Annotated in this window: 56 protein-coding genes, 1 tRNA gene and 1 riboswitch (1 of these 58 cut by a window edge); of the genes, 30 read left to right on the top strand and 27 right to left on the bottom strand. The window is 69.7% G+C overall.

Annotated elements, in window-relative coordinates; genetic code table 11:
- From SGCZBJ_RS01145 to SGCZBJ_RS01120, 6 genes are all read left to right on the top strand, one after another.
- A protein-coding gene (locus SGCZBJ_RS01145; RefSeq protein ID WP_101716200.1) for an O-antigen ligase family protein crosses the window boundary here: on the top strand, window positions 1-841 show its 3' portion. 407 nt of this gene lie to the left of the window's left edge; 841 of the gene's 1,248 nt are visible here — the last part of the coding sequence; its start codon lies off the left edge, out of view; it ends in the stop codon at window positions 839-841.
- Window positions 842-924: 83 nt separating this feature from the next.
- Complete coding sequence (locus SGCZBJ_RS01140) at window positions 925-2,304, top strand: class II 3-deoxy-7-phosphoheptulonate synthase (RefSeq protein ID WP_101716199.1); 1,380 nt, start codon at window positions 925-927, stop codon at window positions 2,302-2,304.
- Window positions 2,305-2,528: 224 nt separating this feature from the next.
- Window positions 2,529-4,319 (top strand): long-chain-acyl-CoA synthetase, encoded by a 1,791-nt coding sequence (locus tag SGCZBJ_RS01135; protein WP_101716198.1) that lies wholly within the window; start codon window positions 2,529-2,531, stop codon window positions 4,317-4,319.
- A gap of 71 nt (window positions 4,320-4,390) precedes the next feature.
- The gene (locus SGCZBJ_RS01130; protein ID WP_276308907.1) at window positions 4,391-5,137 is read left to right on the top strand and encodes an alpha/beta hydrolase; all 747 of its coding nucleotides are present in this window, start codon (window positions 4,391-4,393) and stop codon (window positions 5,135-5,137) included.
- A gap of 147 nt (window positions 5,138-5,284) precedes the next feature.
- Window positions 5,285-5,641, top strand: coding sequence for an aspartate 1-decarboxylase (gene panD, locus SGCZBJ_RS01125; RefSeq protein WP_058347267.1), 357 nt, complete (start codon window positions 5,285-5,287; stop codon window positions 5,639-5,641).
- Window positions 5,641-6,108: a hypothetical protein gene (locus SGCZBJ_RS01120; RefSeq protein WP_101716197.1), complete on the top strand. Its 468-nt coding sequence runs from the start codon at window positions 5,641-5,643 to the stop codon at window positions 6,106-6,108. The genes panD and SGCZBJ_RS01120 overlap by 1 nt, the downstream gene beginning before the upstream one ends.
- A 61-nt stretch (window positions 6,109-6,169) precedes the next feature.
- Here SGCZBJ_RS01120 and SGCZBJ_RS01115 read toward each other — a convergent pair whose 3' ends face one another.
- Window positions 6,170-6,907 (bottom strand): SIMPL domain-containing protein, encoded by a 738-nt coding sequence (locus SGCZBJ_RS01115; protein ID WP_101716196.1) that lies wholly within the window; start codon window positions 6,905-6,907, stop codon window positions 6,170-6,172.
- Window positions 6,908-7,064: 157 nt separating this feature from the next.
- Between SGCZBJ_RS01115 and SGCZBJ_RS01110 the strand changes: the two genes are divergently transcribed.
- A tRNA-Ile gene (locus SGCZBJ_RS01110) sits at window positions 7,065-7,140 on the top strand.
- A gap of 99 nt (window positions 7,141-7,239) precedes the next feature.
- On the opposite strand, the gene SGCZBJ_RS01105 is transcribed toward SGCZBJ_RS01110, so the two are convergent.
- On the bottom strand, window positions 7,240-7,434 hold the full coding sequence (locus SGCZBJ_RS01105; RefSeq protein WP_101716195.1) for a DUF3606 domain-containing protein: 195 nt from the start codon (window positions 7,432-7,434) through the stop codon (window positions 7,240-7,242).
- Between the two features lie 533 nt (window positions 7,435-7,967).
- A complete protein-coding gene (locus SGCZBJ_RS26320; protein WP_276308906.1) occupies window positions 7,968-8,093 on the bottom strand; it encodes a hypothetical protein in 126 nt (41 codons plus the stop codon).
- Here SGCZBJ_RS26320 and SGCZBJ_RS01100 point away from each other — a divergent pair.
- From SGCZBJ_RS01100 to SGCZBJ_RS01085, 4 genes are read left to right on the top strand one after another with little or no spacing between them, the layout of a single operon-like run.
- Entirely contained in the window at window positions 8,044-8,544 is a 501-nt protein-coding gene (locus SGCZBJ_RS01100; protein ID WP_101716194.1) for a Csu type fimbrial protein, read from the top strand. The genes SGCZBJ_RS26320 and SGCZBJ_RS01100 overlap by 50 nt on opposite strands.
- 1 nt (window position 8,545) lies before the next feature.
- Complete coding sequence (locus SGCZBJ_RS01095) at window positions 8,546-9,253, top strand: fimbrial biogenesis chaperone (protein WP_101716193.1); 708 nt, start codon at window positions 8,546-8,548, stop codon at window positions 9,251-9,253.
- Complete coding sequence (locus SGCZBJ_RS01090) at window positions 9,231-11,630, top strand: fimbria/pilus outer membrane usher protein (protein WP_101716192.1); 2,400 nt, start codon at window positions 9,231-9,233, stop codon at window positions 11,628-11,630. The genes SGCZBJ_RS01095 and SGCZBJ_RS01090 overlap by 23 nt, the downstream gene beginning before the upstream one ends.
- Window positions 11,605-12,600 carry a Csu type fimbrial protein gene (locus tag SGCZBJ_RS01085; protein WP_101716191.1) on the top strand — a complete coding sequence of 332 codons (996 nt, stop codon included), beginning with the start codon at window positions 11,605-11,607 and terminating at the stop codon, window positions 12,598-12,600. Before SGCZBJ_RS01090 ends, SGCZBJ_RS01085 begins: the two co-directional genes overlap by 26 nt.
- Here the strand turns inward: SGCZBJ_RS01085 and SGCZBJ_RS01080 are convergent.
- The 10 genes from SGCZBJ_RS01080 to SGCZBJ_RS01035 are packed head-to-tail and all read right to left on the bottom strand — an operon-like array spanning window position 12,594 to window position 21,931.
- A complete protein-coding gene (locus SGCZBJ_RS01080) occupies window positions 12,594-13,097 on the bottom strand; it encodes a tyrosine phosphatase family protein (protein ID WP_101716190.1) in 504 nt (167 codons plus the stop codon). The genes SGCZBJ_RS01085 and SGCZBJ_RS01080 overlap by 7 nt on opposite strands.
- On the bottom strand, window positions 13,094-13,852 hold the full coding sequence (gene cobS, locus SGCZBJ_RS01075) for an adenosylcobinamide-GDP ribazoletransferase (protein WP_240621368.1): 759 nt from the start codon (window positions 13,850-13,852) through the stop codon (window positions 13,094-13,096). The genes SGCZBJ_RS01080 and cobS overlap by 4 nt, the downstream gene beginning before the upstream one ends.
- Window positions 13,849-14,874: a nicotinate-nucleotide--dimethylbenzimidazole phosphoribosyltransferase gene (gene cobT, locus SGCZBJ_RS01070; protein WP_205685296.1), complete on the bottom strand. Its 1,026-nt coding sequence runs from the start codon at window positions 14,872-14,874 to the stop codon at window positions 13,849-13,851. The genes cobS and cobT overlap by 4 nt, the downstream gene beginning before the upstream one ends.
- Window positions 14,871-15,827 carry an adenosylcobinamide-phosphate synthase CbiB gene (gene cbiB, locus SGCZBJ_RS01065; protein WP_101716242.1) on the bottom strand — a complete coding sequence of 319 codons (957 nt, stop codon included), beginning with the start codon at window positions 15,825-15,827 and terminating at the stop codon, window positions 14,871-14,873. Before cbiB ends, cobT begins: the two co-directional genes overlap by 4 nt.
- Window positions 15,820-16,602, bottom strand: coding sequence for an ABC transporter ATP-binding protein (locus tag SGCZBJ_RS01060; RefSeq protein ID WP_101716189.1), 783 nt, complete (start codon window positions 16,600-16,602; stop codon window positions 15,820-15,822). Before SGCZBJ_RS01060 ends, cbiB begins: the two co-directional genes overlap by 8 nt.
- Window positions 16,599-17,585, bottom strand: coding sequence for a FecCD family ABC transporter permease (locus tag SGCZBJ_RS01055; RefSeq protein WP_101716188.1), 987 nt, complete (start codon window positions 17,583-17,585; stop codon window positions 16,599-16,601). The genes SGCZBJ_RS01060 and SGCZBJ_RS01055 overlap by 4 nt, the downstream gene beginning before the upstream one ends.
- Window positions 17,582-18,439 carry an ABC transporter substrate-binding protein gene (locus SGCZBJ_RS01050; RefSeq protein ID WP_240621367.1) on the bottom strand — a complete coding sequence of 286 codons (858 nt, stop codon included), beginning with the start codon at window positions 18,437-18,439 and terminating at the stop codon, window positions 17,582-17,584. The genes SGCZBJ_RS01055 and SGCZBJ_RS01050 overlap by 4 nt, the downstream gene beginning before the upstream one ends.
- Window positions 18,436-19,038 carry a cob(I)yrinic acid a,c-diamide adenosyltransferase gene (gene cobO, locus SGCZBJ_RS01045; protein ID WP_101716187.1) on the bottom strand — a complete coding sequence of 201 codons (603 nt, stop codon included), beginning with the start codon at window positions 19,036-19,038 and terminating at the stop codon, window positions 18,436-18,438. Before cobO ends, SGCZBJ_RS01050 begins: the two co-directional genes overlap by 4 nt.
- The gene (cobD, locus tag SGCZBJ_RS01040; RefSeq protein WP_101716186.1) at window positions 19,035-20,021 is read right to left on the bottom strand and encodes a threonine-phosphate decarboxylase CobD; all 987 of its coding nucleotides are present in this window, start codon (window positions 20,019-20,021) and stop codon (window positions 19,035-19,037) included. The genes cobO and cobD overlap by 4 nt, the downstream gene beginning before the upstream one ends.
- Window positions 20,021-21,931: a TonB-dependent receptor plug domain-containing protein gene (locus tag SGCZBJ_RS01035; RefSeq protein WP_101716185.1), complete on the bottom strand. Its 1,911-nt coding sequence runs from the start codon at window positions 21,929-21,931 to the stop codon at window positions 20,021-20,023. The genes cobD and SGCZBJ_RS01035 overlap by 1 nt, the downstream gene beginning before the upstream one ends.
- Window positions 21,932-22,038: 107 nt before the next feature.
- A riboswitch (cobalamin riboswitch) is annotated at window positions 22,039-22,239 on the bottom strand.
- A gap of 40 nt (window positions 22,240-22,279) precedes the next feature.
- On the opposite strand from SGCZBJ_RS01035, the gene cobU reads away from it, so the two are divergent.
- Window positions 22,280-22,795: a bifunctional adenosylcobinamide kinase/adenosylcobinamide-phosphate guanylyltransferase gene (gene cobU, locus SGCZBJ_RS01030; RefSeq protein WP_101716184.1), complete on the top strand. Its 516-nt coding sequence runs from the start codon at window positions 22,280-22,282 to the stop codon at window positions 22,793-22,795.
- A gap of 120 nt (window positions 22,796-22,915) precedes the next feature.
- Window positions 22,916-23,272 (top strand): response regulator transcription factor, encoded by a 357-nt coding sequence (locus tag SGCZBJ_RS01025; protein ID WP_101716183.1) that lies wholly within the window; start codon window positions 22,916-22,918, stop codon window positions 23,270-23,272.
- On the opposite strand, the gene SGCZBJ_RS25505 is transcribed toward SGCZBJ_RS01025, so the two are convergent.
- The 4 genes from SGCZBJ_RS25505 to SGCZBJ_RS01010 are packed head-to-tail and all read right to left on the bottom strand — an operon-like array spanning window position 23,257 to window position 25,208.
- Window positions 23,257-23,397: a hypothetical protein gene (locus tag SGCZBJ_RS25505; protein ID WP_165799209.1), complete on the bottom strand. Its 141-nt coding sequence runs from the start codon at window positions 23,395-23,397 to the stop codon at window positions 23,257-23,259. The genes SGCZBJ_RS01025 and SGCZBJ_RS25505 overlap by 16 nt on opposite strands.
- Window positions 23,398-23,456: 59 nt before the next feature.
- Window positions 23,457-24,122 carry a DUF1190 domain-containing protein gene (locus SGCZBJ_RS01020; RefSeq protein WP_101716182.1) on the bottom strand — a complete coding sequence of 222 codons (666 nt, stop codon included), beginning with the start codon at window positions 24,120-24,122 and terminating at the stop codon, window positions 23,457-23,459.
- Between the two features lie 8 nt (window positions 24,123-24,130).
- Window positions 24,131-24,544, bottom strand: a complete 414-nt coding sequence (locus SGCZBJ_RS01015; RefSeq protein WP_101716181.1) for a DUF350 domain-containing protein — start codon at window positions 24,542-24,544, stop codon at window positions 24,131-24,133.
- 25 nt (window positions 24,545-24,569) lie between these two features.
- The gene (locus SGCZBJ_RS01010; RefSeq protein ID WP_101716180.1) at window positions 24,570-25,208 is read right to left on the bottom strand and encodes a DUF2491 family protein; all 639 of its coding nucleotides are present in this window, start codon (window positions 25,206-25,208) and stop codon (window positions 24,570-24,572) included.
- 145 nt (window positions 25,209-25,353) lie between these two features.
- Here SGCZBJ_RS01010 and SGCZBJ_RS01005 point away from each other — a divergent pair, with 145 nt between their 5' ends.
- The 5 genes from SGCZBJ_RS01005 to SGCZBJ_RS00990 all read left to right on the top strand — a co-directional run bounded on the left by SGCZBJ_RS01005 (window position 25,354) and on the right by SGCZBJ_RS00990 (window position 28,165).
- A complete protein-coding gene (locus SGCZBJ_RS01005; protein WP_101716179.1) occupies window positions 25,354-25,791 on the top strand; it encodes a YjfI family protein in 438 nt (145 codons plus the stop codon).
- A gap of 30 nt (window positions 25,792-25,821) precedes the next feature.
- On the top strand, window positions 25,822-26,556 hold the full coding sequence (locus SGCZBJ_RS01000; protein ID WP_101716178.1) for a PspA/IM30 family protein: 735 nt from the start codon (window positions 25,822-25,824) through the stop codon (window positions 26,554-26,556).
- A gap of 9 nt (window positions 26,557-26,565) precedes the next feature.
- Window positions 26,566-27,726: a glutathionylspermidine synthase family protein gene (locus SGCZBJ_RS00995; protein ID WP_101716177.1), complete on the top strand. Its 1,161-nt coding sequence runs from the start codon at window positions 26,566-26,568 to the stop codon at window positions 27,724-27,726.
- An 86-nt stretch (window positions 27,727-27,812) separates the two neighbouring features.
- A complete protein-coding gene (locus tag SGCZBJ_RS25500) occupies window positions 27,813-27,983 on the top strand; it encodes a hypothetical protein (protein ID WP_165799208.1) in 171 nt (56 codons plus the stop codon).
- A complete protein-coding gene (locus SGCZBJ_RS00990) occupies window positions 27,983-28,165 on the top strand; it encodes a DUF3606 domain-containing protein (protein ID WP_101716176.1) in 183 nt (60 codons plus the stop codon). The genes SGCZBJ_RS25500 and SGCZBJ_RS00990 overlap by 1 nt, the downstream gene beginning before the upstream one ends.
- A 10-nt stretch (window positions 28,166-28,175) precedes the next feature.
- Here SGCZBJ_RS00990 and SGCZBJ_RS00985 read toward each other — a convergent pair whose 3' ends face one another.
- Both SGCZBJ_RS00985 and SGCZBJ_RS00980 read right to left on the bottom strand, forming a co-directional pair.
- Entirely contained in the window at window positions 28,176-28,763 is a 588-nt protein-coding gene (locus tag SGCZBJ_RS00985; protein ID WP_101716175.1) for a hypothetical protein, read from the bottom strand.
- Window positions 28,760-29,263 (bottom strand): RNA polymerase sigma factor, encoded by a 504-nt coding sequence (locus tag SGCZBJ_RS00980; protein ID WP_276308908.1) that lies wholly within the window; start codon window positions 29,261-29,263, stop codon window positions 28,760-28,762. Before SGCZBJ_RS00980 ends, SGCZBJ_RS00985 begins: the two co-directional genes overlap by 4 nt.
- 95 nt (window positions 29,264-29,358) lie before the next feature.
- Between SGCZBJ_RS00980 and SGCZBJ_RS00975 the strand changes: the two genes are divergently transcribed.
- From SGCZBJ_RS00975 to SGCZBJ_RS00945, 7 genes are all read left to right on the top strand, one after another.
- Window positions 29,359-29,655, top strand: coding sequence for a hypothetical protein (locus SGCZBJ_RS00975; protein WP_101716173.1), 297 nt, complete (start codon window positions 29,359-29,361; stop codon window positions 29,653-29,655).
- A 307-nt stretch (window positions 29,656-29,962) separates the two neighbouring features.
- Window positions 29,963-32,647: a pyruvate, phosphate dikinase gene (gene ppdK, locus SGCZBJ_RS00970; protein ID WP_101716172.1), complete on the top strand. Its 2,685-nt coding sequence runs from the start codon at window positions 29,963-29,965 to the stop codon at window positions 32,645-32,647.
- Window positions 32,648-32,905: 258 nt separating this feature from the next.
- A complete protein-coding gene (locus tag SGCZBJ_RS00965; protein WP_420808140.1) occupies window positions 32,906-33,274 on the top strand; it encodes a MarR family winged helix-turn-helix transcriptional regulator in 369 nt (122 codons plus the stop codon).
- An 8-nt stretch (window positions 33,275-33,282) separates the two neighbouring features.
- Window positions 33,283-35,304, top strand: coding sequence for an FUSC family protein (locus SGCZBJ_RS00960; protein WP_101716170.1), 2,022 nt, complete (start codon window positions 33,283-33,285; stop codon window positions 35,302-35,304).
- Window positions 35,301-35,501, top strand: coding sequence for a DUF1656 domain-containing protein (locus SGCZBJ_RS00955; RefSeq protein WP_101716169.1), 201 nt, complete (start codon window positions 35,301-35,303; stop codon window positions 35,499-35,501). Before SGCZBJ_RS00960 ends, SGCZBJ_RS00955 begins: the two co-directional genes overlap by 4 nt.
- 7 nt (window positions 35,502-35,508) lie before the next feature.
- Window positions 35,509-36,420, top strand: coding sequence for an efflux RND transporter periplasmic adaptor subunit (locus tag SGCZBJ_RS00950; RefSeq protein WP_101716168.1), 912 nt, complete (start codon window positions 35,509-35,511; stop codon window positions 36,418-36,420).
- On the top strand, window positions 36,417-37,868 hold the full coding sequence (locus SGCZBJ_RS00945) for an efflux transporter outer membrane subunit (RefSeq protein ID WP_101716167.1): 1,452 nt from the start codon (window positions 36,417-36,419) through the stop codon (window positions 37,866-37,868). The genes SGCZBJ_RS00950 and SGCZBJ_RS00945 overlap by 4 nt, the downstream gene beginning before the upstream one ends.
- A gap of 151 nt (window positions 37,869-38,019) precedes the next feature.
- Here the strand turns inward: SGCZBJ_RS00945 and SGCZBJ_RS00940 are convergent, their stop codons facing one another.
- The gene (locus SGCZBJ_RS00940; RefSeq protein ID WP_101716166.1) at window positions 38,020-39,342 is read right to left on the bottom strand and encodes an Hsp70 family protein; all 1,323 of its coding nucleotides are present in this window, start codon (window positions 39,340-39,342) and stop codon (window positions 38,020-38,022) included.
- Window positions 39,343-39,496: 154 nt separating this feature from the next.
- Between SGCZBJ_RS00940 and SGCZBJ_RS00935 the strand changes: the two genes are divergently transcribed.
- Window positions 39,497-41,317, top strand: a complete 1,821-nt coding sequence (locus SGCZBJ_RS00935; protein WP_101716165.1) for a methyl-accepting chemotaxis protein — start codon at window positions 39,497-39,499, stop codon at window positions 41,315-41,317.
- Window positions 41,318-41,422: 105 nt separating this feature from the next.
- Here the strand turns inward: SGCZBJ_RS00935 and SGCZBJ_RS26430 are convergent, their stop codons facing one another.
- Both SGCZBJ_RS26430 and SGCZBJ_RS00925 read right to left on the bottom strand, forming a co-directional pair.
- Window positions 41,423-41,599 carry a type II toxin-antitoxin system RelE/ParE family toxin gene (locus tag SGCZBJ_RS26430; RefSeq protein ID WP_101716164.1) on the bottom strand — a complete coding sequence of 59 codons (177 nt, stop codon included), beginning with the start codon at window positions 41,597-41,599 and terminating at the stop codon, window positions 41,423-41,425.
- On the bottom strand, window positions 41,596-41,844 hold the full coding sequence (locus SGCZBJ_RS00925; RefSeq protein ID WP_101716163.1) for a P-loop NTPase family protein: 249 nt from the start codon (window positions 41,842-41,844) through the stop codon (window positions 41,596-41,598). Before SGCZBJ_RS00925 ends, SGCZBJ_RS26430 begins: the two co-directional genes overlap by 4 nt.
- A gap of 103 nt (window positions 41,845-41,947) precedes the next feature.
- Between SGCZBJ_RS00925 and SGCZBJ_RS00920 the strand changes: the two genes are divergently transcribed.
- Complete coding sequence (locus SGCZBJ_RS00920) at window positions 41,948-43,126, top strand: BaiN/RdsA family NAD(P)/FAD-dependent oxidoreductase (RefSeq protein WP_101716162.1); 1,179 nt, start codon at window positions 41,948-41,950, stop codon at window positions 43,124-43,126.
- A gap of 105 nt (window positions 43,127-43,231) precedes the next feature.
- Here the strand turns inward: SGCZBJ_RS00920 and SGCZBJ_RS00915 are convergent, their stop codons facing one another.
- From SGCZBJ_RS00915 to arsC, 3 genes are all read right to left on the bottom strand, one after another.
- Complete coding sequence (locus SGCZBJ_RS00915) at window positions 43,232-45,370, bottom strand: DEAD/DEAH box helicase (protein WP_101716161.1); 2,139 nt, start codon at window positions 45,368-45,370, stop codon at window positions 43,232-43,234.
- 322 nt (window positions 45,371-45,692) lie between these two features.
- A complete protein-coding gene (locus SGCZBJ_RS00910; protein WP_101716240.1) occupies window positions 45,693-46,733 on the bottom strand; it encodes a substrate-binding domain-containing protein in 1,041 nt (346 codons plus the stop codon).
- Between the two features lie 175 nt (window positions 46,734-46,908).
- On the bottom strand, window positions 46,909-47,292 hold the full coding sequence (arsC, locus tag SGCZBJ_RS00905) for an arsenate reductase (glutaredoxin) (protein ID WP_101716160.1): 384 nt from the start codon (window positions 47,290-47,292) through the stop codon (window positions 46,909-46,911).
- A gap of 138 nt (window positions 47,293-47,430) precedes the next feature.
- Here arsC and SGCZBJ_RS25495 point away from each other — a divergent pair, with 138 nt between their 5' ends.
- Complete coding sequence (locus SGCZBJ_RS25495; RefSeq protein WP_165799207.1) at window positions 47,431-47,583, top strand: hypothetical protein; 153 nt, start codon at window positions 47,431-47,433, stop codon at window positions 47,581-47,583.
- Here the strand turns inward: SGCZBJ_RS25495 and SGCZBJ_RS00900 are convergent.
- The gene (locus SGCZBJ_RS00900) at window positions 47,580-48,674 is read right to left on the bottom strand and encodes a serine hydrolase domain-containing protein (protein ID WP_205685295.1); all 1,095 of its coding nucleotides are present in this window, start codon (window positions 48,672-48,674) and stop codon (window positions 47,580-47,582) included. The genes SGCZBJ_RS25495 and SGCZBJ_RS00900 overlap by 4 nt on opposite strands.
- A 280-nt stretch (window positions 48,675-48,954) precedes the next feature.
- Here SGCZBJ_RS00900 and SGCZBJ_RS00895 point away from each other — a divergent pair, with 280 nt between their 5' ends.
- Window positions 48,955-49,737, top strand: a complete 783-nt coding sequence (locus SGCZBJ_RS00895) for an IclR family transcriptional regulator domain-containing protein (protein ID WP_205685294.1) — start codon at window positions 48,955-48,957, stop codon at window positions 49,735-49,737.
- An 11-nt stretch (window positions 49,738-49,748) separates the two neighbouring features.
- Here the strand turns inward: SGCZBJ_RS00895 and SGCZBJ_RS00890 are convergent, their stop codons facing one another.
- Complete coding sequence (locus SGCZBJ_RS00890; protein ID WP_101716158.1) at window positions 49,749-50,999, bottom strand: MFS transporter; 1,251 nt, start codon at window positions 50,997-50,999, stop codon at window positions 49,749-49,751.
- A 179-nt stretch (window positions 51,000-51,178) separates the two neighbouring features.
- Between SGCZBJ_RS00890 and SGCZBJ_RS00885 the strand changes: the two genes are divergently transcribed.
- Window positions 51,179-52,702 (top strand): aldehyde dehydrogenase family protein, encoded by a 1,524-nt coding sequence (locus SGCZBJ_RS00885; RefSeq protein WP_101716157.1) that lies wholly within the window; start codon window positions 51,179-51,181, stop codon window positions 52,700-52,702.
- The last annotated feature ends 360 nt before the right edge of the window (window positions 52,703-53,062 follow it).

Below are 53,062 nucleotides of genomic sequence, written 5' to 3'. Positions count from 1 at the left end.
GGCCCTGGCGGTGTTCGTCGGCTTCGACGCGCTGACCGGCGCTGCGATGTTCCAGAAGCTCCGTGTGCTGAGCGGCGATCCGATCCGTCCCGACCTGGCCAAGGTGAAGATTTCCATCGGCTGCTATGTGATGGCCGTGATGTTCTGGCCCGCGGCGGCCGCGCTCGCCCAGCGGGGCAAGCAGGCCGCGGTCGTGCTGCTTCTGGCCGGCGTGCTGACCGCCTCGGTCCTGGCGAGCGCCGACTCCTGCCTGGTCGCCCTGGCGGCCGGGGGCGTGGTCTGGCTGCTGGTCAAGGGGCTGGGCAAGGCCGGCGGTCGTCTCCTGACCCTGGCGATCGCCATTCCGTTCATGGTCGCCCCGATCGCCGTGCTCTGGGCGATCCAGACCGGGTTCTGGGGATGGCTCCACGGGCTGGTCCCGGCGTCCTGGGACGCGCGGCTGAACATCTGGGCCTTCGCGGCCGACCACATCCAGGATCATCCGTTCCGAGGCTGGGGACTGGACGCGAGCCGCACCTTCGGCGACGCGATCCCCCTGCACACCCACAACGCCCAGCTCCAGCTGTGGCTCGAACTCGGCGCGGTGGGGGCGGCCCTGGCCGGCGCCTTCTTCTGCTGGCTGGCCCACGGCGTCACCCGTGCGGCCGAGACCGATCGCGGCGGCGCGGCCATGAGCGGGGCGGCCCTGACCAGCTATCTGGTGATCGGCGCGCTCAGCTTCGGCGTCTGGCAGGAGTGGTGGATCGCCGTCGGCGCCCTGGCCGTCGTTGCCTGCGCCGCGGTTCGCTTGTCGAGCGGCGAATACAGTGACGAATTGGTTGAAATTTCCCCGAACGACTAGAATATGGTCGTTCTCCGCACGATTTTTGCTTTTATCCCGAGGGTGCGCTATGAGCGCTCCCCTCTAGAACCTTCGAGAAGATCATGACCGCCCGGTGGACCCCCGCGACCTGGAGAGCTAAACCCGCCAAGCACGTGCCGACGGATTACCCGGACGCGGCCGCGGTCGAGCGTGTCGAGCAGACGCTTCGCCAGATGCCGCCGCTGGTCTTCGCGGGCGAGGCGCGCCGGCTGAAGAGCCTTCTGGGCGACGTCGCTGAAGGCCGGGCCTTCCTGTTGCAGGGCGGCGACTGCGCCGAGAGCTTCAAGGAATTCCACGCCGACAACATTCGCGACACCTTCCGCCTGATCCTGCAGATGGCGGTGGTGCTGACCTTCGCCGGCGGCAAGCCGGTCGTGAAGGTGGGTCGTATCGCCGGCCAGTTCGCCAAGCCGCGCTCGGAGCCGATCGAGACCATCGGCGACGTGACCCTGCCGTCCTATCGCGGCGACATCATCAACGGCATGGACTTCAACGAGGCCGAGCGTCTGCCCGACCCGGACCGCCTGCTGAAGGCCTACGGCCAGTCGGCCGCGACCCTGAACCTGCTGCGCGCCTTCGCCAGCGGCGGCTATGCCGACCTCTACAACATCCACCGCTGGACCCTGGGCTTCGTCGGCGACAGCCCGCAGGGCGCGCGCTACCGCGAGCTGTCGGAGAAGATCTCCGAGGCCCTGACCTTCATGTCGGCCGTCGGCGTCACCCCCGACACCCAGCCCGACCTGAAGCGCGTGGAGTTCTTCACCAGCCACGAAGCCCTGCTGCTGGGCTTCGAGGAAGCCATGACCCGCGTCGATAGCACCTCGGGCGACTGGTACGACACCAGCGCCCACCTGCTGTGGATCGGCGAGCGCACCCGCCAGCTGGACGGCGCCCACATCGAGTTCATGCGCGGCGTGAAGAACCCGATCGGCCTCAAGTGCGGCCCGACCATGGAGGGCGACGACCTCCTGCGCCTGATCGACGTGCTCAACCCCAACAACGAGCCGGGCCGCCTGACGCTCTACGGCCGCTTCGGTTCGGACAAGATCGCCGACCGCCTGCCGCGCCTGATGAAGGCCACCAAGGCCGACGGCCGTTCGGTGGTCTGGGCCACCGACCCGATGCACGGCAACACGCTGAAGGCCTCGACGGGCTACAAGACCCGTCCGTTCGACCGCATCCTCAGCGAAGTGAAGACCTTCGTGGAAGTGGCCCATTCGGAAGGCGTCCACCCGGGCGGCGTCCACCTGGAGATGACCGGCCAGAACGTCACCGAGTGCCTGGGCGGCGCTCGCGCCGTGTCGGAGACCGATCTCGCCGACCGCTACCACACCCACTGCGACCCGCGCCTGAACGGAGAGCAGGCCCTGGAGCTGGCCTTCCTGGTGGCCGAGAAGCTGAAGTCCGCGCGCGATCACCAGCGCAAGGTCGCCAACGGCTGAACGCCAGGTTGGCCTGCAGGCTGACCTTAAGGTCAACCTCGGATTCGAGACGAAAGGGGCCCCCTGGATCAGTTCCACGGGGCCCTTTCAATAGTGCCCTTACGGCAGCCGAAAAGATTTGTCGCAATTGCGAGGTTGCTTTTCGCAGATGCACACTCAAGACCTTCCAACGACTTGACCGCTAGCCCGGCGCTCTCCAATGGTTGTTTGAAGGGAGTGAATTTATGCGTCTGCAGGCCAAGTTGAAGCGCGAGTGGCGGTTCCTGAAGGGACTGACCCGCACCCTCAAGCGTGTGAAGTCGATCGCGCCCGACAGCGACAACCTGATCTGCGACGATCTGGAAGCTGCGGTCGACAAGTGGCGCAACAACCCCGCCATCACGTTCGAAGGCAAGACGATCACCTATGCCGAGCTGGACGCGATCGCGAACCGCTACGCGCACTGGGCCAAGGGCCAGGGGATCACCCGCGGCCAGACCGTCGCCCTCTTCATGCCCAACCGGATCGAGTACCTGGCCATCTGGTACGGCCTTTCGAAGGTCGGCGTCGCCACGGCTCTGATAAATAACCAACTGACGGGCGCCGCTCTGGCGCACTGCCTCAACATCTCCCAGGCGCTGCACTGCATCGTCGACCCGGACACCTCGCCCTGCTTCGAGGACGTCAAGGAGCAGCTGGGCCGCCACATCCAGCAGTGGGTGCTGGGTCCGGTGCACGGGGACCAGCGCGATCTGGTCAACGCCCTGAAGAGCTGCAGCCAGCTGCGCCCCGACCGCCTGACGGCCCGCGACGGCCTGGTGGCCAAGGACACCGCGCTCTACATCTTCACCAGCGGCACCACGGGCCTGCCCAAGGCCGCGCGCATCACCCACATGCGCGCCCAGCTCTACATGCGCGGCTTCGCCGGCTCGACCGACTCGCGCGCCAGCGACCGCATCTACGTGACCCTGCCGCTCTATCACGCCACCGGCGGCCTCTGCGCCATGGGCGCCGGCCTGCTGAACGGCGGCAGCATCGTGCTGCGCAAGAAGTTCTCGGCCACCCACTTCTGGAGCGACGTGGTCACCGAGAACTGCACCATGTTCGTCTATATCGGCGAGCTGTGCCGCTACCTGGCCAACCAGCCCGAGAACGAGTTCGAGCGCGCCCACAAGCTGCGCCTGATCTTCGGCAACGGCCTGCGCCCCGACGTCTGGGACGACATGCTCGACCGCTTCAAGGTGGGCGGGGTGCTCGAGTTCTACGGCGCCACCGAAGGCAACGTGTCGCTGTTCAACTTCGACGGCCGCCGCGGCGCGATCGGCCGGGTGCCGGGCTACCTGAAGAAGAAGTTCAACATCCGCATCGTCAAGTTCGACGTCGAGACCGAGACCCCGGTGCGTGGCCCCAACGGCTGCTGCGTCGAGGTCAAGCCGGGCGAGATCGGCGAATGCATCGGCCATATCGCCAGCGACGCGCGCTCCAACTTCACCGGCTATGCCGACAAGGCCGCCACCGAGAAGAAGGTGCTGCACGACGTCTTCGAGAAGGGCGACGCCTGGTTCCGCACCGGCGACCTGATGCGCCAGGACAGCGACGGCTACATCTACTTCGTCGACCGCATCGGCGACACCTTCCGCTGGAAGGGCGAGAACGTCGCCACCAGCGAGGTGTCGGAACGCCTCGCCGGCTTCCCGGGCGTCAAGGAGATCAACGTCTACGGCGTGCCGGTGGGCGATCTCGACGGCAAGGCCGGCATGGCCTCGCTGGTGGTCGGTCCCGAGTTCGAGATCGAGAACCTCGCCGAATATGTCGACCGCGAGATGCCCGCCTACGCCCGTCCGGTGTTCGTGCGGCTTCAGCCCGAGATCGAGACCACCGGCACCTTCAAGTACCGCAAGATCGATCTGGTGAAGGAGGGCTTCGATCCGGCCGTCATCAAGGACCCGCTGTACTTCCGCGAGCCCAGCAAGGGCTATGTGAAGGTCACCAAGGCGGTCCATACCAAGATCCTGGCCGGCGGGTTCAAGCTCTGAGCCTGCCTGAAGCCTGGTCGCCGCTGGCGATCTTCGCGACCCTGACGCCCAAGGACCCCGCGCGCCGCCCGGTGCGCGGGGTTTCCTATGGCGACCACCCGCGCCAGAGGCTCGATGTCCATGTCCCGGCGAGCGGGGCAGGGAACTGGCCGGTATTGGTCTTCTTCTACGGCGGGGCCTGGAACTCGGGTCGCCGAAGGGACTATGGCTGGGCCGCGCGCGCCCTGGCCGCCCAGGGCTTCGTAGTCGTCACGCCGGATTACCGGCTGCACCCCGAGATCGTCTATCCGGCGTTCCTGGAGGATGGGGCCATGGCGGTTCGCTGGGCGCTCGAGCACGCGCCGCGCCTGGGCGGCGACCCGGCTCGGCTGTCGCTGGCCGGGCACTCGGCCGGGGCCTATATCGCCGCCATGCTGGCGCTGGACCCGTCATACCTGGCGGCGGCCGGTGTCTCGTCCGGCGCGGTGAAGGCCTTCGCCGGCCTGTCGGGGCCCTACGCCTTCCTGCCCCTCGACGGCGCAATCTCGACCCGCACCTTCGGGCATGTCGACGATCTGCCGGCCACCCAGCCGATCGGCTTCGTCCGCGCGGGCGCGCCGGCGGCCTTCCTGGCGACAGGAGAGGAGGACCGGATGGTCCGGCCGCGCAACACCCGCAAGCTGGCCAAGGCCCTGCGCGAGGCCGGCGCGACCGTCGAGGAGAAGGTCTATCCCGGCCTGGATCACGCAGCGCCCCTGTTGGCGCTGTCGCGACCGTTCCGCCGAAAGGCGCCGGTGCTGGCCCAGATGACGGGGTTCCTGAAGGCCAAGGCGGGCTGATCCCCACGTGACCATCCACCGCGCCTTGCTGCGCTGCGATTGAACGCGGGCCGCATCCTGTCTATATGGCCCTGACTGAACGCGGGTCATGTGTGTGGCGACCTCGCGAAATCCCAGTGTTTCAACGAGATAAGAAGGGGCGTCGCCATGCTTCTGACCATGATGAAGGCCAAGCTGCACCGCGCCACGGTGACCCAGGCCGACCTCGACTACGAAGGTTCGATCGCCATCGACCGCGACCTGCTGGACGCCTCGGGCATCCTGCCCAACGAACAGGTCGACGTGCTCAACATCACCACCGGCGCGCGCTTCACCACCTACGCCATCGAGGCCCCGCGCGGCTCGAAGGTGATTGGCGTCAACGGCGCGGCCGCCCGCCTGGTGCAGAAGAACGACACCGTCATCGTCGTCACCTATTGCCAGATGCCGGCCGAGGAGGCGCGCAACTACGCCCCGACCGTCGTGCTGCTCGACGAAGGTAACGTCATCAAGCAGGCCGCCTGATGCGGTCGGCCGCCGCCCTGGCTATCGTCCTGGTCGGCGCCCTGGCGCTGGCCGGCTGCGGCGGCTCCAAGCTGCCCAAGGGCGTCGACGAGGACGCCCTGACCCAGGCCGTGGGCCGGGCCATCGGCTCGCCCTCGACCTGCGTGTTGATCGCGCAAGCCGACGGCAAGGTGCTCTGGACGGGCGGAGGCTACATCTCCTGCGCCCGCAACCTGCCGACCTGCGAGGGCAAGACCTCGACGGCCCAGGACGTGCTCAAGGCCAACCTGGCCGGCGAGGCCAGGTTCATCAGCTGCGACAGCAGCCCGACCAACCGCGTGGGCTGGGCCATGGGCCCGGTGCCTGCCGGCAAGGGCCGCCAGGCCTCCGGCCTGCGCTACCTCGCCGTCATGGAGGGCGAGCGCGCCCTGCCAGGCATCGAGATCCAGGACCGCGTCGAACGCGCCTTCGTCCGCGCCGGGTTCTGACGAAAGAAAACCTCGCTCCCGTCGGGAGCGAGGTTTCCGGTTTCAGGACTGAGCCTGGTCGTTACTGCTGCGCCTCGTAGGTGGCGCTGACCTCGACCCGCACCTTCAGTTCACCGCCCGAGATCGCCGTGGAATCGGCCATCTCGCGCTTGGCCATGGCGAACATCGGCACGGGCTGCGGCGAGGGCGTGTAGCCGCCGGCCTCGTTCAGGCTCACCAGGCGCACCACCTTGTAGCCGGTGGCCCGGGCGTAGAGGTCGGACTTGGCCTTCAGGGCCGCCACCGCCTTGATACGGGCCTCGTCCTCGGCCTTCTGCGGGTTCTGCAGGCCAAAGCTGATGCCGCTGACGGTGTTGGCGCCGGCCGAGGCCGCCGCATCCACCGTCTGGCCCAGCTTGGACAGGTCGCGCGCCAGGATCGTCACCTGGTTGCTGGCCTGGTAGCCGGTCAGGCGCGGCGGCTGGTTCTGCTCGTAGACGTACTGCGGATTGACGTTGAGGTTCGAGGTCTGGATGTCGCGCTCGGCGACGCCGGCCTTCTTCAGCGCCGCGATCACCTTGTTCATCGCCGTCCCGTTGGCCGACAGGGCCGCGGCGGCGCTGGCGCCTTCGGTCTGCACGCCCAGGGTGATGGTGGCCATGTCGGGCGCGATGGCGGTCTCGCCCGAGGCCGACAGGTTGAAGGTGGTGGCGCGGAAGGCCGCGTCGTTGCTTTGGGCGGCCGCGGGGATGGCCGACAGGGCCAGGACGGCGGCGCCGGCGGCGGCCAGGGCCGGAACGGTCGAGCGGATGCGGATCATGGTTCTTGTTCTCCTGCGCGCGGGGACCCAACAGTGCGTCGACCCGCGATTGGTTCCCCTGTCGCAAACTCAACCTGAACCGCACCTTTAAGCCGCGTGCAGCCCATGCTAATCGACCGGTCCTCGCCCGCGCCGACTCTCGTCTCGCGCGGCATGGGGGCCTGTAGCTCAATGGTTAGAGCCGACCGCTCATAACGGTCTGGTTGGGGGTTCGAGTCCCTCCAGGCCTACCACCGCTTCCCCCCGAACCCTTGTATTGTAATGGTTTTCGGAAGGTTTGAAGGTGGGTTTGACACTAGCGGGTCTCGCGTCGCGCAGGCCTACCAGCCCCCTCAGCTGCTGCTGCCCAGGTACCTGCGCACTTCCTCCACCGACGCGCCGGCGTGTTCGCAGGCGGTGTGGAGCTGTTCCTCGCTGACGCCCAGGGTTTCGGTCCAGTAGCGGACCGAGCGGGGCTCGTGCAGGTCGATGGACTTGTCGGCGTCCTCGGCGGGCAGGGCGGCTGGGACGGATCGGACGTGGGGCATGGCGGCCTCCTTTGGAGGAGGAAGCCGCAAAGCGCCGCCGCGTTCCACGCGGACGCGGCGTGCGGCCGCCGCCTCGCCTGTCGGGGTGGCGGCGAGACGGCGGCCGGGCGGCCTCGATAATGGGGGAGGAGGGCCGCGCCGTCCGAGGGGCGGTGCGGTGGAGCGCCGATCGAACGTCGTTATCCTGCCCGCTCAGCGCCCGCCAAGCTTGGAGAATGGCGGCCGGATTTGTCGAAACCCGGCCCATAGACGTCGAAATCGCGCGCGCCGTGGTGGTTTTCCCAGCCTTGACCGCTGCGACATAACGTCCCTGCGACAGGCGTCCCTACCACGCGGGCCTGTTACTTTCATCCATGTCAGTCGCTCGCGATATAACAACGTTCAAAAATCGACGTTTCCCTTATCGCTCAACCAAAGCAGGTCCCGAAAATTGACGTTTCTCCACTTCCGGGGGAGGTGGATTCGCCGACTCTCCATCTTGGAGAGCGCAACTTCCGCGACCGGCTGTCGCAGCTACCCCTAATGCTCGTTAATCACTCGGCAACGGCGAGCGCAGCAAGTCTTACGCGAGTGAGAGCTTGTTCGAATTTCCAGAAGGGGCAGCCGGACATGAGGAAAATAGCGACTTCAGTTTTCGTCGTTGGAACGATGGCGTTCATGGCGATCTCTGGTTCGGCGACTGCTGCGACGGCGTCGAGTTCTTTTCAGGTCAACCTGACCATTCAAGGTGAATGCAAGGTGCAGTCGGCTTCGAATGTTGACTTCGGCTCGCGCGGGGTCATCGACGCCAACATCGACACCACCAGCACCATTGGCGTCCAGTGCACCAATTCCACGCCCTATACGGTCGCCCTGAGCGCCGGGGCGGGCACCGGCGCCACCGTGGCCGCGCGCAAGATGACCAGCGCCGCCAATGACACGGTCGGCTACGCTCTCTACCGAGACGCGAGCCGGACCCAGGTCTGGGGCGTGACCCAGAATGTCGACACCCAGGCCGGCACCGGCAACGGCGCCGTGCAGTCCTACACCGCCTACGGCCGTGTCTCGGCCCAGACGACGCCGGCCCAGGGCGCCTACAGCGATCTGGTGGCGGTGACGATCACCTACTGACATGCGCACGGTCGTCCTCCTGGCCGGTCTAGCCCTGGCCGCGCTCGGCGGCGCGCAAGCGACCGCCGCGTCGCTGCGCGTCAGCCCAGTGAGCCTGGACCTGCCCGCGGGCCAGAACGCGACGACCCTGACGTTGCAGAACGACGACGCCGCCCCGCTGAACGTCCAGATCCGGGTGTTCCGCTGGACGCAGGCCAATGGTCGCGACGTCCTGACTCCGGCCACGGGCGTGGTCGCCAGCCCGCCGATCGCCAAGGTCGAGCCCGGCGCGAGCCGCACCGTCCGCGTCGTACGCCTGGACGGCCGTCCGCCAGAGGGCGAGGAGAGCTACCGCCTGATCGTCGACGAACTGCCGCCGCCGCTCAGCGAGTCCGGGCGGCAGGTGACATTGCTGATGCGCCACTCCATCCCGCTGTTCTTCGGTTCCGGCCGCGAGCGACCCCGGATCGAATGGCGGCTGCAGCCGTCCGAGGACGGCGGCGCCGCCCTGGTCGGCCGCAACACCGGCGCCCGCCGCCTGCGTCTGGCCAATCTGAAGATCGGCGACGCCTCCGGAGCAGTCCTTGCCGAACGCAGGGGCCTGGTGGGCTATGTTCTGCCTGGAGCGGAAGTCTCCTGGCCCGCGGGGGCCTTTCAGCCCGCCGCCGGGGTTCGGCTGATCGCCGACACCGACACCGGGCCGATCGATGCGCCGCTCAAGAGCGACTGAGGCGGCCCTCCTGAGCGCCGTCTTCGCCGCCTACGGGGCCTGCGCCCTGGCCCAGGACCTGCCGCTCCCCGATTTCAAGGCTGTCGCGACCCTGCGCGAGGACCTGCAACTCGAAGTCTGGATCAACGGGCGCAACACCGGTCTGGTGGCTGCTGTCGAGCGCGAGGCCGACGGCCGCCTGCGCATGCGGGCTGATGAGATGCGCGCCGTGGGCCTGGCCGCTTCCGGCATGGGCCTGGTGGAGCTTTCGTCCATACCTGGCCTGACGGCCGTCTATGACGACACGGGCCAGCGCCTGGTGGTCACCGCGAACCTCGACCAACTGGCCATCCAGCGCTTCGACCTGTCGGTTCGCCGCGAGGCGGCGGGCGCGCCGCGCCAGGACCTGGGCGCTGTGCTCAACTACATCGTCTCGGCTGACGCCGGTCAGGTGGACGCCGACGACGCGCTGGGCGTCGACGCCGTCGGGCTGGCGCTGGACGGCCGCGTCTTCGGCCGGTTCGGCGCCGTGGCCAGCAGCGTGTCGGCCAGCCATGTCGACGACGAGACCCGCATCGTGCGCCTGGACACCACCTGGTCCTGGTACGATCCCAAGCGGATGCTGGGCCTGCGCGGCGGCGACTACATCAACGGCGGTTTCGCCTGGACGCGGCCCATCCGCATGGCCGGCTTCCAGATCCGCCGCGACTTCGCCACCCGGCCTGACATCGTCACCATGCCGTCGCCGCGCCTGGCGGCCACGGCGGCCGCGCCGTCGACGCTCGAGCTCTATGTCAACGACAGCCGCATTCTCAGCCGGCCGGTCGGGGCCGGACCCATCCACATCGACGGCCTGCCATCGGGCCAGGGCTACAGCAATGTACGGCTGGTGCTCAACGACGCGGCCGGTCGTCAGGTCGCGATCGACGCGCCGTTCTTCGCGACGCCCTTGCTGCTGCGCAAGGGACTGGCCGATTTCTCGGCCGAAGCAGGGTTCGCCCGTCGCGGCTTTGGCGTGGAGTCGGCCGACTACGCCGGATCGCCGATCGCCTCGGCCAGCCTGCGCTACGGCGTGCTGGACGCCCTGACGGTCGAGGGGCACGTCGAAGCCGGCGCCGGGCTCGTCCAGGGCGGGGGCGGGGTCACGGTCCAGTTCGGCGGGCTGGGCGTGGTTTCGGCTTCGGTCGCCGCCAGCCATGCCGACGATCGCAGCGGCGCCCTGGCGGCCGTGGTCTTCGACAGCCGGTTCGCCGGCTTCTACATCTCGGGCGTGAGCATGCGGGCCTCGGACGGCTACCGCGACCTGGCGGCGGTCACCTCGCGGCCGTCCTTCTATCGCAACTGGCGGATGGCCGGAGACGAGCCGCCGCGCGCCATCGACCAGGTCACGGTGTCGACGCCGCTTCGCCTGGCGCGACTGATGCGGAGCGGCGACGTGCCCGTGGTCAGCGCTTCCTACAGCGCCCAGAGTCCAGCGTCGGGCCCGCGCCGCCAGGTCTGGAGCGGCTCGCTGCGCCACACCTTGGCTGACCGGGTGACGGCCTATGTGACCGCCTATGCCAGCCGGGGCGAGCGGCGCGACACCGGCGCCTTTCTCGGCATCTCGATCCCGCTCGGCTCGACCGGCTCGGCCACCGTCGGGGCGCAGGCCCAGGGCGGCGACACCGTCGCTTTCGTCGAGGCCAGCCGCGCCGAGACCCAGGTCGAAGGCAGCTATGGCTGGCGCGGCCGCATCGAGCAGGGCGCACGGCAGGGCGCGGAGCTCCAGGGCGCCTATCGCGGGCGCAGCGCCCGCGTCTCGGGCGCGGTGCAGTATGCCGACGGCGCCGCCCGCGGCCAGGTGCAGGTCGAGGGCGCGGTGGCCTGGCTGGGCGGGGTCAGCGCCACAACCACCCGGCTGGAAGGCTCGTTCGCCCTCGTGGAGGTCGGCGCCCCGGACGTGCCGGTGCTCTATCAGAACCAGAAGGTCGGCCGCAGCGACCGGAACGGCCGGCTGCTGGTGCGCAATCTCGAGGCCTTCGACGTCAATCGCCTGTCGATCGACAGCCAGGACCTGCCGCTGGAACTGGAGGCGGCGCAGACCGAGCGCGCCGTCACCCCGATGGCCGGCGGCGGCGCGATCGTCCGCTTCGGCGTGGGCAAGAGCCCGCCGGCGGTGCTGCTGACCCTGCATCGGCCTGACGGCAGCTTCGTGCCGCCGGGGGCCGAGGTGATCCGGCCCGGCGTGTCCGAGCGCGCCATCGTCGGCTACGATGGCCAGACGTTCCTGACGGGCGTCGTCGCCGACGGCGATCTGCGCGTCATCGTCGAGGACGGCAACGAGTGCGTCGCGCGTCTGGTCCTGGGCGCGGCCGCCAGCGAGGGAGGCCGGCATGTCGTCGACGCCGTCTGCCGCTAGGCTCTCGCGCCTGCGCCTCGTGGCGCTGGCGGGGTTGCTTGTCACAGCCCTGGTCTGGTTCGGGGCGCCGTCCAAGGCCCAGGCCGCCGCCAGCTGCAACGCCTCGATCTCCAGCGTCAATCTCGGCTCGACCCTCAGCCCGTTGACGGCCGGCAATGTCGACGCCACGGCCACCCTCAACTTCAGCTGCACCGGCCTGACGCCGCTGCTGCCGGTTTCACTGTGTCCCAATCTCGATGCGGGATCCGGCGGTAGCAACGGCTCTGGCCAGCGCTACATGGTCGGACCCGGCGGGGCGACCGTGCCGTTCCAGATCTACCAGGACAGCGGCCGCACCCAGCCCTGGGGCTCGTCGGTGCTGCTGGTGTTCGGCACGGTGCCGACGATTACCGCCAATCCCGGCACGGGCAGTTCGATCAACGTCAACCAGACGGTCTATCTGCGGCTGTCGACCAGCACGACGACCCTGCCGGGCGCCTATACCACCAGCTTCACCGGCCAGACCTTCTTCTGGGGCCTGAACCTCCTGTCCTGCGCGGGGGTCACCGTCGGCTCGACCCTGACGCCGGCCACCTTCACCTTCAGCGCCACCCTGATCGCCGACTGCACGATCACGACCGGCAACCTCAGCTTCGGCAATGTCGGCGTGCTCAGCGCCAACAAGGACGCCCAGACCGGCATGTCGGTGACCTGCACCAAGGACACGCCCTACGCCATCGGCCTGGACAACGGCCAGCAGGGGACCTCGGCCGCGGCGCGTCGGATGAAGGCCGCCAGCCAGTACGTCACCTACGGCATCTACAAGGACGAGGCGCGAGGCTCGCCCTGGGGAACCGGCGCGGGCCTGACCGTCGGCGGCAGCGGCACCGGCGGCGCCCAGCCGCTAACCCTCTACGGCCGCGTCCCGGCCCAGACCACGCCGTCGCCCGCGACCTATGGCGACCAGGTCATCGCCACCGTTACCTACTGACGAGGATCCCAGGCGAAGGCCTCGCCCTCGAAGGCTTCCGCGCCGCGTCCGATGGCCCGGATGGCGGCGACCATTCGTCCGTCGCGTCTCAGCGCCGCGTCGGCCAGGGCCACCATCAACGGATTGGGCGTGGCGGAGGGCGACAGGTTCCGCAGCGCCCACGCCAGTTCGGTCTCGTCACGGGTCGGCGCGACGCGACAAGCCAGGATGAACGCCGCCGCCGTCGAGCGGCTGACCCCTGCGTAGCAGTGCAGCAGCAGCGGCCGCTTTGGATCCCAGGCGTCGGCGAAGGCCAGCAGGTCGGCGATCATGGCCGCGCTCGGCGCGATCAGGTCCTCGCGCGGTTCGGCGATGTCGTGAAAGGCCAGGTGCAGGCGCTCGACATCGACGATCTCCGGCGCCGGGGCGGTCGGCGACAGCAGGCTGACCACGTGCGAGGGGCGGTGCGCGTCCAGGTGCGCAGCAAGGCCGCTCAGGGGGCAGACCGCCAGGGTCATGCCAGCACGGCCGCCAGGCCCAGCAGGGCGCCCAGCTCGGCGAGCTGCTCGATCGCGCCCAGCACGTCGCCGACATAGCCGCCGATCAGGCGGCGGGCCAGCAAGGCCATGGCGACGGCGAAGGCGGCGGCGAGGCCGATCGCGGCCAGCGCGCCCAGCGGCGGGGCCAGCAGCAGCGGCCATAGGCCCAGGATCGCGGCGACCAGCACCTCGGCCGGTTTCACGCCGTCCGGCGCGGGCTTGTACTTGGCGTCGGCGCGGTCGCTGACATGGGGCAGGGCGGCCATGGTCGCCACCGCCGCCACGCGCCCGACGCCGTGGGCGGCCAGCAGGGCCAGCGCCGCGTTCATCGGCGTCAACGTGGCCAGGGTCGCGGCCTTGGCGCCCTGCACGACGAGGAGAGCCAGCACGCCATAGGTCCCGACGCGGCTGTCCTTCATGATCTCCAGGCGGCGCTCGCGGGTCTGGCCGCCGCCCAGTCCGTCGACGGTGTCGGCCAGGCCGTCCTCGTGGAAGCCGCCGGTCAGCAGCAGGCCGACGCCCAGGGCCAGCAGGGCCGGGACCCAGCCGCTCCAGACCTGTCCGGCGGCCAGCAGCACGAGCGCGCAGACCCCGCCGACCAGGAGGCCGACCAGCGGGAAATAGCGGGTCGAGCGAGTGATCCAGTCGGGTTCGAAGCCGCGCAGGGGCGGGGTGGGCAGGCGGGTCAGGAACTGCACCGCGCAGAGCAGCAACTGGACCTGGCGGCCGATCATCCCAGCACGTCGGCCAGGTCGGCCACCTGCGTCAGCAGGTTGGCGGCGGCCGCCAGCAGCGGGGCCGCCAGAACCGCGCCGGTGCCTTCGCCCAGCCGCAGGTCAAGGTCGAGCAGGGGCTCGGCGCTGAGCGCCGCCAGCATCGCCGCGTGGCCCTTCTCGGCCGAGCCGTGAGCGAAGACGCAGTAGTCGAGGGCCTCTGGGGCCAGACGTATGGCCGCCAGGGCCGCGGCCGTGGCGATGAAGCCGTCGACCAGCACCGGACGCCGCCGCGCGGCCGCGCCCAGCACCGCGCCGGCCATCATCGTGATCTCGCAGCCGCCGAACTCCGCCAGGACGGAGAAAGGATCCTCGGCGTCGCTGCGGGCGGCGGCGCGGGCGATGGCGGCGGCCTTGCGCGCCAGCCCGTCGGCGTCGTGTCCGGTGCCCTGACCGATGCAGGCGTCCAGTGGCGCGGGGGCCAGGCGATGCATGACGAGCGCGGCGGCCGAACTGTTGCCGATGCCCATCTCGCCGATGGCCAGCACATCCGCTTCGTCGAGGGCGTGGCCAGCGATCTCGATCCCCCGCGTTAGGGCCAGATGCGTCTCCTGCCGGGTCAGGGCGGGCTCGCGGGCGGCGTTGCGGGCGCCCGGGCGCACCTTGGCGTCGATCAGGTCCGGATGGGCCGGCAGGTCGGCGGCGACGCCGGCGTCGACCACCTTGACCGACACGCTGGTCGCCTTGGCGAAGGCGTTGACGCTGGAGCGGCCCGACAGGAACAGGCCGACCATGGCGACGGTCACGCCGGACGGATAGCTGGAGACGCCTTCCTCGGTCAGGCCATGGTCGCCGGCGAACACCAGCAGCGCCGTACGGTCGGCGCGGGGCGCCAGGTCGTTCGCGATCAGGCCCAGGCGCACAGCCAGGTCCTCGATCCGGCCCAGCGACCCGGGCGGTTTGGCCTTGCCGTCCAGCTTGGCGCGCAGCCGGGACTCGAGCGCGCAGTCGACTGCGGTGATGGTCGGCGGAACGAAGGTCATTGGGTCAGTCTCCAGCCGCCCAGGCACAGCAGGGTGACCAGCAGCCACAGCAGGGCGCAGGCGCGGCGGTAGATCCGCAGGCCCCGGCGCAGGTCGGTCAGGTCCGGCGCACGGCCGTCGCCGAAGCTGGGGCGCTCAGTGGTCTCGCCGTCGTAGCGGGCCGGTCCGCCCAGCTTGACGCCCAGCGCGCCCGCCATGGCCGCCTCGGGCCAGCCGGCGTTGGGCGAGGCGTGCTTGCGCGCATCGCGCCGCATGGTCGCCCAGCCCTTCCAGCCGGCCGCCACGCAGATCAGGCCGCCGGCCAGGCGTGCGGGGACCCAGTTCATCACGTCGTCGGTCTTGGCCGCGGCCCAGCCGAACGATCGCCAGCGCGGCTCCATGTGGCCGATCTGGCTGTCGGCAGTGTTCACGGCCTTGTAGGCGAAGAGGCCCGGCAGGCCGAACAGGGTGAGCCACGAGGCCGGAGCGACCACGCCGTCGTTGAAGCTCTCGGCCAGGCTTTCCAGAGCCGCGGCGGTGACGCCGTGCAGATCAAGATCGTCGACGTCGCGCCCGACGATCCGGCTCACCGCCTCGCGGGCGGCGGGCAGGTCGCCGCCCTCCAGCGGGTCGAGCACGGCCATGACATGCTGGTGCAGGCTGCGCTGCGCCAGGCCCAGCGTCGCCAGCAGCGCCACGGCCAGCGTCGCCAGGAGGCCGCTGTCGAAGGCCGCCTCCAGAATACTGCCGACCAGGATCGCGGCCCCGACCAGGATCGCCACGGTGACGACGCCCAGCTCCTTGCGCCGGATCTCGGTGCGCTCGGGCTGGTTCCACCGCCGCTCCATCGCCTCGATCGCCTTGCCGATCCAGGTCACCGGATGCGGCAGAACCTTGTGCAGGCCTTGCGGATAGCCGACCAGGGCCTCGATCAGCAGGGCCAGCGGAGGCGCGAGCAGCAGGGGTTCAGCCATGGCGTCCCACAAGTTCGATCAGCGGGCCGGACTGGCCCTCGACCACTCTTGCCGTGACTCCATAGGCGCGGGCCAGCACGTCGGGCGTCAAGGCCTCGCGCGGCGGGCCGTCGGCGATCAGCCGTCCGTCGACCAGCACCAGCACGCGGTCGGCCAGGCGCGCGGCGATGGCCAGGTCGTGCAGGGTCATGACCACGCCCTGGCCGGCCTGGGCGGCGAAGCCGCGCATCAGGTCCACCGCATCGAGCTGGTGGCCGGGATCCAGGCCCGCCAGCGGCTCGTCGGCCAACAGCCAGCTCGGCTCGCCGGCCAGCACCCGGGCGAACAGGGCCCGGCCGCGCTCGCCGCCCGACAGGCTCTTGACCTCGCGACGGGCGAGGTCTTCGAGGTCGGTGTGCTTGAGCGCCCGGGCCACGGCCAGTCGGTCGGCTTCCGACAGGCCGCGCATGCCGCTGTGGGGCGTTCGGCCAAGGCCCACCAGGGTTTCGACGTCCACCGCCCAGGCCACTTCCGGCGTCTGTGGCAGGAAGCCGATCTTCCGGGCGCGTTCTCGGTGCGACAGGGCGGCCAGCGGCGCGCCGGCCAGACTGACGCTGCCCGCGTCCGGCTTGCGCAGGCCCGCCAGGCAGGCCAGCAGGGTCGACTTGCCCGCGCCGTTGGGGCCGACCACGGCGGTGACCTCGCCGGCCCGGAACTCGGCGGAGACCCCGTGCAGCACGGCGCGGCCGCCCAGCGAAACGGTCAGGTTCTCGGCGGAAAGCGTGGAGAGGGTCAAGCGAGCCTCCGGCGCATGGAAATCAGGAGGGCCAGGAAGAATGGCCCGCCAACGGCGGCGGTGGCCACGCCCAGTCGCATCTCGGCGGCCGAGGGCGTCAACCGCACGACGATGTCGGCCGCCAGCACCAGGGCCGAGCCGGCCAGCGCCGAGGGGACGAGCAGGGCGCCCGGCCGGTGCCCGACCAAGGGACGCACAAGGTGCGGGGCGATCAGGCCGACGAAGCCGATCAGGCCGGTCACCGCCACGCTGGCCCCCGAGGCGATCCCGACGCCGACGGCCAGGATCACCCGCACGGCCGACAGGTTGACGCCCAGGGCGGTGGCCCCGGTCTCGCCCAGGGTCAGGGCGTCCAGCGACTTGCGCAGGGTCAGCAGGATGGCCAGGCCGACGATGATCAGGGGCACGGCCAGCCGCACCTCCTCGACGCTGCGGTCGGCCAGCGAGCCCAAGAGCCAGCTGATGATCTCCTGCGCCGCCCAGGGATTGGGAGCCAGCGACAGGGCCAGGGCGACGCCGGCGCTGGCCACGGTGTTGAGGATCACGCCGGCCAGCAGGAAGGTCACCGTGCCGCCGGTGGTCCCGGCCAGAGCGAGCATCAGGACGACGCCCAGGCCCGCGCCCAGGATCGCGCAGGCCGGCAGCAGCCAGGTCGCGGTGAAGGCCAGGCCCAGATAAAGGCTCATCACCGCGCCGAGCGCGGCCATGGACGATACCCCCAGCACGCCCGGATCGGCCAGCGGGTTACGGGTGTAGCCCTGCATGGCCGCGCCCGACAGGCCCAGCGCCGCGCCGATCGCTACGGCCAGCACCGTGCGTGGCAAGCGCAGTTCGAAGATGATCGCCCAGCGCGGATCGGCGCGGTCGACCCAGGCGCTCCATGGCGCCCAGACCCGGCCGCTCATCAGCGACAGGCCAAACAGGACGGCTATGGCCAGCAGGAGGCCGCCGATCAGCAGCCAGGAACGGCGGGAATGGCTCATGCGCGGGCCTTCAGCACTTGGCGGCGGGCGGCCGCCAGGGTCGCAGCGGTGTCGATCAGGGTCGGGCCGCCGCAATAGAGCAGCCGTTCGGGGAAGGTGGCGCGGGTCATGCGATGGCTCACGCTGGCGAGGGCGGGGTGGCTGAGCATGCGCTCGGCCCAGGTCGGGGCGTCGGGCCGCGCCTGGCCGGCCAGCAGCACCTGCGGCGGATCGGCCAGCAGGCGTTCCAGCGAGACATTGCCCCACTTCTTCAGGCCATAGCGGCTGGCGACGTTCGTAAAGCCGGCGCGCTTCATCATCTCGTCGACCAGCGTGCCTTCGCCGGCCGCGAAGCCGTTGGGCTGGAACACCAGCGCCTCCAGGGGCTTGGCGCCCGGCGGCGGGGCCGAGGCGGCCAGGGCCCGGTCGATGCGGGCGATCAGCGCCTCGCCGCGCTCCGGATGGCCGGCGGCGTCGGCGATGCGGCGGATGTCGGCCTGGTTCTCGACCCAGCTGTTGGGCACCTTGAAGAGTTCGGCCCGCACGCCCAGCCGCTTCAGCGCCGCGCGGGTGGCGGGCGAGGAGTGGGCGGCGCTCAGCACCACGTCGGGCCGCAGCGCGATCACCTCCTCGGCGCTCTCGTAGGTGATCGGATAGCTCTTGGCGCGCTCGGCTATGCTCGACTGCTGCGGGTCGCGGGCGTAGTGGCTCAGCGCCGCGATCTGGTCGCGGTCGGCCACCTCGACCAGCACGCCGTCCAGGCACGGATTGAGCGAGACGAGGCGCGGCTTGCGCACGGCCGCCTGAACGGCGCCCGCGCCAAGCCCGACCGCCAGGCCAGCGCCCAGGGCCGTACGGCGGCTCAGGCCGCTCAAAACTCGACCCCGCGCTGGGCCTTGAAGCCCTGCTCGAAGGGATGCTTGACCAGGGTCATCTCGGTGACCAGGTCGGCGATCTCCAGAAGCTGCGGCTTGGCGTTGCGGCCGGTCAGGCAGACGTGCTTGTCGTTGGGACGGGCCTTCAGCACCGCCACCACCTCGTCGATGTCGAGATAGTCGTAGCGCAGGGCGATGTTGATCTCGTCCAGCAGCACGAAGTCCAGCGTCGGATCGGCGATCATCGCCTTGGACTCTTCCCAGGCGGCCTTTGCGGCGGCGATGTCGCGCTCGCGGTCCTGGGTGTCCCAGGTGAAGCCCTCGCCCATCACGCGGTAGCGCACCTGGTCAGGAAAGCGGCTGAAGAACAGGCGCTCGCCGGTCTTCCACTTGCCCTTGATGAACTGCACCACGCCCACCTGCATGCCCCAGCCCAGCGAGCGGGCGACCATGCCGAAGCCGGCCGAGGACTTGCCCTTGCCGTCGCCGGTGTGGACCAGCAGCAGGCCCTTCTCGAGCGTCTTGGTTTTCATCAGCTCTTCGCGCTCGGCCTTCAGGGCGCGCATGGCCTCGGCGTGCTGGGTGTTTTCGTCGGTCATCGCGAAGTCTCCAGGGCGGCGGTCAGGCGGGCCCAGTCGGCGTCGTATCCGGGCAGGCCGAAGCGTAGCAGGCTGGCGTCGTGGTCGAAGGGGCGGGTGAGGATCCCGGCGCGGGCCAGGGCCTCGAAGCGGGCCGGGGCGTCGGCGATACGCGCCAGCCGGAACAGGCAGGTTCCACCGACCACCTCGAAACCCGCGACGGCCAGCAGGGCGTCCAGGCGCGCGGCGTCGTCGGCCAGGCTGGCGCGCGTGGCGTCGGCCCAGGCGGTGTCGGGATAGGCCGCCAGGCCCGCGGCCAGGGCGGGCGCCGAGAGCGGCCATTCGCCCAGGGTGTCGCGCAGGCGGCGCGCCAGGGCCGGACGGGCGATGACGAAGCCCAGCCGAAGGCCGGCCAGGCCGTAGAACTTGCCGAACGAGCGCAGCACGACCAGCCGCTCGTGGCCGGGCGCGCCGGCGAACCGCGCCACCGACAGCGACGGCTCGCACTCGACAAAGGCTTCGTCGACCACGGCGCCGCGCTGGCCCAGCGCCAGCACCGCCTCGGGCGCCAGGCTGCGGCCGTCGGGATTGTTGGGGTTCACCACAACGCAGACGTCGGCCTGGGCCGGATCGGCGACCACTTCCGAGCCGACGCGTCGCCAGGCGTGGGCGTGGCTGGAATAGGTGGGCAGGGGCAGGCTGACGCGCCCGCGCGGCAGGATCTTGGGCAGCAGCCGGATGGCGGTCTCGCTGCCGGGCAGGGCGACGACCCGGCTGGGATCCTCGACGCCGAAAGCCTCGGCGGCGACGGCTTCCAGCTTCAGCAGGTCGGCTGGATCGGGCAGGCGGCCCCAGTCCTCGAAGGCCTGGGGCGGAACCGGATAGGGGCGGGGATTGATCCCCGTCGACAGGTCGAGCCACGGCGCGGGCGCGTCTGGAAAACGCGCCTGCGCCGCCGCCAGGCGGCCGCCGTGTCCGGAAAGGGACGACGGCGCGTCGCTCATCAGAACTTCGCCCGCACGCCGGCGAAGAAGCCGCGGCCCACCGAGCCGTAGCGGTAGATCGTCTGGTATTCCTTGTCGAAGAGGTTCTCGACGCGGCCGAACACCTCGAACTGCTCGTTGACCGGATAGGCCGCGCGCAGGTCGAACAGGGCGTAGCTCTTCAGGCGGCGGGCGTTGGTGGCGTTGTCGTAGCTTTCGCCCACGTACTGCACCGAAAAGCCCGTGGTCAGGCCGTTCGACCAGTCGTAGTCGGCGTTCAGGTTGGCCGTCTCGCTCGGGCGGCGCGGCAGGCGCTTGCCGTTGTTCGTCGCCGACCGGTTGATGGCGTCCATGTTGGTGTAGTTGGCGGTCACCTGCAGGGCCGAGGTCACCTCGATCGTGGCTTCCAGCTCGACGCCGCTGGTCTCGGTCTTGGCGAAGTTGGCGTAGCCGCCGTAGTTCGGCGGATTGTTGTTCGAGACGAAGTCGATCTGGTTGGTGATGTCGCGGTGGAACCAGGTCACGCCGGCGCGCACCCGGCCGTTCAGCACGCTGTGCTCGACGCCCAGGTCGACGCTCTCGGACTCTTCCGGCTTCAGGTTGCGATCGCCGTAGATGCTGTAGAGCTGGTACAGCGACGGGGCCTTGAAGCCTTCGCCGTAGTTGGCGCGGAACACTGTCACGCCGTCATTGGGCGAGTAGGTGGCGCCGGCCTGGTAGACGGTGGCGTCGCCGAAGGCCGAGTGGTCTTCCTGGCGCACGCCGCCGGTCAGCACGAGGCCCGCGACCGGCTTGGCCTGCAATTGCAGGTACAGGCTGTCGGTGCTGGCCGCGTGACGGTCGGGCGTCGGGTTCGGGGCGAAGGTCGAGGGCGAGGCGGTGCGGAACCACGAACGTTCGGTCTCGGCGCCGAAGGTGGCGCGCAGAGCCTCGCTGATCGTCCACGTGCCCTGGTATTCGAAGCGGCTGTTGGTGCCGCGGGCGTCGAAGGTCTTGGGGACCGACGAGCTGGGATCGAAGTTGTCGCGGTCGGTCTGGGTGTAGCCGTAGCCGAGGCGGTTCTTCAGCGCGCCGTCGAAGGCGCTCAGGCGCACGCCGGCGTAGGAGACCAGTTCCTTGGTCTTGCCGTACTCGGGGCTGTCGGCGAAGGCGAAGAGCGGGGCCGGGAAGCCGTCGAACTCGTTCTTGGCCGCGGCGTACGAGGCGCGCAGGTCGACAGCGGCCCAGTCGGTGACGTTCAGGTCCAGGCGGCTGCTGATGGCTGCGTTGCGATAGCCGTCCTTCTCCTTGCCGCCGTACGACTTGCCGAAGGCCGAGACGCCGTCGGTGGTGTAGTAGGCGCCGGCCAGGCGGAAGCCGCCCCAGTCGCCGCCGGTGCTGACGGCGGCGTGGCCGTAGGCGGTGTCGCGCGACCCGGCCTCGGCCGATACCGTGGCGCCCAGCGGGCCGGTCGGCACGGCGGTGATCATGTTGACCACACCGCCGATGGCCTGGCTGCCCCACAGGGTCGACTGCGAGCCGCGCAGCACTTCGATGCGGTTGATGTTGCCGGCCAGCAGGGTGGCGAAGTTGTAGCCGCCGCCGGTCGAGGACGGATCGTTCAGCTTGACGCCGTCGATCAGCACCACGGTCTGGTCGGTCTCGGCGCCGCGGATGCGCAGCTGGGTCGAGCCGCCGACGCCGCCGTTGCGGGTGACGGTCACGCCCGCGGTGCGCGACAGCAGGTCGGAGACCACCACGGCCTGGGCCTTCTTCAGCGCTTCGGCGTCGATCACCGTCATGCTGGTCGAGACTTCCGACAGGTTCTCGGGACCGCGGCTGGCGGTGACCACCACCTGGTCGACCGCCGCGGCGTCATCGGCCATGGCGTAGGCGGGCAGGGCGAGGGCGGGAACTGCGGCCGCGAGGGCCAGCAGGGAAACAAGGCGCATGTCGTTCCTCCGTGCGCGACAAGAAGGAGCGCGCTCCGCGAGGAACACGCCCGGACCAACGTCGTCATGCGGGGAAGACCCGATCGTACGGCGCACCCCGGCCGGACGAAAAACGACAACGACAGGCAGGTCTCCTGGCTCGCGGGTCATCGTTGCTGCGCGTCGCCTTCCCAGGTCTCTTCCGAAGAACAGTCCCAGTGGCATGTGACGCGCGAACTCGCCGCTTACAGTTGCGGGGGCAGCCCGGGTTTCACACCCGAGTTCCCTTTTCATCCTCTTTGGGAGGAACCTGTCGCGCTGGCTGCACTATATGGTGCGCCGCACACCGTCAATCTGGAGGCCTCAGCGTTGTCAGTCACCCTGGTCCTGGGCGGGGCCCGTTCGGGCAAGAGCGCCTTCGCCCAAGCCGCCGCCGAGATCGTCGCCAAGGCGCGCGGGGCGACGCCGGTGATGATCGTCACCGCCCAGGCCTTCGACACCGAGATGGAGGAACGCATCGCGCGTCACCAGGTCGATCGCGGCGACGCCTGGACGACGCTCGAGGCGCCCATGGACCTGGTCGCGGCCCTGCGGGGCCTGCCGCCTGGGGCCGTGGCGGTGGTCGATTGCCTCACCCTCTGGCTGACCAACCTGATGCTGGCCGAGTGCGACCTTTCGTCCGCCGCGACCAGGCTGGTCGATGCGATCGTCGAATTCGACGGTGAACTCTGGCTGGTGTCGAACGAGGTCGGCTGGGGCGTCGTGCCCGACAACGCCTTGGCCCGCCGGTTCCGCGACGAGGCGGGCCGCCTGCACCAAGCCCTGGCCCGGGCCGCCGACGCCGTCCATCTGGTCGCCGCGGGGCTAAGCCTGCGGATGAAGTGAGTCGCGCGACTCAGTCGATGGTTGCTCAACTTCGGGAAATGCGACGATTGCGCACGCTGACACCGGGCGTCTCGGCATGGTTAAGACCTGTTCACACATTCGACAGGGCTGGGGCTGGCCATGCGACGGATCCTTATTGCGGAAGACGACATTCTCCTCGGCGGCGTCTACGAGATGCTGCTGCAGGACGCGGGATTCGAGGTCCTGTGGAGCCGTGACGGCCGCGAGGCGCTGGAGGCCTTCGACGCCTTCGCGCCCGACCTGCTGATCACCGACAATTCGATGCCGCGGATGACCGGCGCGGAGCTGATCCGCGCGGTGGAAGACCGCGAGGTGCCGGTGCTGATGGTGTCGGCCAGCGACCCCCGCGTGCTGAAGGTCGAGCCCGACATGTGGCTGGAAAAGCCTATTTCGCCGGCCCGACTGCTGACGGCCGTGCGCGCGCTGCAGCGGGGCGTGGTTCAGGCCGCGGCCTGAAGCCCCAGGGCGAGGATCGTCGCGAAGAATCCCAGGCCAATGGCCCAGGCGGCGCAGAACGCCAGGGTGGGATGGCGCTGCCACCAGCGCGGATGGGGAACGCCGGTGATGGTCTTGTCGGTCATGCGGTCGCCTCGCGTGGTCTTCGAAGATCCAACGCGAGACGACCGGCTTTCAGTTCCAATCAGCCGCCGAAGCCGCGCGAGCCGCCACCGAAGCCGCCGCGCGAGATGACGCTGCTGCGGCTCTGCACGCGGGCCGGCGCCTCGTAGCGCGAGGGGGCGTCGAAGCTGTCCTGGCGCACCCGGCTGCGGCCCGAGAGGTAGTCGCGCGAGATCGGATAGCCCGAGCCGCTGTAATAGGTCCCGTCGCGGTCGCGATACATTGGGGCGCCGCGATAGCCGCGGTTGTTCATGCCTTCCAGCGCCTGGCCGATGATGAAGCCGGTCAGAAGCGGGGTGAAGAAGCTGCCGCCGCCATTGGCCTGGCTTCGCGGCACGCACTGGTCGACGCCGTAGCGTTCCTCGCAGCTCTGCTGGTCGGAGAACTTTGGCGCGTTCTCGGCGCTGGCCTTCTGGGCCTCGTCATAGGCCGTCTGGCACTGGTCGGCGGTGAAGTCGCCAGAGGCCTTGCACTCGTCCAGGCTGGCGAAGCTGGAGGCGTCCACCTTCTGGCCGGAAGAGGCGGCCGGCGGGTTGTCGCCCCATTGCGTGGCCGAGCCCGGATCGTCACAGGCGACCAGGGTGAAGGCCGAGCCGGCCATCAGGCCGGTCAGGGCCATGGCGCTGGAGCGCTTGCGACGCCGAGGCGAAGCCGAAACTGGGGCGGGCTGGGGAGAAAGCGCGTTCATGTCCGGCCTCACGAGGTCATGCAGGCGGCGTTCAGCAGGCCGACGGCCAGCGAGATCGAGGCCAGGTAGACGCCGGCGGCGAGCTCGGCCTTCTCGATGCGGTCGATCAGGTCCTTGAGCACCGTGAAGCGCACCAGGGTGAAGGCGGCGATCTGGATGACGCCGGCCAGCAGGGCCCAGGCGGCGAACTCCATCAGGCTGACGGTGTGGCTGAGCGCTGACGCCAGCGGCAGCACGTAGCCGACCACGGCGCCGCCCAGGGCGATGGCCGCGGCGACGTTGCCCTCGCGGATCAGCTTGGCTTCGTCGTAGGGCGTCACCGCCTGGTAGACGATCTTGAACACGACGGTGAACACGCCGGCGGCCGCGAAGGCCACCAGGAAGGCCAGGGCGCTCTCGCCGAAGGCTTGGACGTCGAACATCTTGAATTTCCCCCTGTCAGGTGGCTTAGGCGCGGAACTCGCCCACTTCGAGCGGCACGCCGATCATGGTTTCGAACGAGACCTCGCGGTCCTCGGTCTCCATTTCGATGGCCAGCAGCAGTTCGCGGCCCTCGCCGGGCAGGTCGCGGGCGAACAGCATGCAGGTCTGGAAGATCTTGCGGTCGGGCACGCCGTCGCGGTCGTCGTGCAGCTCTTCCCAGAAAGTCACGGGCTCCTGGCTCTCGGCCTCGTCGCCGAACCAGAAGCGATGGTACTCGGGCAGGCCCGCGGCGGCGAAGCTGCGGGCGCGAAGGCGCTTGCCCCAGGCGTCGCGATCGGCGCGCCCGCTCGGATAGGCGCTGTCCCAGGGCACAAAGATCGTCACGTCGGTCAGGCGCTGGCCGGCGCGGTCGTCCGACACGGCCTGAAACATCACGTGGTCGTCGGTGTAGAACCGATGCACGAAGCCGCCGTCCTTCAGGTCCACCAGGCCCTGGGCGGTGATTTCCAGCGTATCGCGGTCGAGCGGGAACTTGGTGTCGGACCCGAAACGCTTCCACGCCAGCGGGTCGAGCCAGACGGTCCGGCCCAGGGTCACGTTGCGGATGGCGGGCAGGGCCGATTCCGGAGCGGGCTCCTTGCGGCCGAATAAGCGACTGAACATGGCGGGTCCCTGCAACACTGGCCCTTCATGTACGGCGCCAGCCTGCGCTGTAAAAGGGGCGCCGCTCGCTCTCGACGGCTGGCGTTCGGGCTCCCATCTTGTATGAACACGGCCAAGATGGCCCGTTGAAGAGGATCACGACCCGATGAGTCAGACGCCCTGGACTGTCCGCTCGCTGAAGGCGGCCCTGGACGAAGCGCCCGGACGCGGCGCCGACGAGATCACCGTCAGCGTCCTGGAGGGCGCCGACGAGATCCTGCTGGCGACCATGCACTGGCATGGCGACCTGGAGATCTACATCAGCGTCAGCGACCAGCAGGTCGCGGCCTCGGCCCTGCTGTGGCCGGTCGACGAACAGGAAGACCGCCACGCGTTCAACGAGTTCCTGCTCAAGGCCCAGAAGCTGGTGCCGCTGTCGAACTTCGGCATCTGCGTCGTCGGCGGCCGCGACTACTACGAACTGTTCGGCGAGCTCTCGACCACCACCTCGATCGAGGACATCCTGATCGAGTTGCGCACCCTGGCCGAGAACGCCATCGAAGTGGCTTCCGACCTGCGCACCTCGTTCTCGTCCGCCGCCTGACCCAAACCTAGAATTTCCCGGAGCCTTCCGATGTCCATCTGGCGCAAGCTGTTCACCCTGGGTCGCGCCGGCGCGCACGAAGCCACGTCCGCCGTCGTCGACGCCAACGCCATCCGCATTCTCGACCAGGAGATTCGCGACGCTGACACGGCCCAGGCCAAGGCGCGCGACAACCTCGCCACCCTGGTCGCCCGTCGCCGCATCCAGGAGAACGACGTCAAGAGCCTGCGCGAGCAGGTGGCCAAGTACGAGAACTCCGCCCGCGCCGCCGTCACCAAGGGCGACATGGATCTCGCCCGCCAGGTCGCCCAACGTATCGCCGACATCGAGAGCGAAATCTCGCTGAAGGAACCGCAGATCGGCTCCATGCGCGAGGCCGAGGACCAGCTGCACCAGGCCATCGCCGCCACCGACCGCCGCATCGACACGCTCAAGCGCGAGGTCGAGGTCGTGAAGGTCAACGAGTCCGTCCAGAAGGCCCAGGAAGCCGTCACCGCTCGCGGTGCGGGCGCCGGCGCTTCGCTGGGCTCGGCCGCCGACAGCCTGGCGCGGATCAAGGAACGCCAGATGGTCCGCGGCGAGAAGATCAAGGCCGCCGGCGAACTGGAAGACCGCCGCACCGGCGCTGATCTCGACGAGAAGCTGCGCGTGGCCGGCATCCTGCCGGGCCAGTCGTCGGCCGACGACATCCTGGCCCGCCTCGCGCCGCAGACCGCCCCGCTGCAGATCGAGGACAAGGCCGCCGACGGTTCGAAGCCCGAATAAGGACCAAGCGTGCGTCGTCTTACCCTGACCCCTCGCGCCGACTGGCGCGAGAAGGCCGAGGCCGTCGGCTTCGTCTACCACCACACCGGCGGACAGGCCTATTGGGACGAGGGGACGGCGTACGCCTTCACCTTGCAGGAGGTCGAGGAGCACCTGGAGCCGGCCGCCGCCGAGCTGCATGACCTGTGCCTTGATCTTGTAGACGAGGCGGTCGCCAGCGAGGAGATCCTCGAGAAGCTGGCGATCCCGCGCGAGCACTGGGACTTCGTCGCCGCCTCCTGGCGCGCCAAGGAGCCCTCGCTCTACGGTCGTTTCGACTTCGGCTACGACGGCTCGGGCCCGCCCAAGCTCTACGAATACAACGCCGACACCCCCACCAGCCTGTTCGAGGCCGCCACCTTCCAGTGGCTGTGGCTCGAGGACCTGCTGGGGCAGGGCGTCCTGCCGGCCGGGACCGACCAGTTCAACAGCCTGTTCGAGGCGATGCGCGATCGCTTCAAGGTGCTGTTCCCGAACGGCGGCTTCGTGCACTTCGCCAGCGACGACGAGGCCGTCGAGGATCGCCAGACCGTGCGGTTCCTGGAAGACCTCGCCGCCCAGGCGGGTCTTGATCCCAAGTTCGTGGCCATGAACGCCATCGGCCTCAACGAAGAGGGCCAGTTCGTCGACACCGACGGCTACCTGCTTCAGGCCGCGTTCAAGCTCTATCCGTGGGAAGACATGCTGCGCGAGCCCTACGCGGCCAACCTGACCACGGCCAAGGTCCGCTGGCTGGAGCCGCCGTGGAAGGCGATCCTGTCCAACAAGGCGATCCTTCCGCTGCTGTGGGAGCGCCACAAGGGCCACCCCAACCTGCTGGAGGCCTATTTCGAGGGCGATCCGGCGGCCTCGGCGCTTGGCGCGAACTACGTGCGCAAGCCGCTGTTCTCGCGCGAGGGGGGCAATGTCGAGATCGTCGGCGCCAAGGCCGAGCCGGTGCTCGACCAGGGCTATGGCGCCGAGGGCGCGATCGTCCAGGCCTTCCATCCGCCGCCCAGCTTCGACGGCAAGCACCCTGTGGTCGGCGCCTGGATCGTCGGGGCCGAGCCCGTCGGCATGGGCATCCGCGAGGACGACAGCCAGGTCACCAAGAACCTCGCCCGCTTCGTGCCGCACATCATCGAGGGGTGAGGTCTTTACCTCCTCCGCAAAATCCCCGCTTTCGCGAGGGTTTTGCGGATGTGGGGAAGGGCGATGGTCATGCTAACCTTCCCGGTATGAGCGACCAATCCGACGACGGCCCGCCCGGCGAGACGCCGATCCAGCGGGCTCTGCGCATCAAGCAGGCGGCGCTGGCCGCCAAGCCCAAGCCGCCGCGCGGCGGCCGTTTTCAACGTGAGCAGGCGCAGCGCAAGGCCGCCGGCTCCACCAAGCCGTGGAACAGCTGATGGCCGGATTGAAGGACAAGCGCGGCTTCATCGACAAGGACCGCCTCGATCTCTCCGAGCGCCAGGCCGTCGAATACTGGATGAAGCGCTGGGGCGTGACCCGCGAGCAGATCACGACCGCCCACCGCAAGGTCGGCCGGATGACCAAGGACATCGCCGCCGAGCTCGGCAAGAAGCGCTGAGCCGTCGGGCTCAACGCTCCTGCAACGCCGCCAGCGCCGCCTCGTGCGCGGCGATCCGCCGGCGGCAGCGACGGGCGTGGCCCCGATACAGCATCAGGCAGGCCGCCAGGAAGACGGCCCCGCCGGCGAGCAGCGGCCAGTCCGCGCGCCACCGGCCCGACAGGCTTCCCATCGCCGCCAGGAAGGCCGCGCCGGCGACGCAGGTCCAGGTCCCGGCCTGGGCCCAGCGCAGGCCCGTCCGCGCCTGCGCCAGCGCCGTGCTCACCACCGTCTGCGGCGTATCCAGCAGCAGGCCGGGATCGCCGCGCCGCGACCACAGGGTCATCGCGCCCGCGAACAGGGTGAAGAGCGCGCAGGCGATCGCCGCCGGCCAGGGCAGCTCGCGCGTGACGACGGCCCAGGCCACCAGACCCAGCACCAGCGGCACGCCGGCCATCTCGGCGGCGAAGTTCAATCGCGCCAGCCGGTCGCGGCGGCGCAGGGCGCGGATCTGGGCGGGATCGATCGCCGGCTCGGCGGCGGCCGGATCCGTCCAGGCCTTGGCCAAGGTCGTCCAGTCGTCTTCGGAGCCGTTGGTGGGGCCGTGCGGCGTAGTCATCGGCGATCCTCCGGATCGAGCGCCTCGCGCAGGGCGGCCTTGGCGCGGGTCAGGCGTATGGAGACGGCGTTGGCGTTCAGCCCCAGCATCGGGCCGATCTCGGCCGGGCTGAAGCCTTCCAGGGTAAGCAGCGCCGGCTGGCGCAGCGACAGGGGCAGGGCGCGCACGGCGCGGGCCAGCCGTTCCTGCATGTGACGGGCCTCGAAGCTTTCGTGCGGATCGGGCGCGCCCGACGGAGCGCTTTCATCCAGCGGCTGCCGGCGCGGTTCGGCCGCTTCCCGCGCCACGTGGGTGACCGCGCGATTGTGGGCCACCCGGGCGATGAAGGCGCGCAGCGGCGCTTCTCCGCGATGGCGCGGCAGGGCGCGCCAGACGGCCAGCAGGATCTCCTGCCGCAGCTCGCGCCGGCGCTCGGGATCGGCCTCGTAGGCCGCCGCGATGCGCCCCAGCATCGCGCCGTGCTCGGCGAGGATGGCCTCGAATGCGTCGTCCCGCCCCAGAAGCGGTCTCCCCGGAAAAATCGCGTCTGGTCCGAAAGACTCGCAAGGTCGGCGAGACTTTCACGGCGTGCTCGACAAAAGACAGGAGGTTCGTCGTGACGCTCAAGGCTGAAATCGAAACCCTTCCCGCCGGCGACCGCGTCCTGCGGCGCGGCAAGGGGCTGCTCAAGGTGCTGGTGACCCTGCTGGCGATCTTCGCCTTCGCCGCCTGGATCGCCCTGGGCGTGGTCCTCTACGCCGACGTGGGGCGCGACCTGCGCCTGGCGGCGGCTCTGGCGGCGGCCATTTCGACCGAGGCGCTGTTCTGGAGCGTCGCGGCGCTTCTGGGCGTCAGCGTGCTGGAAGCGCGCAAGGCGATCTGGCGCCGCATCACCGGTTTCCTCGCGCGATAGTCGCCAGACGGACGAATTCGCCAGTCTGGAACAAGCGTCGCCATTCTCCATGTGGCGACGGTTCGTGCCTATCAAGTGGCGTATGCTGTCAAACTGCGATCAAGACAACGTTGTCATGGCAATGATTTGCTGAATTCTTGGCAAATCTGCGGGAACGCAACGCACATGTGGACGCGTTCTTGGCCAAAATGCTAGGGAGGCCACGGATATTGCACTGCGAGATTCAGATTTCGCAGGCTGTTCCAAGGCGAGACGACCCCGATAGAGGGCGCGGCCTTTCTTCACTTTATCGCAGGGTGAACTCAAAATGCCGGTAGAGACGCTGACGAAGTCCCTTTGGGTCTATTCGTTCGGGGGGGGCGGCGCTGACGGCGACGCTTCCATGAAGAACCTCCTCGGAGGCAAGGGCGCCAATCTCGCCGAGATGTCGTCGCTGGGTCTGCCGGTTCCGCCCGGCTTTACGATCACCACCGAGGCCTGCGTCCACTATTACGCCAACGGCAAGCAGTACCCGGCCGAGTTGGCCGGGCAGGTCGCCGCGGGCCTGGCCAAGATCGAGGCCATCACCGGCAAGCGCTTCGGCGACGTGGCCAACCCGCTGCTGGTGTCGGTGCGCTCGGGCGCCCGCGCCTCGATGCCGGGCATGATGGACACCGTGCTGAACCTGGGCCTCAACGACGAGACCGTCGAAGGCCTGGCCGTCCTGTCGGGCGACCGCCGCTTCGCCTACGACAGCTACCGCCGATTCATCCAGATGTACTCGAACGTCGTGCTCGACCTGGAGCACCACATGTTCGAGGAAATCCTCGACGACCATAAGGATCGCCTCGACGTCCACGTCGACACGGGCCTCACCGCCGACGACTGGGCTGGGGTCATCAAGGACTACAAGGCCGCCGTGCTCAACGAGCTGGGCAAGCCGTTCCCGCAGGACGCCCAGGAGCAGCTGTGGGGCGCCGTCGGCGCCGTGTTCGCCAGCTGGATGAACGACCGCGCCAAGTTCTATCGCCGCATGCACGACATCCCCGAAAGCTGGGGCACCGCGGTCAACATCCAGTCGATGGTGTTCGGCAACATGGGCGACACCTCGGCCACGGGCGTCGCCTTCACCCGCAATCCGTCGAACGGCGACAACCGCCTGTACGGCGAGTTCCTGATCAACGCCCAGGGCGAGGACGTCGTCGCGGGCATCCGCACGCCGCAGTCGCTGACCAAGGCCGCCCGCGAGGAAATGGGCGACACCGCGCCGTCGATGGAAGAGGCGATGCCGGAGGTGTTCGGCCAGTTCAAGACCGTGGTCGAGACGCTGGAACGCCACTACCGCGACATGCAGGACATCGAGTTCACGGTGGAGCAGGGCGTGCTCTACATGCTGCAGACTCGCAACGGCAAGCGCACCGCCAAGGCCGCGCTGAAGATCGCCGTGGACATGGCCGCCGAGGGCGTGATCAGCAAGGAGGAGGGCGTTTCGCGCGTCGAGCCGGCCTCGCTGGACCAACTGCTGCACCCGACCATCGACCCGACCGCGCATCGCGACGTCGTCACCGTCGGCCTGCCGGCCTCGCCCGGCGCGGCCACCGGCAAGATCGTCTTCGACAGCGACGAGGCCGAGAAGGCCGCCGCCAACGGCGAAGCCGTGATCCTGGTGCGCGAGGAGACCTCGCCCGAGGACATCCACGGCATGCACGCCGCCCGCGGCATCATCACCGCCCGCGGCGGCATGACCAGCCACGCCGCCGTCGTGGCGCGCGGCATGGGCCGTCCCTGCGTCTCGGGCGCCGGCGACGTGTCGATCTTCGCCAAGGAAGGCCTGTTCCGGGCCAAGGGCCGCGAGTTCAAGGCCGGCGAAGTGATCACCATCGACGGCTCCACCGGCGAGATCCTGGCCGGCGCGCCCAAGATGATCGAGCCCGAGCTGACCGGCGACTTCGCCACCCTGATGGGCTGGGCCGACCAGGTCCGTCGCCTGAAGGTGCGCGCCAACGCCGAGACGCCGCTCGACGCCAAGACCGCCCGCCAGTTCGGCGCCGAAGGCATCGGCCTTTGCCGCACCGAGCACATGTTCTTCGACGACACCCGCATCGCCGCGGTGCGCGAGATGATCCTGGCCGACGACGAGGCCGGCCGCCGTACGGCCCTGGCCAAGATCGCGCCCTTCCAGAAGGCCGACTTCGTCGAGCTGTTCACGATCATGGAAGGCCTGCCGGTCACCATCCGCCTGCTCGACCCGCCGCTGCACGAGTTCCTTCCGCATACGGAAGAAGACGTGCAGGCCGTGGCCGTGGCCACGGGTCTCGACGCCGCCAAGCTGCTGCGCCGCGCCAAGGAGCTGCACGAGACCAACCCCATGCTCGGCCACCGCGGCTGCCGCCTGGGCGTCTCCTATCCCGAGATCTACGAGATGCAGGTCCGGGCCATCCTCGAGGCGGCGTGCGAGATCGCCAAGTCGGGCAAGGCCGCTCCCGTGCCGGAGATCATGCACCCGCTGGTCGCCAAGGGCGAGGAGATGAAGTACCTGCGCGACCTGACCGACCGCGTCGCCAAGGCGGTGCTGGCCGAGCAGGGCGTGGAGCTGAAGTATACCGTCGGCACCATGGTCGAGCTGCCGCGCGCCGCCCTGCGGGCCGGCGACCTGGCCGCCAACGCCGAGTTCTTCAGCTTCGGCACCAATGACCTGACCCAGACAACGTTCGGCATCAGCCGCGACGACGCCGGCAAGTTCCTGGGCGCCTACATCGACAAGGGCATCTTCGAGAAGGACCCCTTCGTCAGCCTCGACCAGGACGGCGTGGGCGACCTGATCCGCATCGCCGCCGAGCGGGGCAGGGCGGCCCGTCCCGACGTCAAGCTCGGCATCTGCGGCGAGCACGGCGGTGACCCGGCCTCGATCGCGTTCTGCGAGAAGGTCGGCCTCGACTACGTCTCCTGCTCGCCCTACCGCGTGCCTATCGCCCGCCTGGCGGCCGCGCAGGCGGCCCTGGCTGGGAAGTAGCGACCCTCCCCCTGGAGGGGGAAGTTCCTCCTGCCTCTGAACTGCGACACGACGAACGGCCCCGCTCCCACGGGCGGGGCCGTTTTTCTTTTCGCGCCGGCTTGCATCGATATCGATAGGAAGCTATCTAAATAGATAGCAAGCTACCTATCGTTCTTCGAGCATCGTTACATGACGTCCCGCATTCCCAGCGAACGCACCTTCACCGGCGCGGTGCTGCGCCTGGCGCGCATCTATCGTCGCGAGGTCAATCGCGCCCTGGCCGAGCACGGTCTTTCCGACGCCCGCGCCCTGCCGGTGCTGCACATCGCCCGCGCCGGCTCCGGCATGCGGCAAGGCGTGCTAGCCGAAGAACTGGGCGTCGAGGGGCCGTCCCTGGTGCGCGTGCTCGACCAGTTGTGCGCCGCCGGCCTGGTGGAGCGTCGCGACGACCCCGCCGACGGCCGCGCCAAGACCCTGCACCTGACCACCGACGGCGCGGCCTTGGCCGTGATCGCCGAAGACACCGTCCAGGCCGTCCGCTCGCGCCTGCTGGTCGGGGTCAGCGACGAGGACCTGGCCGCCACCCTGCGCACCTTCGCCGCCTTCGAGGCGGCCCTGGACGCCGCCAACGGGCAGGGGGCTTGAAGCGCTCCATGCCCAAGTTCGACCGGTGGACGCTGCTGTTCTCGTTGAACAGCTTCGTCGCCGCCATGCTCGCCCTCTGGATCGGTTTCGCCGTCGGCCTGCCGCGTCCGTACTGGGCCATGACCACGGCCTATATCGTCAGTCAGCCGCTGGCCGGGGCCGTGCGCTCCAAGGCGCTGTACCGCGTGCTCGGCACCATGCTGGGCGGCGCGGCCGCCGTCGCCATGGTCCCCAACCTGGTCAATGCGCCCGTGCTGCTGTGCCTGGCGCTGGCGCTGTGGGTCGGCGCCTGCCTGACCATCTCGCTGCTCGACCGCACGCCGCGCAGCTATGTCCTGATGCTGGCCGGCTACACCACCGCCATCATCGGCTTCCCGGCCGTCAGCCAGCCCGGGGCCATCTTCGACCTGGCCGTCTGGCGCGTGGTCGAGATCGGCCTGGGCATCGTCTGCGCCACCCTGGTCCACAGCCTCGTCTTCCCGCGCCCCGTCGGGACCGTCCTGCGCGCGCGCCTGGCCGCCTGGCTGGGCGAGGCCGACCGCTGGGCGCTGGACGTGCTGAAGGGCGCCGACGAGGAGGCCTTCGCCCGCGACCGCCGGCATCTCGCCGCCGCCGCCAGCGAGATCCAGATGCTGGCCACCCACCTGCCGTTCGACACCACCCGCCTGCGCGAGACCACCGGCGTGGTGCGGGCCCTGCACGAACGCCTGCTGATCCTCATCCCGCTGCTGTCGGGCCTGGCCGACCGGATGCAGGCGCTGAAGGACGTCAGGGATCCCGCCGCCCGAGCGGCGCTGGACGCCGTGATCGCCTGGATCGAGGCCGGCGCGACCCGTGGCCCGGGCCTGGAGCTGATCGACCACCTCAAGGCCGAGGCCGCCAAGCGGCGCGGCGGCGACTGGAACGCGCTGCTGGTCGAAAGCCTGCTGGTGCGCCTGGCCGAAGCCGTCCAGGCCCTGGGCGAGGGCCATGCGCTGATGACGCGGCTTGAGAACCCCGACGCCCCGCTGTCGCCGAACCTGGCCGCGGCTGCGGCCAACGCCGGCCGCCGGCGCATGCACAGCGACCTGCCGCTGGCCCTGCTTTCGGGCGCGGCCGCCGCGATCGCCGTGCTGCTGTCCTGCGCCCTCTGGATCCTGTCCGGCTGGGGCGACGGCGCCTCGGCGCCGGTCATGGCGGCGGTGTTCTGCTGCTTCTTCGCGGCCATGGACGATCCCGTGCCGGCCATCCGCAGCTTCGGGATCTTCACCCTGGTCTCGCTGCCGCTGTCGGCGCTCTACATGTTCGCCGTGCTGCCGGCCATCGACGGCTATCCGCTGCTGGTCCTGACGCTGGCCCCGCCGCTGCTGTTCATCGGCCTGTTCATTCCCAACCCCAAGACCATGGGGGCGGCGCTGGCCACGCTGATCGGTTTCTGTAACGCCCTGGCGCTGCAGGAGACCTTCAGCGCCGACTTCGCCAGCTTCCTGAACATCAACCTTGGCCAGTTCGTCGGCCTGGGGGCGGCGATCTTCGTCACCGCCGCCATGCGCTCGATGAGCATCGACGCCGGGGCCCGGCGCCTCCTGTCGCGCACCTGGAAGAACCTGGCCCGCCTGGCCCGGTCCAGCCGCGCGCCCGAGCCGGCCGCCTTCGCCGCCGCCCTGGTCGACCGCCTGGGCCTCTTGACCCCCAAGCTCGCCGCGGTGGGGCCGCGCCACGACCTCGTCGGCGTCGACGTGCTGCGCGACCTGCGGGTGGGCATGAACCTCGTCACCGTACAGACCGCTCGCGGCGATCTGTCGGGACCGGCCCGCGCCAGCCTCGACGCCGTGCTTGACGGGGTGGGCGACCACTACGCTGCCCTGTCGGCAGGTCGCCGCGCCCCGCCGCACGCCGAGCTGTTGGCCAAGGTCGACCAGGCCCTCGGCCGGCTGGGCGAGGTCCCATTCGCGCCCAATGGCGCCCTGGGCGGCGTCACCGGCCTTGTCGGCCTGCGCCGCAATCTCTTCCCCGACGCCCCCGCCTTCAATCCGGAGCCCGCCGCATGACCGGCGAATACAATATCGACGGCGTCTTCCTGTCGTCCGTCCTCGTCTCGGCCGTCGTGGCCCTCGTCGCCGCCTTCGTGCTTCGACGCGTGCTCTCGTGGGCCGGCGCCTACCGCTTCGTCTGGCATCCGGCGCTCTTCGACACCGCTCTCTTCGTCATCCTCTGGGCCGCCGCCGTGGCCCTTGTCCGTCCATAAGAAAAACATGCCCCAGTTGAAAACTCTCCTCCCGCAAGCCGGCCGCGTCGCGGTCACCCTGGCCGTCGTCGCCGTCGCCGTGGTCGGGGGCAAGCGCCTCTGGGACCATTACCAGGTCGATCCCTGGACCCGTGACGGCCGCGTCCGCGCCGACATCGTCCAGGTCGCGCCCGACGTCTCGGGCCTGGTCACCGCCGTTCAGGTTGTCAACGACCAGACGGTCAAGGCCGGCCAGCCGCTGTTCTATGTCGACCGTGATCGCTACGCCCTGGCGCTGCGCCAGGCCGACGCCGTCGTCGCCGCCCAGAAGGCGCAGTTGGCGCAGGCCAGGCGCGAGCTGGCCCGCAACCGCGTGCTGGGCGACCTCGTCGCCGGCGAGATCACCGAGCAGAGCCTGGCCAAGGTCGAGCAGGGCCAGGCCGCCCTGGCCCAGGCCGTCGCCGCCCGCGACCTGGCCGCGCTGAACCTGTCGCGGACCCTGGTCGTCGCGCCGACCGACGGCTTCCTGTCGGACCTGACGCTGCGCACCGGCGACTACGTCACCGCCGGCAAGCCGGTGCTGGCCTTGATCGACAGCCGCTCCTACCGGGTCGAGGGCTATTTCGAGGAAACCAAGCTCAAGGGCCTGCACGTGGGCCAGAAGGTCAGCGTCACGGTGATGGGCGAGGACAGGCCGCTGCACGGCCACATCCAGTCGATCGCCGCCGGCATCGAGGACCGCGACCGCGCCGCCGGCGCCAGCCTGCTGCCCAACGTCAATCCCACCTTCAGCTGGGTGCGCCTGGCCCAGCGCGTGCCCGTCCGTGTCGCTCTGGACGAGACGCCCAAGGACCTGCGCCTGATCGCCGGCCGCACGGCCACGGTCGCGGTGTTGGGGCAGGGGACGGCCAAGGTCGCCGGCAAGGGGGCCGTCTCGTGAGTACGATCCGCACCCTGGCGGCCGCCGGCTCGCTGCTGGCGCTCGCCGCCTGCACCACCGTCGGCCCGAACTACAAGCGGCCCGACGTGGCCAAGATCAACGAGCCCGCCGCCCAAGCGCCGTTCATGGGGGCGCAGAGCGCCGCCGTCAGCCAGGATCCGGTCCCCGACGGCTGGTGGAAGCTCTATGACGACGAGACCCTGAACGGATTGGTCGAGCAAGCTCTGACCGCCAATGCCGACCTGCGGGTCGCCGCCGCCAACCTGTCCCGCGCCCGCGCCGTGGCCGGCGAGGCAGACGACGCCGGCGGCTTCTCGGTCGGCGCCTCGGGGGCGGCCATGCGCGCCCGCGAGTCCGGCGAGCAGTACCTGATGAGCGAACCGTTGCCGGTCGAGAACCTCGCCGACGCCGGCGTGAAGGTCTCCTACCAGGTCGACCTGGTGGGCCGCCTCAAGCGCGCCGCCGAGGCCGCCCATGCAGACGCCGACGCCAGCCAGGCCGCGCTGGATCTCGCCCGCGTCAGCGTCGCCGCCGACGTAGCCCGGGCCTATGTCGAGGCCTGCTCGGCCGGCCACGAGATCCATGTCGCCGAACACAGCCTGGAGCTCCAGCAGAAGAGCCTGGACGTCACCAATCGGCTGATCGCCGCCGGCCGCGGCACGGCGCTGGACGCCACCCGCGCCCGCGCCCAGGTCGATCTTCAACGCGCGGCGATCCCCAGCTTCGAGGCCCATCGCAAGGCCGCGCTCTACAAGCTGGCCGTGCTGACCGGCAAGCCGCCGGCCCAGTTCCCCAAGGCCGTCGAGGCCTGCGCGACGCCGCCGAAGCTGTCGCAGCCCCTGCCGGTGGGCGACGGCGCGGCCCTGCTCGCGCGTCGTCCCGACGTCCGCCAGGCCGAGCGCACCCTGGCCGGCGCCACGGCCCGCATCGGCGTGGCGCGGGGCGCGCTCTATCCGAACATCAGCTTCGGCATGGGCGCTGGCTCCACGGGCCTGCTGGCCGACATCGGTCAGCCCGCCGCCAACCGCTGGAGCCTGTCGGGCCTGATCTCCTGGACCCTGCCGGGCGAGGGCGAGCGCGCCCGCATCCGCGGGGCCGAGGTCGGCGCCGACGGGGCCCTGGCCCGCTTTGACGGCGTGGTGCTGAACGCCCTGCGCGAGACCGAGACCAGTCTGACGGCCTACGCCCACGAACTGGACCGCAACGCCGCCCTGCGCGCCGCTCGCGACGAGGCTGTCAAGGCCGAGCGCCAGGCCGCCACGCTCTACAAGGCCGGCCGCGCGCCCTACCTTCAGGGCCTGGACGCCCAGCGCACCCTGGCCGGCGCCGAAGCCTCCCTGGCCGCCTCCGACGCGGCCGTCGCCGCCGACCAGGTCAACCTCTTCCTGGCGCTTGGCGGCGGCTGGGAAACCGCGCCGGCGGTGAAGGTGGTTCAGGCGCAGCGGTAGGCGTTTCAAAGATCCTCCCCCTGAAGGGGGAGGTGGCCCGGAGGGCCGGAGGGGGAAGTCCCTAACGAGGTCAGTGCATCCCCAACGCTGGCAGTCCCTTCCCCCTCAGTCGCTTCGCGACAGTTCCCCCTTCAGAGGGAGCATCTGGGGCTCAGCCCGGCGCTCGCTCGCTCCAGAGGTCGAGATCCGTCTCGTGCCCGATCAGCGCCAGGCCCGAGGCGATCGACTCGAATTCGCCGCCGCTCTCGATCCGTTCGGCGCCGAAGCGGCGCAGGAAGATATCGCGTACGGCCGGTACGAACGAGGAGCCGCCCGTCAGGAACACCCGGTCCACGCCTTGCGCCGTCAGGCCCGAGCGCTCCAGCGCCTGGTCCACGGCCGTCTCGATGGCCTTCAGTTCCGGCGCGATCCAGCTTTCGAACTCGCTGCGCGCCACGTCGCGCTCGATCACCACCGAGCCGGCCCTGAACGAGAACCGCGCCTCTTCCTGTCCCGACAGCGCCTCCTTCAGGCCCGAGACTGAGCGGTAGAGGGCATAGCCGTGGTTGTCGTCGAGCACCTCGATCAGGCGGGCGATCTTCTCGGGCTCGACCGCCGTGCGCTCCAGGGCGCGGATGTCGCGCATGTCCTTGGACGCCCGCAGCATGGCCAGCTGGTCCCAGCGGGCGAAGGCGGTGTAGTAGCGCTGCGGAATCGGCAGGCGGCTGGACATGGCCTTGTAGAGGCTGCCCTTGCCGAGCTCCGGCGACACCACGTTGTCGATGATCCGGTAGTCGAAGGCGTCGCCGGCCACGCCGACGCCCGAGCGCGCCAGCGGCACCGACCGCAGCTGGCCGCCTTGGCGCTCGAACCGCACGATCGAGAAGTCGCTGGTGCCGCCGCCGAAGTCGGCCACCAGCACCGTGGCGTCCTCCTTCAGCTGGCGGGCGAAGAAGAAGGCCGCGCCGACCGGCTCGTGGGCGTAGCGAATGTCGGAGAAACCAAGCCGCTCGAAGGCGGCCTCGTAGCGCTTCAGCGCCAGGTTCTCGTCGGGATTGCCGCCGGCGAAGGTCACCGGCCGGCCGACGATCACCCGTGGCGGCAGGTCGGCCATCTGGCCGCCTGCATGGTCGCGCAGCTTGAACAGGAACGCCGCCAGCAGGTCTTCGAACTGGTAGCGCCTGTCGAGGATCTTGGTCTCGGTGAAGGCCGCGCTGGCTGCAAAGGTCTTGAACGACTGGACGAAGCGCGTTTCCAGCGGGTCCTCGACATAGGCCTCGATGGCCCAGGGGCCGGCCTCGATGACACGCTCGGTCGGACGGCCGTCCGGGCCGGCCATCGAATGGAAGCTCAGGGCCGAGCGGAAGGCGAAGATGTCCTTCTCGCCCACGGGAAAGCGCACCAGGCGCGCGGGGCCTTGGCCGTCGGCGATGGCGACGACGGTGTTGGTGGTGCCGAAATCGATGCCGATCGTCGGCTGGACGGCGGACGTCATGGGGAAGCTCGGGCCGGGGAGGGGGCCGTGCGTCCTACAGCCATGAGCGCAGGGGTCAAGCGACTTAACGGGGTTTTTACGTCGCAATCGAAAAGCTGCGTTCGACTACCGCGAATCCGGCGCGGACCAGACAAACATCCGGGGGGAAACGAACATGAAGCTCGACGATCTCAAGATCGCGTCGAAGGTCGCCCTGCCGGCCGTGGTCCTGGGCGCGGCCGTGCTCGCCTGCACGGGCCTGGGCGTCTGGCAGCAGAAGAGCCTGGACGCCGCCACCAGCCGTCTCGTCGAGCATCGCGCCCCCGCCGAGGTGCAGTCGGCCCGCTTCAGCCGGCGCCTGGCCATGATGGGTCACGCCGCCCACCGCACCGTCACGTACGACGCGGCCTCGTCGGAAGCCCTGGCCGCCTCCAAGGAACTCGACAAGGTCTATGCCGAGGGCAAGGACAGCCTCGACAAGATGACCGGCTTCGATCCGGCGATCGCCGAGAAGGCCGATGGCTTCCGCGCCCGCATCGACGCCCTGTACGCCGAGGCGCGCGGTGCGGCGGACAAAGGTTTGGCCAACGATGACACCGGTGCCATGGCGCATCTGGCCGTGATGGATCCGGCGATCGACAGTCTGGCGAAGGACGTGAAGGCCTGGGGCGACGGCTATCACGAGGAAACCGACGCCATGGTGACGGCGGCGCGGGCCGAGGCCGAGCGCGGCGTGTTGCTGACCCTGCTGTTCGGCGTGGCCGCCGCGCTGGGCGGCGTGGCCTTCGCCCTGTGGATCGGGGCGGTGAAGATCTCGCGGCCGGTGGCCGGGCTTTCCCGCGCCATGAACGACCTGGCCGACGGCCGGCTGGAGACGGCCGTGGCCGGCGCCGGTCGCCGCGACGAGGTCGGGCTGATGGCCAAGGCCGTGCAGGTCTTCAAGGACAACGCCCTGGCCCTCAAGAGCGCCCAGGCCGAGCAGGCCCGCTCGCGCGCCGCCGGCGACGAGGAACGCGGTCGCAACGAGCAAGCGCGGGAAGCCGCCGCCCGTGAGCAGGCCTTCGTCATGAAGGCCATCGCCCAGGGCCTGTCGCGGCTGTCGCGCGGCGACCTGACGGTGCGGGTCACCGAGGCCTTCCCCGACGGCTATCGCCAGCTGCGCGACGATTTCAACGCCGCCATGGGTCACCTGGACGAAGCGATGGGCCAGATCCTGGCCGCCGTCGATGGCATCGGCCGAGGCTCGGACGAGATCGCCGCCGCCGCCGACCAGACCGCCCGCCGCAGCGAGCAGCAGGCCGCCGGCCTGGAAGAGACCGCCGCCGCCCTCGACCAGATCACCGCCACCGTTCGCCGCGCCTCGCACGGCGCGGGCGAGGCCGCGAAGGTCGTCGGCTCGGCCCGCGGCGACGCCGAGCGCTCCGGCCAGGTGGTGCGCGGCGCCGTCGAGGCCATGACCGGCATCGAAAGCTCCTCGCGCCAGATCGGCCAGATCATCGGCGTGATCGACGAGATCGCCTTCCAGACCAACCTCTTGGCCCTCAACGCCGGTGTTGAGGCCGCCCGGGCTGGAGACGCGGGACGCGGCTTCGCCGTCGTCGCCCAGGAGGTCCGCGCCCTGGCCCAGCGCTCGGCCGACGCGGCCAAGGAGATCAAGACCCTGATCTCGACCTCGGCCCGCCAGGTCGACGAGGGCGTCAAGCTGGTCGGCCAGACCGGCGAGGCGCTGGAAGGCATTGTCTTCAAGATCGGCGAGATCGACGCCCTGGTGCGCGAGCTGGCCGCCTCGGCCGGCGAGCAGGCCACGAGCCTCAACGAGGTGAATTCGGCCGTGAACCAGATGGACCAGGGCGTGCAGCAGAACGCCGCCATGGTCGAGGAAGCCAACGCCGTCGCCCACGCCCTCAAGAGCGAGATCGTCGGCCTTGTGGAGATGACCGGGAGGTTCCGGGTGTCCGATGCGAAGCAGGCGCGGGGCTATCGGATGGCGGGGTAGGGCTCAGCGCTCACGGGCGTGCTTGATACGCGCGACGATGACGTTGGTGGCGAAGACGCGGTACCAGACGACGTAACCGGAGCTACCGAAGGGAACGTTGATCCGTCAGAGATCGGCACGACCGGCTTGGCCCCGCTCTGCATGTCCGGCGAGCGACAGGATCGCCGTGACCAAAGTTTCGGCCATGCGGCTGGCCGCGCCAGGGTTCTTGTCGACGAGGAAGTCTTCAAGTCTCGAAAGGTCGCGGCGAGCCTTCTCGGTCAGCCGAACCGTTCTTTTCATTTCCGGGCGGCCAGACGGGCTTCGATGTTGGCGCGGAACTCGGCGAGCACTTCTTCGGCGGGATAGGAGACCCCGGTGCGTTCGTACTCTTCAAGAGACTGGAGCGCCTCGGCCCAATCATCGTCGATCGCCTGATCGATGGCGTTGATGGCGAATACCTCGGGCGTCACACCGGCAGCCTGAGCGGCTACGCGCAGGCGTTCGGCCCGTTCGGGATCGAGATGGATGTCAGCGCCGTCGGCCATGTTTCGAGGATCCCTCTGCGGAACCGGGGCGTCAACGATCGGTTCGCATTGACATTTCCGCCGCGCACCCGTCCTTGGCGCGCTCAATTGAAAGGGCCGGGTCTTGGAACAGTTCGACGTCGTGGTGCTGGGAGCCGGTGCGGCCGGCATGATGTGCGCCATCGAGGCCGGCAAGCGCGGTCGCAAGGTGCTGATCGTCGACCACGCCAAGGCTGCCGGCGAAAAGATCCGGATCAGCGGCGGCGGCCGCTGCAACTTCACCAATGTCGGCGCCGCGCCGGCCAACTTCCTGTCGGCCAACCCGAAATTCTGCGTCTCGGCCCTGCGCCGCTACCGCCCGACCAACTTCATCGACCTGGTGAAGAAGCACGGCATCGCCTTTCACGAGAAGACGTTGGGCCAGCTGTTCTGCGACGGCTCCTCCAAGGAGATCATCGCCATGCTGCTGGACGAGATGGCCGACGCCGGCGTCGTCCTGCGCCTGGAGACGGCGATCCAGGGCGTCGACAGGCAGGGGGAGAGCTTCGTCGTCGAACTGTCGAGCGGCCCGGTGGCCTGCGCCTCGCTGGTGGTCGCCACCGGCGGCAAGTCGATCCCGAAGATGGGCGCGACGGGCGTCGGCTACGACATCGCCCGCCAGTTCGGCCTGGCCATCATCGAACCGCGCCCGGCCCTGGTGCCGCTGACCTTCGAGGCCCGCACGCTGGAGCGGCTTTCGCCGCTGTCGGGCGTGTCGGTCGACGCCGTGGTCGCCAGCGGCAAGACCAAGTTCCGCGAAGGCATGCTCTTCACCCATCGCGGCTTGTCGGGCCCGTCGATCCTGCAAATCTCGTCCTACTGGCGCGAGGGCGGCGAGATCACGGTCGACATGGCGCCGGGCGTCGACGTGTTCGCCACGTTGAAGGCCGAGCGCTCGGCCAACGGCCGCCGCGCGCTGCACACGGTGCTGGCCGAGATCGTGCCCAAGCGCCTGGCGCAAAAGATCGTCGAGGACGAGGGCGTCACCGGCAACATCGCCGACTGTTCGGACAAGGTGCTGGCCCGCGTGGCCGGCGTCGTCAACGCCTGGACCTTCAAGCCGGTCGGCTCGGAAGGCTATCGCACGGCCGAGGTCACGCTCGGCGGGGTCGACACCGACGGACTGGATTCGCGCTCGATGGAGGCCAAGTCCGTGGCAGGGCTCTATTTCATCGGCGAGGTCGTCGATGTCACCGGCTGGCTCGGCGGCTACAATTTCCAGTGGGCCTGGGCCTCGGGCTGGTGCGCGGGGCAGGCGGTGTAAGATCCTCTCCCTCTGGGAGAGGTGGCCGCGAAGCGGACGGAGAGGGGGCGAGGTCGCCCCAAATAAACGACGGGCCGCCTCTCCAAGGAGAGGCGGCCCATGCGATTACTTCTTCTTGAACGGCTTGCCCGGCTTGCCGCCGAACTCGCCCTTGGCCTTGAAGGGCTTGGGACCCTTGAACGCCGGCTTGTCGCCGAAGGCGGGCTTGGCCTTGTAGGGCTTGGCCGGGGCGTCGCCAAACGCCTTGGGCGCACGGGGCTTATACTCGCGCGGACCGTCGGCGTTGTCGCGACCTTCGGCGCGCGGCTTGTAGCTGCGCTTCGGGGCGCCGTCGTTCTCGATCGGCGAGTAGGGGCGCGGGGCCTCGTCGCGATCGCGCGGCTTGAAGTCGCGCGGCGGCCGCGGCTTGTAGTCGCCCTTCGGCTCGTCGCCACGGCCGTACGGCTTGGCGTTGCTGGCGCCGTCGCGGTCGTAGCCGCCTTGGCGCGGAGCACGAGGCCCACGGGGCGCGTCGTCATAGTTGCGCGGGCCGCGCGGCGGACGCGGCGAGTCGCCGTCGAAGTCACGCGGCGGGCGCGGCGCGCGCGGACCATCGCCGCGCGGAGCAGGCGCCGTGGTCGGCGTGATCTGGACGTCCTCGCGCACGGTGGTCTGCACCGCCGCGCCGAACTTCACCGCCGCCTCGGCCGAGATCTCGAACTTGGTGTCGTAGTCGAAGATCCGGATCGAGCCGATGTCCTTCTTGGTGATGTGGCCCTGGCGGCAGATCAGCGGGATCAGCCACTTGGGATCGGCGTTGCCGCGACGGCCGACGCTGATGCGGAACCACTCCGAGCCTTCCATGCTCGTGCGCGGTTCGCGCTCGGGGCGGTCGCCGAACTCGCGGGGCTCACGCGGTTCGCGCGAGCGCGGACCGGGATCGGCGCCGTGGCGCGGGTCGTCGTAGATTTCTTCCGGCGCCGGCAGCTTGGCGCGGCGGGTGCGGATCAGGGCCGCGGCGATCTCGGCCGGCGTCCGCTTGGCCAGCATGGCTTCAGCCAGGGCCAGGTCTTCCTCGTTGGTGGCTTCCAGGAAGATCGGATCGTCGAGCAGGCGCTCGGTGTCCTTGGCGCGGATCTCGTCGGCGCTCGGGGCGCCGCCCCAGACGCCTTCGACGCCGGCGGCGAACAGCAGCTGTTCGGCCTTGCGGCGGCGGGTGTACGGCACAACCAGCGCCGAGACGCCCTTCTTGCCGGCGCGACCCGTGCGGCCCGAACGGTGCAGCAGGGTGGCCTTGTTGACTGGCAGTTCGGCATGGATGACGAGGCCGAGGTCGGGCAGGTCGAGGCCGCGAGCGGCGACGTCGGTGGCGACGCAGACGCGGGCATGGCCGTCGCGCAGAGCCTGCAGGGCGTCGGCGCGTTCACGCTGGCTCAGTTCGCCAGAGAGGCCGACGACGGCGAAGCCGCGCTCACGCAGCTTGCTGTGCAACGAGCGGACGCTCTCACGGGTGTTGGCGAACACCAGGGCGCCGGGGCTTTCGAAATAGCGCAGCAGGTTGACGACGGCGTGCTCGGTCTCGTTCGGCGCCACGCGCACGGCGCGGTATTCGATGTCGCGGTGCGGCTCGTTGCGGTCGATGGTGTCGATGCGCAGGGCGTCGTTCTGGTAATTCTTGGCCAGGGCGATGATGTCGCGCGCCAGGGTGGCCGAGAACAGCAGGGTGCGGCGCTCGGGCGGAGCAGCGTCGAGGATGAACTCGAGGTCCTCGCGGAAGCCCATGTCGAGCATCTCGTCGGCCTCGTCGAGGACGGCGACCTTCAGCTCCGACAGGTCGAGGTGCCCGCGCTCGATGTGGTCGCGCAGGCGGCCCGGGGTGCCGACGACGATGTGGGCGCCGAAGTTCAGGGCGCGCTGCTCGCGACGGGCGTCCATGCCGCCGACGCAGTTGACGACCGTGGCGCCGGCCTGGGCGTAGAGCCACTCCAGTTCGCGATTGACCTGCATGGCCAGTTCGCGGGTCGGGGCGATGACCAGGGCCATAGGCAGGCCGGCCTTGGGCAGGCGCTCGGCGTCGCCCAGCAGGGTCGGGGCGGCGGCCAGGCCGAAGGCCACGGTCTTGCCCGAGCCGGTCTGGGCGCTGACCAGCAGGTCGCGACCTTCGGCGTCGGCTTCCAGCACGGCGGCCTGGACGGGGGTGGGCTCGGCGTAACCCTGAGCGGCGAGGGCCCGCTCGAGAGCGGGGTGGGAGGCGGGGAAGGGCATCTTGGTCCAGTTCGATCCTGCAGGCGGCGCGCACACAAAAAACGCCCGCGGCCTGCGCCACGACCAAATTACGACCCCGTTGTCCCGGACCCGTCTGATTGGTCACTTGTCATGAAAATAAACCTCTCCGGCCGCCAAAACGAGGCGTTTGAGCCAGCGAGGAAATTTGCAAGGGCGCGTTAAGACGCCAAACCGCCGAGAAAGGCAAGGGGCGGCCGACGATTAGCGCCGACTGCGGCGCTTTGGCCGCAGGGGTTGTCAAAGGAAAACGCCCCGCCCGGAGGTCCGGACGGGGCGTCTTTCAAGGTCTTGATCGAGGCGATCAGGCCTTCGGCGGAGCCATCAGGGTCAGCTTGCTGGCGGCGCCCTTGGCGGCTTCGTGCTGCGCCGGCGGCAGCGGGATCAGGCCGCGGCCTTGCAGGTAGCCGCCGCGACCGGTCGCGGCGTCGGAGACGAACTCGCTCAGGAACTCCTTCAGGCCCGGCGTCACGCCGACCTGGCCCTTCTTCACGTAGATGAAGAGCGAGCGCGAGACGGGATAGGCGCCGCTGGCGATGGTCTGCGGGGTGGGCTTCACGCCGTTGACGGCGGCGCCCTTGATGACGTTGGCGTTCTCTTCGAGGAACGAGAAGCCGAACACGCCCAGCGCGCCGGGGGTCTTGGTCAGGGTGCCGACGATGGCGTTGTCGTTCTCGCCGGCGTCGATCCAGGCGCCGTCCTTGCGCATCGGGTCGACCTTGGCCTTGAAGCCCTTCTCGTCGCTGTCGTGCAGCGCCTTGGCGGTCGGGAACTTCTTGGCGCCGCCTTCGATGGCCAGCTCGACCCAGGCGTCACGGGTGCCCGAGGTGGGGGGCGGGCCGTAGACGAGGATGCGGTTGGCCGGCAGGCCGGCGCCCACGTCCTTCCAGGTCTTGTAGGGGTTGTTCACGAACTGGCCGCCGCGCAGGGCGTTCTGGGCCAGGCCCAGGTACAGGTGTTCGAGCTTGAAGTTGTAGTCCGGCGACTTCTTGTCCATCGCGATGACGATGCCGTCGAAGCCGATCTTGATCTCGACGATGTCCTTGACGCCCTTGGCCTTGCAGGCCTCGTACTCGGACTTCTTCATCGGACGCGAGGCGTTGGCGATGTCGGGGAAGCCTTCGCCCATGCCGCCGCAGAACATCTTGATGCCGCCGCCGGTGCCCAGGCTTTCGACCTTGGGCGACTTCCTGCCGGTCTTCTTGGCGAAGTTTTCGGCGACGCGGGTGCTGAACGGGAAGACGGTCGAGGAGCCGGCGGCCCAGACGTAGTCGCGGGCGGCGTGGGCGCTGGGAGCCAGGGCCAGCAGGCCGAGCGCGGCGGCGGCTCCGAGGAAGGCTTTCATGGACGACATCCTGATGGTCGGCTTGGGGCCATTGGAATCTTGGACGTGTCGGGCGGACCCTTCGGGGGAACGGTCTCCGACCTCGTCACCGCAGATTAGCGGTGGCGAGGCCGGCTATTTGTCACAGTTCGGCGACAGATTTGCGACAGGCGACGTCTAAACGTCCGACCACGGATCAGGATGCGTCCGCCGGAGGCTGGCGGTCGAGGATCTCCAGCACCTTTTCCTTCGGACGGGCGAGCACCGCGCCCTTGGGCGTGACCACGATGGGGCGCTCGACCAGGATCGGATGCGCGACCATGGCCGCCAGGATCGCATCGTCGGCTGTCGCCGGATCGGTCAGGCTCAGTTCTTCGGCCGGCGTGCCCTTGACGCGCAGCAGGCCGCGGGCGCCGAGGCCGGTGCGGGCGGCCAGATCCGTCAACTGTTCGAACGTCCAGCCGGCCTTCAGGTACTCGACCACGGTCGGCGCGTAGCCGGCGGCTTCGATGATGGCCAGGGTGTTGCGCGAGGTGCCGCACTTGGGATTGTGGAAGATGGTGACGGGGAAATCGGTCATGGCGGCCTCTCGATAGGATGCGAGGCTGATAGCAGGCGACGCGCGGACCGGCCATGTCGCACGCGTCGCCCCAGAATAGTAGTTGCGATTCACTCTCAACGGTGCGACTGGGACGCCCCGCCCGTAAAGGAGCGCCCCATGCGCGACGACCTGGGTCTGGACGACCCGCCGCCCACACTCGACGAACTGCTCTCCGAGCCCATCGTCCGCTTGCTGATGCGTCGCGACGGCGTGGAGGAGGGCGAGGTGCGCAAGCTGATCGCCCGGGTCGCCTCCAGCCGCCGGTCCTAGAGCCCTTTCAGGATCAGGTTGGGCAGGACGCTGTTGTCCCACTCGGGCGACTTGGGCGGATTGTCGCCGACCCGCAGGACGATCAGCCGCTTGGACGGCACGATGTAGACCACCTGGTTGGAGTTTCCGCAGAAGAGATAGAGGTCGTCGGCGGCGTAGGGCTCGCTGTGCAGGATCTTGGGCCAGGGCGTGTCGGGCGCCGCCCAGCCGCGGCGCTCCGCATAGGGGGCGCCGATGTAGACGCCCAGACCGTAGTGCGGGTTCTGCTCGGTCGGGGTGCGCATCTCTCCGACATAGCCCTTGGGCAGCAGGCGCTTGCCGGCATGGACGCCGTCGTCGATCAGCAGGATGGCGAGGCGCAGCCAGCTTTCGGCCGGCAGCAGGATGCAGCAGCCCGAGTGGGCAAGACCGCCCGGACGGTCGACCCAGATCTGGCCCCCGGGCGCGTCGATGGGCCTTAGCACCTCTTCGGAGATGAACTCGGCGTAGCGGCGGCCGGTGGCGCGCTCGATGACCAGGGCCACCAGTTCCGAGGTGGCGTTGGCGTAGTCGTAGCGGCTGCCCGGCGGGTTCACGAGCGGATAGTCGTTGATCAGGATGTCGTCGTGGCGCGGGTGCAGGTAAGCCCGGTTCAGCACGTTGGCCGGATCGGTGCTGAAGCCCTGCGGCAGGAAGCCGGTGCGCATGTCCAGCGTGTGGCGCACCAGGATGTCGGCCTTGGGCGTGCCCTTCCACTCGGTGATGAAGTCGGCCAGCGACTGGTCCAGCGACTTGATGACGCCCAGCTCCAGGGCGCGTCCGACGGCGACGGCGGTCAGCGGCTTGGCCAGCGACTTCGACGCCAGCAGGGTCGGGCGGGTCGCGCCGGCGAAGTAGGTCTCGCGTTCCAGCACCCCGTCGCGCCAGACCATGAAGGCCTTGGCGTTGCTTTGCTGGGCGTAGGCCTCGGCCGCATCGAGGGCGGCGGGGTCGATCGTGGCCGACGCAGCGGCGGGAATCAGCGTGCGGCCGGCCGCGCCGGGCACGGGCTCGAGCGTGTCGTAAGTCTCCTGGGGCGCATTGGCGGCGGCCTGAAAGCGCTGAAGATACAAGGACTCGTCGGCTGACGTTACGGAAGTTTCAGCGCTCATTTCGGGCTCCGACGTTATGTGAGCCTGACCGTAAATCCACGAATTGCCACTTCGTTGACCGCGTGGTCAAATATCCGCCCTGCGAAAGAGCAGGCGACGCACAAAAGACGACTCCGACCGTTGCGGGGCTTCGTTGCGCTATCCGGCGAACGGATAGTCGGGACGTGGTTTCCGCCAGACCCCCGCCGCCGCGGTCTGGAGTTCGCGTGAATCTGGAGGAGGCGTTTCGATGGAAAAAGGTGTGCCGATCAGGGCCATCAGCCGCTGCATCTCGGTGCTGCAGGCGATCAACCGGCGTGGTTCGCTGTCGATGATGGAGATCGCCCAGACCTCGGGCGTTCCCTATCCGACGGCCTGCCGCATCGTGCAGACCTTGCTGCACGAGAAGCTGATCGAGCGGGAGCCGGCGCGGAAGCGCTATCGGCCGACCATGCTGGTGCAGTCGCTGTCGCACGGGTTCCAGGAGAGCGATCGCCTGGTGGCCTGCGCCCGCCCGCACATCGTCGACCTGACGGCCAAGGTGACCTGGCCGGTGTCGATCGCCACCCGGGTCGGCCAGCAGATGATGATCCGCGACTCGACGCACACGATGACGTCGCTGACGCTGAACAATTACTATCCGGGCTATACCCTCCCGATCCTGGAGAGCGCCGCGGGCAAGGCCTACCTCGCCTTCGCGTCGCCCGAGGAGCAGGCGGCGGTCCTGGAGGCTTATCGCAGCGGCGAGGGGCAGGTGGATCCGCTGACCCTGCAATACGCGGAGTCCGGCGGCATGTTCGCCGACATCGTCGAAGCGGGCGTGGCCACCAAGGGCCGCAACCCCTACACCGCGACCCCCGGCAAGACCTCGTCGATCGGCGCGCCGATCTTCAACAGCGAGGGCGTCTGCGGGGCGCTGGTGCTGGTGTTCTTCTCGTCGTCGATGAAGATGCCCGACGCCGTCAAGCAGTACGGCGACAAGCTGAAGATCGCCGCGGCGGCCATCAGCCGCGACCTGTCCGAACCCCTGTCCCGCGCCGCCTGAGGGCGATGCGGTCAGGGCTTTTCGCTGGGCGTTTCCCATTGCGGATAGCGTCCCATGAGGAGGATCAGCGCGCTGCTGGCCACAAAGCCGGCGGCCGCGATCGCCAGGGCGCGGCCGTAGCCGCCGTCGTGGTCGTAGAGCGCGCCGAAGCCGATCGCGCCGATCGGCACGCCCAGCGAGATCGCCACCCCGATCAGGGCGTAGACGGCGCCGTACGAGCGCATGCCGAAGTAGCGGGCGACGAAGAAGGCGGCGACGTCGACCTCGCCGCCCTGCGCCGCGCCGATCAGCAGCACCGCCAGCACGGCCAGCGGCCACTGGCCGTGCCCGATCGCCAGCAGGCCCACGCCCAGCGCCGGCAGCACCAGCGCGATGGCGGCCGGGATCGGGGCCCAGAAGCGGTCGACCGCCCAGCCGACGACGATCCGGCCCAGGGCGACCGAGACGGCCAGCAAAGCCACCAGCCAGCCGGCGGCCCGGGCGTCCAGGCCCTGGTCGGTGAGGATCGGCTGAAGCTGGCTGATCACGCCGGTCAGGCCGGCGGTGGCCAGCAGGATGGCCAGGGCCAGGATCCAGAAGCGGCCGGTCTTCAGCGCCTGGCCGGCGGTCAGGCCGACCTGCGACACCTGTCGGGCGGCGGCGATCTCGCCTTCGGCCGCACCATGCTTGGCCAGCCAGCGGGGACGCTCCCACAGCGCCGCGAACACGGTGGGCAGGGCGACGAAAAGCGACAGGGCCGCCAACGTCGCGTAGCCGCCGCGCCAGCCGTGATGGGTGATGACGAAGTTCAGCAGCGGGGCGCTCAGCGCCGCGACCAGAGACACGCCGGTCAGCGTCAGGCCCAGGGACAGGCCGCGGCCCTTCTCGAACCAGGTGTTGACGGCGCGGGTGTAGCCGATCGGGCCCGTGCCGCTGCCCAGGATCACCAGCAGCGCGAAAAGGCCGTAGAAGGCGCCCAGCGATGGCGGCATGGCCGCCAGCATGGCATAGACCGCCGCCAGCAGGCCGATGGAGACCATCGCCACCGGCCGCACCCCGACCTTGTCGATCAGCCAGCCCAGCACCGGCGCGACGAACAGCGCCGCCAGGGCCGCGCCCTGGGCCTGGGCGATCTGGCCGCGCGTCCAGCCGAGATCGGCCTGCAAGGCCTTCACGAACAGCGAGCCGACATACTGCTGCAGGCTGATGCCGCAGCCGACCCCAACGCCCGCCGCCAGCACCACGCGCCAGCCCCTGCGGAATTCGTCCCGAACCTCGCTCACGCGTCACATCCCCCGGGCCAGCCGGCCCAAATGTCCCCAGTCGAGCATCCGACGGCCCGCGCGCGGCGCGCCATCGTTTCGCGCGGGCTGATCGACAGGCGGGGAGGGCGCGCGGCAAGGCGGCGGCCGGACCGCCCCCGCTTCACAACAGCTTCCAGTTTCTTCCGACGGAGTTTCCCATGGCGGACGCCAGCGACGCAGCGATCTTCGGCCCCTCGAAGGCGGCTTTGGCTTTCCTTGGCGAGGCCCATGGCCAGCTGATCGGCGAGACTTTCGTCGAGGGGCGGGGCGAGACCCTGATCGAGGTCGAGGATCCGGCGAGCGAGCAGGTGATCGCCAAGGTGCGGGCCAGTTCGGCCGAGGATCTGGACCAGGCCGTGGCCGCCGCGCGCAAGGCCTTCAAGGGCTGGAGCCGCACCTCCGGCGCCGACCGCGCCCGGATCATGCTGCGCTTCGCCGACCTCCTGGAGCGCGACGCCGACAGGCTGGCCGAGATCGAGACGCTCGAGAACGGCATGCCGATCGCGCTGTCGGGCGCGACCATCAAGGGCTTCTGCGCCGACTACGTGCGCTACTACGCGGGCCTGGCCACCAAGCTGGAGGGCTCGACCATCCCGGCGCGGGCCAACGGCCGCGAGGCGCTGGACCTGCTGGTCTATACGGTGCGTGAGCCGGTGGGCGTGGTCGGGGCGATCGTGCCGTGGAACGTGCCGGTCTCGATGATCATCCTGAAGCTCGCGCCGGCCCTGGCCTCGGGCTGCACCCTGGTGCTGAAGAGCGCCGAGGTGACTCCGCTGACCTCGATCCTGGTGGCGCGGCTGTGGCTGGAGGCTGGCGGCCCGCCCGGCGTGTTCAACCTGATCCACGGCCTGGGCCACGAGATCGGCGCGGCGCTGGTTTCCCATCCTGGCGTCGACAAGATCACCTTCACCGGCTCGACGGCCGTGGGCAAGGAGATCGTCCGCGCCGTCAGCCATGATCTGAAGCGCGTCACCCTGGAGCTGGGCGGCAAGTCGCCGTTCGTGATCTTCCCCGACGCCGACCTGGCCGATGCGATCCCGTCGGCGGCCATGGCCTGCTTCTTCCTGTCGGGCCAGAACTGCATGGCCGGCACGCGCCTCTTCGTGCACGAGAAGGTGCTGGAGCCGGTGCTGGAGGGGCTGGCTCAGACGGCGGCCTGGCTGAAGGTCGGGCCGGGCCTTGATCCCACGACGATGATCGGCCCGCTGGTCTCGGCCCGCCAGAAGGGCAGGGTGCTGGAGCATGTGCAGGCCGCGGCCGCCGAAGGCGCGCGCCTGGCCTATGCCGGCGGCGTTCCGGACGGCGTGGGGCACTATGTGGCGCCGACCATCTATGCCGACGTCACCCCGGACATGCGCCTAGCGCGGGAAGAGGTGTTCGGGCCGGTGCTGGGCGTTCAGTCGTTCGGCGACGATGACGAGGCGCTGCTGTCGGCGATCAACGCCACGACCTACGGCCTGTCGGGCTCGGTCTGGACCAAGGACCTGTCGCGGGCCCACCGCATGGCCCGGGCCATCGACAGCGGCCAGGTGGGCGTCAACATCCACGCGGCGCTGAGCCCCGAGACCCCGTTTGGCGGCAACCGCCAGTCGGGCTGGGGCCGCGAGTTCGGGCGCGAGGGGATCGACTCGTACCTGAAGACCAAGGCGGTGAGCGTGAACCTGGGGGTGATCCCGGGGTGACGGCTGGGACCCCCCCTGTGGGGGAGGCGATCGCGTGAGCGATCGGTGGGGAGAGAGTTTCCGACGTCTCGAAAGCTGAAAACGCCCCCCCCTCCGTCCGCTTCGCGGACACCTCCCCCAGAAGGGGGGAGGATCTTGGGGCGCGGGTTTGCGATCTCGCGCTTTCGCTGCGAGTTGATCGAAGGGGTGCGGGGCGCCCGGGCGACGCCCGGAAGCTGTTTTCAGCAAATACCGTTTCGACGAAGCCGAGCGCTCCGCGCCGCCGTTTTCCATCAGCCTCCGGCCGGCGGCGCTGTTGACGCCTTGCCGGAGCGCGCCCGCCGGTTTCCCGGAAGGCGCGCCGCGGGGCGGGGATGTCCT

This window comes from Caulobacter zeae (genome assembly GCF_002858925.1).
GTDB lineage: Bacteria > Pseudomonadota > Alphaproteobacteria > Caulobacterales > Caulobacteraceae > Caulobacter > Caulobacter zeae.
Note: the sequence above shows the minus strand (reverse complement) of the source record. Positions and strands in the feature narration are given on the sequence as shown.

What these genes read in the sequence shown, in the direction of transcription:
- SGCZBJ_RS01140 (WP_101716199.1), top strand. Translation starts at nt 925, where the DNA reads ATGACCGCCCGGTGGACCCCCGCGACCTGGAGAGCTAAACCCGCCAAG.
- SGCZBJ_RS01135 (WP_101716198.1), top strand. Translation starts at nt 2,529, where the DNA reads ATGCGTCTGCAGGCCAAGTTGAAGCGCGAGTGGCGGTTCCTGAAGGGA.
- panD (WP_058347267.1), top strand. Translation starts at nt 5,285, where the DNA reads ATGCTTCTGACCATGATGAAGGCCAAGCTGCACCGCGCCACGGTGACC.
- SGCZBJ_RS01120 (WP_101716197.1), top strand. Translation starts at nt 5,641, where the DNA reads ATGCGGTCGGCCGCCGCCCTGGCTATCGTCCTGGTCGGCGCCCTGGCG.
- SGCZBJ_RS01115 (WP_101716196.1), bottom strand. Translation starts at nt 6,907, where the DNA reads ATGATCCGCATCCGCTCGACCGTTCCGGCCCTGGCCGCCGCCGGCGCC.
- SGCZBJ_RS01105 (WP_101716195.1), bottom strand. Translation starts at nt 7,434, where the DNA reads ATGCCCCACGTCCGATCCGTCCCAGCCGCCCTGCCCGCCGAGGACGCC.
- SGCZBJ_RS01100 (WP_101716194.1), top strand. Translation starts at nt 8,044, where the DNA reads ATGAGGAAAATAGCGACTTCAGTTTTCGTCGTTGGAACGATGGCGTTC.
- SGCZBJ_RS26320 (WP_276308906.1), bottom strand. Translation starts at nt 8,093, where the DNA reads ATGAACGCCATCGTTCCAACGACGAAAACTGAAGTCGCTATTTTCCTC.
- SGCZBJ_RS01095 (WP_101716193.1), top strand. Translation starts at nt 8,546, where the DNA reads ATGCGCACGGTCGTCCTCCTGGCCGGTCTAGCCCTGGCCGCGCTCGGC.
- SGCZBJ_RS01090 (WP_101716192.1), top strand. Translation starts at nt 9,231, where the DNA reads ATGCGCCGCTCAAGAGCGACTGAGGCGGCCCTCCTGAGCGCCGTCTTC.
- SGCZBJ_RS01085 (WP_101716191.1), top strand. Translation starts at nt 11,605, where the DNA reads ATGTCGTCGACGCCGTCTGCCGCTAGGCTCTCGCGCCTGCGCCTCGTG.
- SGCZBJ_RS01080 (WP_101716190.1), bottom strand. Translation starts at nt 13,097, where the DNA reads ATGACCCTGGCGGTCTGCCCCCTGAGCGGCCTTGCTGCGCACCTGGAC.
- cobS (WP_240621368.1), bottom strand. Translation starts at nt 13,852, where the DNA reads ATGATCGGCCGCCAGGTCCAGTTGCTGCTCTGCGCGGTGCAGTTCCTG.
- cobT (WP_205685296.1), bottom strand. Translation starts at nt 14,874, where the DNA reads ATGACCTTCGTTCCGCCGACCATCACCGCAGTCGACTGCGCGCTCGAG.
- cbiB (WP_101716242.1), bottom strand. Translation starts at nt 15,827, where the DNA reads ATGGCTGAACCCCTGCTGCTCGCGCCTCCGCTGGCCCTGCTGATCGAG.
- SGCZBJ_RS01055 (WP_101716188.1), bottom strand. Translation starts at nt 17,585, where the DNA reads ATGAGCCATTCCCGCCGTTCCTGGCTGCTGATCGGCGGCCTCCTGCTG.
- cobO (WP_101716187.1), bottom strand. Translation starts at nt 19,038, where the DNA reads ATGACCGACGAAAACACCCAGCACGCCGAGGCCATGCGCGCCCTGAAG.
- cobD (WP_101716186.1), bottom strand. Translation starts at nt 20,021, where the DNA reads ATGAGCGACGCGCCGTCGTCCCTTTCCGGACACGGCGGCCGCCTGGCG.
- SGCZBJ_RS01035 (WP_101716185.1), bottom strand. Translation starts at nt 21,931, where the DNA reads ATGCGCCTTGTTTCCCTGCTGGCCCTCGCGGCCGCAGTTCCCGCCCTC.
- SGCZBJ_RS01025 (WP_101716183.1), top strand. Translation starts at nt 22,916, where the DNA reads ATGCGACGGATCCTTATTGCGGAAGACGACATTCTCCTCGGCGGCGTC.
- SGCZBJ_RS25505 (WP_165799209.1), bottom strand. Translation starts at nt 23,397, where the DNA reads ATGACCGACAAGACCATCACCGGCGTTCCCCATCCGCGCTGGTGGCAG.
- SGCZBJ_RS01020 (WP_101716182.1), bottom strand. Translation starts at nt 24,122, where the DNA reads ATGAACGCGCTTTCTCCCCAGCCCGCCCCAGTTTCGGCTTCGCCTCGG.
- SGCZBJ_RS01015 (WP_101716181.1), bottom strand. Translation starts at nt 24,544, where the DNA reads ATGTTCGACGTCCAAGCCTTCGGCGAGAGCGCCCTGGCCTTCCTGGTG.
- SGCZBJ_RS01010 (WP_101716180.1), bottom strand. Translation starts at nt 25,208, where the DNA reads ATGTTCAGTCGCTTATTCGGCCGCAAGGAGCCCGCTCCGGAATCGGCC.
- SGCZBJ_RS01005 (WP_101716179.1), top strand. Translation starts at nt 25,354, where the DNA reads ATGAGTCAGACGCCCTGGACTGTCCGCTCGCTGAAGGCGGCCCTGGAC.
- SGCZBJ_RS01000 (WP_101716178.1), top strand. Translation starts at nt 25,822, where the DNA reads ATGTCCATCTGGCGCAAGCTGTTCACCCTGGGTCGCGCCGGCGCGCAC.
- SGCZBJ_RS25500 (WP_165799208.1), top strand. Translation starts at nt 27,813, where the DNA reads ATGAGCGACCAATCCGACGACGGCCCGCCCGGCGAGACGCCGATCCAG.
- SGCZBJ_RS00990 (WP_101716176.1), top strand. Translation starts at nt 27,983, where the DNA reads ATGGCCGGATTGAAGGACAAGCGCGGCTTCATCGACAAGGACCGCCTC.
- SGCZBJ_RS00985 (WP_101716175.1), bottom strand. Translation starts at nt 28,763, where the DNA reads ATGACTACGCCGCACGGCCCCACCAACGGCTCCGAAGACGACTGGACG.
- ppdK (WP_101716172.1), top strand. Translation starts at nt 29,963, where the DNA reads ATGCCGGTAGAGACGCTGACGAAGTCCCTTTGGGTCTATTCGTTCGGG.
- SGCZBJ_RS00960 (WP_101716170.1), top strand. Translation starts at nt 33,283, where the DNA reads ATGCCCAAGTTCGACCGGTGGACGCTGCTGTTCTCGTTGAACAGCTTC.
- SGCZBJ_RS00955 (WP_101716169.1), top strand. Translation starts at nt 35,301, where the DNA reads ATGACCGGCGAATACAATATCGACGGCGTCTTCCTGTCGTCCGTCCTC.
- SGCZBJ_RS00950 (WP_101716168.1), top strand. Translation starts at nt 35,509, where the DNA reads ATGCCCCAGTTGAAAACTCTCCTCCCGCAAGCCGGCCGCGTCGCGGTC.
- SGCZBJ_RS00940 (WP_101716166.1), bottom strand. Translation starts at nt 39,342, where the DNA reads ATGACGTCCGCCGTCCAGCCGACGATCGGCATCGATTTCGGCACCACC.
- SGCZBJ_RS00935 (WP_101716165.1), top strand. Translation starts at nt 39,497, where the DNA reads ATGAAGCTCGACGATCTCAAGATCGCGTCGAAGGTCGCCCTGCCGGCC.
- SGCZBJ_RS26430 (WP_101716164.1), bottom strand. Translation starts at nt 41,599, where the DNA reads ATGAAAAGAACGGTTCGGCTGACCGAGAAGGCTCGCCGCGACCTTTCG.
- SGCZBJ_RS00925 (WP_101716163.1), bottom strand. Translation starts at nt 41,844, where the DNA reads ATGGCCGACGGCGCTGACATCCATCTCGATCCCGAACGGGCCGAACGC.
- SGCZBJ_RS00915 (WP_101716161.1), bottom strand. Translation starts at nt 45,370, where the DNA reads ATGCCCTTCCCCGCCTCCCACCCCGCTCTCGAGCGGGCCCTCGCCGCT.
- SGCZBJ_RS00910 (WP_101716240.1), bottom strand. Translation starts at nt 46,733, where the DNA reads ATGAAAGCCTTCCTCGGAGCCGCCGCCGCGCTCGGCCTGCTGGCCCTG.
- arsC (WP_101716160.1), bottom strand. Translation starts at nt 47,292, where the DNA reads ATGACCGATTTCCCCGTCACCATCTTCCACAATCCCAAGTGCGGCACC.
- SGCZBJ_RS25495 (WP_165799207.1), top strand. Translation starts at nt 47,431, where the DNA reads ATGCGCGACGACCTGGGTCTGGACGACCCGCCGCCCACACTCGACGAA.
- SGCZBJ_RS00885 (WP_101716157.1), top strand. Translation starts at nt 51,179, where the DNA reads ATGGCGGACGCCAGCGACGCAGCGATCTTCGGCCCCTCGAAGGCGGCT.